General features: G+C 45.3%; 44 protein-coding genes and 1 tRNA gene (1 of these 45 running past the window's edge). 30 read left to right on the top strand and 15 right to left on the bottom strand.

From position 1 onward, the window contains the following. From L5L77_RS12140 to hrpA, 13 genes are all read left to right on the top strand, one after another. Positions 1–677, top strand: the 3' portion of a protein-coding gene (locus L5L77_RS12140; protein WP_263138312.1) for a trans-sulfuration enzyme family protein. 484 nt of this gene lie to the left of the window's left edge; 677 of the gene's 1,161 nt are visible here — the last part of the coding sequence; its start codon lies beyond the left edge, outside the window; its stop codon occupies positions 675–677. Positions 678–958: 281 nt separating this feature from the next. Beyond that, positions 959–1,324: a DUF4118 domain-containing protein gene (locus L5L77_RS22800; protein ID WP_411569233.1), complete on the top strand. Its 366-nt coding sequence runs from the start codon at positions 959–961 to the stop codon at positions 1,322–1,324. Positions 1,325–1,336: 12 nt separating this feature from the next. Then, a complete protein-coding gene (locus tag L5L77_RS12135) occupies positions 1,337–2,818 on the top strand; it encodes a TrkH family potassium uptake protein (protein WP_263138314.1) in 1,482 nt (493 codons plus the stop codon). 52 nt (positions 2,819–2,870) lie between these two features. Next, the gene (locus L5L77_RS12130) at positions 2,871–3,869 is read left to right on the top strand and encodes an FAD:protein FMN transferase (protein WP_263222804.1); all 999 of its coding nucleotides are present in this window, start codon (positions 2,871–2,873) and stop codon (positions 3,867–3,869) included. Positions 3,870–4,094: 225 nt separating this feature from the next. Beyond that, the gene (locus tag L5L77_RS22795) at positions 4,095–4,175 is read left to right on the top strand and encodes a potassium-transporting ATPase subunit F (RefSeq protein ID WP_105252297.1); all 81 of its coding nucleotides are present in this window, start codon (positions 4,095–4,097) and stop codon (positions 4,173–4,175) included. Positions 4,176–4,183: 8 nt separating this feature from the next. Beyond that, positions 4,184–5,908, top strand: coding sequence for a potassium-transporting ATPase subunit KdpA (gene kdpA / locus L5L77_RS12125; protein WP_131525162.1), 1,725 nt, complete (start codon positions 4,184–4,186; stop codon positions 5,906–5,908). Between the two features lie 2 nt (positions 5,909–5,910). Then, positions 5,911–7,929, top strand: a complete 2,019-nt coding sequence (kdpB, locus tag L5L77_RS12120) for a potassium-transporting ATPase subunit KdpB (protein ID WP_263185146.1) — start codon at positions 5,911–5,913, stop codon at positions 7,927–7,929. Between the two features lie 9 nt (positions 7,930–7,938). Then, positions 7,939–8,538 (top strand): potassium-transporting ATPase subunit KdpC, encoded by a 600-nt coding sequence (kdpC, locus tag L5L77_RS12115; RefSeq protein WP_263138319.1) that lies wholly within the window; start codon positions 7,939–7,941, stop codon positions 8,536–8,538. Between the two features lie 34 nt (positions 8,539–8,572). Continuing rightward, on the top strand, positions 8,573–9,334 hold the full coding sequence (locus tag L5L77_RS12110) for a TorF family putative porin (RefSeq protein ID WP_263222802.1): 762 nt from the start codon (positions 8,573–8,575) through the stop codon (positions 9,332–9,334). Between the two features lie 2 nt (positions 9,335–9,336). After that, positions 9,337–11,997, top strand: a complete 2,661-nt coding sequence (locus L5L77_RS12105; RefSeq protein WP_263222799.1) for a sensor histidine kinase — start codon at positions 9,337–9,339, stop codon at positions 11,995–11,997. A 49-nt stretch (positions 11,998–12,046) separates the two neighbouring features. Beyond that, entirely contained in the window at positions 12,047–12,730 is a 684-nt protein-coding gene (locus L5L77_RS12100; protein ID WP_028760150.1) for a response regulator, read from the top strand. A gap of 301 nt (positions 12,731–13,031) precedes the next feature. Further along, positions 13,032–13,448 (top strand): CBS domain-containing protein, encoded by a 417-nt coding sequence (locus tag L5L77_RS12095; RefSeq protein WP_028760149.1) that lies wholly within the window; start codon positions 13,032–13,034, stop codon positions 13,446–13,448. A 122-nt stretch (positions 13,449–13,570) separates the two neighbouring features. Then, entirely contained in the window at positions 13,571–17,449 is a 3,879-nt protein-coding gene (gene hrpA, locus L5L77_RS12090) for an ATP-dependent RNA helicase HrpA (protein ID WP_372832869.1), read from the top strand. A gap of 71 nt (positions 17,450–17,520) precedes the next feature. Here hrpA and nrdD read toward each other — a convergent pair whose 3' ends face one another. The 9 genes from nrdD to L5L77_RS12045 all read right to left on the bottom strand — a co-directional run bounded on the left by nrdD (position 17,521) and on the right by L5L77_RS12045 (position 30,749). After that, the gene (gene nrdD, locus L5L77_RS12085; RefSeq protein ID WP_263181855.1) at positions 17,521–19,314 is read right to left on the bottom strand and encodes an anaerobic ribonucleoside-triphosphate reductase; all 1,794 of its coding nucleotides are present in this window, start codon (positions 19,312–19,314) and stop codon (positions 17,521–17,523) included. Further along, positions 19,301–19,780 carry an anaerobic ribonucleoside-triphosphate reductase activating protein gene (gene nrdG / locus L5L77_RS12080; RefSeq protein ID WP_263181856.1) on the bottom strand — a complete coding sequence of 160 codons (480 nt, stop codon included), beginning with the start codon at positions 19,778–19,780 and terminating at the stop codon, positions 19,301–19,303. The genes nrdD and nrdG overlap by 14 nt, the downstream gene beginning before the upstream one ends. A gap of 247 nt (positions 19,781–20,027) precedes the next feature. Beyond that, complete coding sequence (locus L5L77_RS12075) at positions 20,028–20,414, bottom strand: putative zinc-binding protein (protein ID WP_076500146.1); 387 nt, start codon at positions 20,412–20,414, stop codon at positions 20,028–20,030. A 77-nt stretch (positions 20,415–20,491) separates the two neighbouring features. After that, positions 20,492–23,155, bottom strand: coding sequence for a nitrate/nitrite transporter (locus L5L77_RS12070; RefSeq protein WP_263181857.1), 2,664 nt, complete (start codon positions 23,153–23,155; stop codon positions 20,492–20,494). A gap of 59 nt (positions 23,156–23,214) precedes the next feature. Continuing rightward, positions 23,215–23,979: a peptidylprolyl isomerase gene (locus tag L5L77_RS12065; RefSeq protein ID WP_076500142.1), complete on the bottom strand. Its 765-nt coding sequence runs from the start codon at positions 23,977–23,979 to the stop codon at positions 23,215–23,217. A gap of 73 nt (positions 23,980–24,052) precedes the next feature. Next, positions 24,053–24,742 carry a respiratory nitrate reductase subunit gamma gene (gene narI / locus L5L77_RS12060; RefSeq protein ID WP_076500140.1) on the bottom strand — a complete coding sequence of 230 codons (690 nt, stop codon included), beginning with the start codon at positions 24,740–24,742 and terminating at the stop codon, positions 24,053–24,055. A gap of 11 nt (positions 24,743–24,753) precedes the next feature. After that, positions 24,754–25,476 carry a nitrate reductase molybdenum cofactor assembly chaperone gene (narJ, locus tag L5L77_RS12055; protein WP_076500138.1) on the bottom strand — a complete coding sequence of 241 codons (723 nt, stop codon included), beginning with the start codon at positions 25,474–25,476 and terminating at the stop codon, positions 24,754–24,756. A 2-nt stretch (positions 25,477–25,478) separates the two neighbouring features. Beyond that, positions 25,479–27,014 carry a nitrate reductase subunit beta gene (gene narH / locus L5L77_RS12050; RefSeq protein ID WP_076500136.1) on the bottom strand — a complete coding sequence of 512 codons (1,536 nt, stop codon included), beginning with the start codon at positions 27,012–27,014 and terminating at the stop codon, positions 25,479–25,481. A gap of 21 nt (positions 27,015–27,035) precedes the next feature. Then, complete coding sequence (locus L5L77_RS12045) at positions 27,036–30,749, bottom strand: nitrate reductase subunit alpha (protein WP_263222797.1); 3,714 nt, start codon at positions 30,747–30,749, stop codon at positions 27,036–27,038. Between the two features lie 550 nt (positions 30,750–31,299). Here L5L77_RS12045 and L5L77_RS12040 point away from each other — a divergent pair. From L5L77_RS12040 to L5L77_RS12015, 6 genes are all read left to right on the top strand, one after another. Then, complete coding sequence (locus L5L77_RS12040; protein ID WP_076500132.1) at positions 31,300–31,458, top strand: periplasmic nitrate reductase, NapE protein; 159 nt, start codon at positions 31,300–31,302, stop codon at positions 31,456–31,458. Between the two features lie 36 nt (positions 31,459–31,494). Further along, positions 31,495–31,752 carry a chaperone NapD gene (locus L5L77_RS12035; RefSeq protein WP_076500130.1) on the top strand — a complete coding sequence of 86 codons (258 nt, stop codon included), beginning with the start codon at positions 31,495–31,497 and terminating at the stop codon, positions 31,750–31,752. A 2-nt stretch (positions 31,753–31,754) separates the two neighbouring features. Next, positions 31,755–34,244, top strand: a complete 2,490-nt coding sequence (gene napA / locus L5L77_RS12030) for a nitrate reductase catalytic subunit NapA (RefSeq protein ID WP_263185178.1) — start codon at positions 31,755–31,757, stop codon at positions 34,242–34,244. 10 nt (positions 34,245–34,254) lie between these two features. Further along, positions 34,255–34,740, top strand: a complete 486-nt coding sequence (locus tag L5L77_RS12025; RefSeq protein WP_263185142.1) for a nitrate reductase cytochrome c-type subunit — start codon at positions 34,255–34,257, stop codon at positions 34,738–34,740. A gap of 8 nt (positions 34,741–34,748) precedes the next feature. Continuing rightward, a complete protein-coding gene (locus L5L77_RS12020) occupies positions 34,749–35,336 on the top strand; it encodes a cytochrome c3 family protein (protein ID WP_028760143.1) in 588 nt (195 codons plus the stop codon). Between the two features lie 206 nt (positions 35,337–35,542). Beyond that, positions 35,543–35,914 carry a DUF1801 domain-containing protein gene (locus tag L5L77_RS12015; protein WP_263181860.1) on the top strand — a complete coding sequence of 124 codons (372 nt, stop codon included), beginning with the start codon at positions 35,543–35,545 and terminating at the stop codon, positions 35,912–35,914. Between the two features lie 125 nt (positions 35,915–36,039). Here the strand turns inward: L5L77_RS12015 and asnS are convergent, their stop codons facing one another. Beyond that, on the bottom strand, positions 36,040–37,440 hold the full coding sequence (gene asnS, locus L5L77_RS12010) for an asparagine--tRNA ligase (protein WP_105252305.1): 1,401 nt from the start codon (positions 37,438–37,440) through the stop codon (positions 36,040–36,042). A 150-nt stretch (positions 37,441–37,590) separates the two neighbouring features. Between asnS and L5L77_RS12005 the strand changes: the two genes are divergently transcribed. Next, positions 37,591–37,926, top strand: a complete 336-nt coding sequence (locus L5L77_RS12005; RefSeq protein ID WP_113939548.1) for a hypothetical protein — start codon at positions 37,591–37,593, stop codon at positions 37,924–37,926. A 67-nt stretch (positions 37,927–37,993) separates the two neighbouring features. Here L5L77_RS12005 and L5L77_RS12000 read toward each other — a convergent pair whose 3' ends face one another. Together L5L77_RS12000 and pabB are read right to left on the bottom strand one after the other, a co-directional pair. After that, positions 37,994–38,581 carry a CoA pyrophosphatase gene (locus L5L77_RS12000; protein WP_198573322.1) on the bottom strand — a complete coding sequence of 196 codons (588 nt, stop codon included), beginning with the start codon at positions 38,579–38,581 and terminating at the stop codon, positions 37,994–37,996. A gap of 31 nt (positions 38,582–38,612) precedes the next feature. Further along, positions 38,613–40,025, bottom strand: a complete 1,413-nt coding sequence (pabB, locus tag L5L77_RS11995) for an aminodeoxychorismate synthase component I (RefSeq protein ID WP_263222795.1) — start codon at positions 40,023–40,025, stop codon at positions 38,613–38,615. A 119-nt stretch (positions 40,026–40,144) separates the two neighbouring features. Between pabB and L5L77_RS11990 the strand changes: the two genes are divergently transcribed. From L5L77_RS11990 to L5L77_RS11975, 4 genes are all read left to right on the top strand, one after another. Then, positions 40,145–41,689 carry a fumarate hydratase gene (locus L5L77_RS11990; RefSeq protein WP_113939706.1) on the top strand — a complete coding sequence of 515 codons (1,545 nt, stop codon included), beginning with the start codon at positions 40,145–40,147 and terminating at the stop codon, positions 41,687–41,689. A 316-nt stretch (positions 41,690–42,005) separates the two neighbouring features. Further along, on the top strand, positions 42,006–44,057 hold the full coding sequence (locus L5L77_RS11985; protein WP_263222793.1) for an alpha/beta hydrolase family protein: 2,052 nt from the start codon (positions 42,006–42,008) through the stop codon (positions 44,055–44,057). Positions 44,058–44,281: 224 nt separating this feature from the next. Further along, on the top strand, positions 44,282–44,740 hold the full coding sequence (locus L5L77_RS11980; protein ID WP_113939552.1) for a GNAT family N-acetyltransferase: 459 nt from the start codon (positions 44,282–44,284) through the stop codon (positions 44,738–44,740). Positions 44,741–44,901: 161 nt separating this feature from the next. Further along, a complete protein-coding gene (locus tag L5L77_RS11975) occupies positions 44,902–45,837 on the top strand; it encodes a M14 family metallocarboxypeptidase (protein ID WP_263222791.1) in 936 nt (311 codons plus the stop codon). Positions 45,838–46,071: 234 nt separating this feature from the next. Here the strand turns inward: L5L77_RS11975 and adhE are convergent, their stop codons facing one another. After that, positions 46,072–48,675, bottom strand: coding sequence for a bifunctional acetaldehyde-CoA/alcohol dehydrogenase (gene adhE / locus L5L77_RS11970; RefSeq protein WP_263222788.1), 2,604 nt, complete (start codon positions 48,673–48,675; stop codon positions 46,072–46,074). 318 nt (positions 48,676–48,993) lie between these two features. Here adhE and L5L77_RS11965 point away from each other — a divergent pair, with 318 nt between their 5' ends. From L5L77_RS11965 to L5L77_RS11940, 6 genes are all read left to right on the top strand, one after another. Then, positions 48,994–49,626 carry a YchE family NAAT transporter gene (locus L5L77_RS11965; RefSeq protein ID WP_006081420.1) on the top strand — a complete coding sequence of 211 codons (633 nt, stop codon included), beginning with the start codon at positions 48,994–48,996 and terminating at the stop codon, positions 49,624–49,626. A 279-nt stretch (positions 49,627–49,905) separates the two neighbouring features. After that, positions 49,906–51,900, top strand: a complete 1,995-nt coding sequence (locus L5L77_RS11960) for a methyl-accepting chemotaxis protein (RefSeq protein ID WP_263191792.1) — start codon at positions 49,906–49,908, stop codon at positions 51,898–51,900. 213 nt (positions 51,901–52,113) lie between these two features. Then, positions 52,114–52,201: transfer RNA gene (locus L5L77_RS11955), tRNA-Ser, on the top strand. 130 nt (positions 52,202–52,331) lie between these two features. Beyond that, positions 52,332–54,158, top strand: a complete 1,827-nt coding sequence (locus L5L77_RS11950) for a site-specific integrase (RefSeq protein WP_263222786.1) — start codon at positions 52,332–52,334, stop codon at positions 54,156–54,158. A gap of 128 nt (positions 54,159–54,286) precedes the next feature. Beyond that, positions 54,287–54,457 (top strand): acetyltransferase, encoded by a 171-nt coding sequence (locus L5L77_RS11945; protein WP_172591131.1) that lies wholly within the window; start codon positions 54,287–54,289, stop codon positions 54,455–54,457. Beyond that, positions 54,457–54,846 (top strand): type II toxin-antitoxin system death-on-curing family toxin, encoded by a 390-nt coding sequence (locus L5L77_RS11940; protein WP_172591132.1) that lies wholly within the window; start codon positions 54,457–54,459, stop codon positions 54,844–54,846. The genes L5L77_RS11945 and L5L77_RS11940 overlap by 1 nt, the downstream gene beginning before the upstream one ends. Positions 54,847–54,970: 124 nt before the next feature. Here L5L77_RS11940 and L5L77_RS11935 read toward each other — a convergent pair whose 3' ends face one another. Then, positions 54,971–57,265 carry a phage/plasmid primase, P4 family gene (locus L5L77_RS11935; RefSeq protein ID WP_263222778.1) on the bottom strand — a complete coding sequence of 765 codons (2,295 nt, stop codon included), beginning with the start codon at positions 57,263–57,265 and terminating at the stop codon, positions 54,971–54,973. A gap of 165 nt (positions 57,266–57,430) precedes the next feature. Next, the coding region (locus L5L77_RS11930; RefSeq protein WP_263185691.1) for an integrase core domain-containing protein at positions 57,431–57,671 on the bottom strand (241 nt) is incomplete at its 5' end.

Here is a 57,671-nt window from a genome sequence, read left to right as displayed (position 1 = left end):
AGGTTAAGCGTGCCGCCGAAAAAGTGGGCGCTATAACCATTTGTGATAATACGTTTTTAACCCCGTATTTATTCAAACCACTGGAACATGGCATTGATATTGTGATGCACAGTGCCACTAAGTATTTAAGTGGCCATGGCGATTTAATCGCAGGTGTTGTCGCTGGACCTAAGGCATTAATGCAACCTATTCGCACTATAGCGCTTAAACATATCGGCGCTGCGATTGGGCCACAGGAAGCCTATTTATTACAGCGAGGCTTACGTACCTTAGCACTTAGAATGGATGCTCATCTTGCGGGCGCGGCTAAGGTCGCCGCTTTTCTTGCAACCCATCCGAGCGTTGCAAAAGTTTATTACCCAGGGCTAGCAGATGATCAAGGTCATCAAGTTCTGAGTGAAACCATCAACGCCTTTGGCGGTATGGTGAGTATTGAGCTCGAAGGGGGTTTTAATCGAGCGGCGCAGTTTTTAGATCATTTGAACTTGTTTACCCAAGCGGTCAGTTTAGGCGACTTAGAGAGTCTTGCCTGTCACCCAGCAAGTACCACCCATGCTGCTATGGATGCCGCGAGTCGGCTAGCTTCAGGGGTGAATGACAACCTGATTAGATTGAGCATTGGCGTCGAAGATCCTCAAGATTTGATTGCCGATCTTGAGCAAGCCTTAGCCATTTAAGCATATTGATACTAGCCATCCCCAGTTAAATTGATTGGGGATTTCAAAAGTATAATGTTATTAATTTCGTCTATATAAAGTTAATTCCCGTAATTTTTTACGTTTTTTTTACGCGTCAGAATTGTTTTCGTCTGTTAAAGTGAAAATCTGTATGACATAACGACTTACATTTTGATGGACAAACTAAGTGTTTTTAAACTCTCTGTTAGGTTGAGCTTTATTTCTGAGTGCTTACTCGCTATTTGCTTGTATTTACCCTCTTGGAGGGTGTCATCTAAAGCATTATTATTGTACTCCAACTCGTTGTCGTTATGATTACACTTCAATGTTGTTTTCAATATGCGTATATGGCTGCATTTTTTGAAGCTATTCGTGTTCATTTTTTATTTAACGCTCCTTATTATTCCCTCCCAATGATAGATGTGGCTGTTTTTATCAATCTAATCGCTTTTATTGTCATAGCCATTGTCGCGACGATAAGTCAACTTGCAATCCACCTTAGACGACAACAAAGAGTATTAGGGGAAGATCTATTTCCTAACCTAACTCTGTTATCGATTGCATATGATTTTAGAACAGGACGTGAGCGCTTGTATTTTATGATACCTAATAAATTATTCATTAAGTCTTTCACGATAAATATCTAAAGGTGAGTTGGAATGATTGCAGTCAGTGGAATACAGAAATCTAGCTCTCGATTTCATACCATAATTCATCTATGTAGCTTTTTGATTGTCATATATAGCTTCACCATGTTGATGCCTATCGCTGTTGCATTATTTTATAAAGATGGATATATCACTCCATTTTTAATCACATTCCTCCTTTCCCTTTTTATTGGTGTGGTCGGTTGGAAGATGACAAGTGAGGAAAATAAAAATCTGCAAAAACGTGATGGCTTCATGGTCGCTTGTTTATTTTGGCTGATATTTTCCTTAATGAGTGCATTACCTTTTCTTCTTGATAGACGATTGGACTTGAGTTTAACCGATGCCATGTTTGAAGGTGTGTCTGGCATTACGACGACTGGAGCCTCGATTTTTTCAGATATTGATGTACTACCCAAATCGATTTTATTTTATCGAGCACAGCTTAATTTCCTCGGTGGGTTAGGGATAATTGTTTTGGCCGTTGCAATTATGCCATTTCTTGGTATTGGTGGCGCAAAATTATATCAGTCTGAGATGCCAGGTCCCATGAAAGAGGAAAAGATGACGCCCCGCCTTGCGGATACGGCTCGAAATTTATGGGGGCTTTATAGCGTACTTGCCTTAGGTTGTGCAGTTGCTTATAAACTTGCAGGAATGAATTGGTTTAATGCCATATGTCATAGCCTATCTACCGTTTCATTGGGTGGATTTTCCACACATAGCGACAGCTTAGGATATTACAACAGTGCTGCAATTGAGCTTGTGGGCGGTGTGTTTTCAATACTGGCAGCAATCAATTTCGCCTTATACTACATAGTGTTAGTTCGGCGAAGCTTCAAGCCTATTTGGTATAATGCGGAGGTTCGATTTTTTATTCTCATATTATCTATCGTTGTTGGGATCGCTTGTTTAGAGCTGAATCGTACTCAAACTTTTGATATTAAAGATTCATTGGTACATGGATTTTTTCAAACAGTTTCAGTTATGACGGACAATGGATTAGGCTCTGCAGGTTATCCTAATTGGCCCAGTCATATTGTGCTTTTATTATTAGGTGCGAGCTTTTTTGGTGGATGCTTTGGTTCTACTTGTGGCGGTATTAAAGCTGTCAGATTTTTACTTTTGTACCGTCAAGGGATCCGAGAAATTCATCAATTGGTTCATCCTAATGCCATTTTAACGACAAAGATCAGTGGCCAAGTTGTTTCAGACAGAGTCATTCGTTCAGTATGGGGATTATTTTTCCTGTACATATTTTTTACTTGCGTTTTTGTATGGGGATTGGTCGCCATTGGACATGATTTTGCCACCGCCTTTGGAACCGTCGCCGCGTGCATTAATAATATGGGGATTGGTTATGGTGACACTGCATCTGGATTTGGCACGTTAAAAGATGCGGCTAAATGGCTGATGTGTGTCGCTATGCTTTTTGGCCGACTAGAAATATTTCCTGTATTAATTATTTTCTCACGAGCATTTTGGCGATTTTAAATATAAATTTAGTTTGCAGTCAATCACCCGTATTGATTGAAAGGATCATTATATGAAGTGGTTATTAGCATGTATATTACTCATTATGTTAGTAGGGTGCCAGAAATCGCCAGTTTATACCAAGTTAGAAGGCCTTGCGCAGGGAACGAGTTGGCATGTGACATTTTGGAGTAAAGACAAGTTAAATAGTACAGAGATAAATCGCGAGATTGAACGGCAATTGGCAGAAATAGATCTTCATATGTCTACTTATCGTTCAGATTCGGTGATTTCTCGTTTTAACAGTATGCACTTAGCTATGGCGGTCGGGGATGATATTTTAGGGCTCATAGGGATAGCCAAGGAGGTCACTTCAAAAACGGAGGGTTGTTATGATTTGACCATTAAACCATTATTCGATTTGTGGGGATTTACCCATAACCAATTAACCATTCCTACAGAAAGTGCACTTCAACAGACATTAACCTATGTAGGCTTGCATCATTTAAGTATTGATAATCAAATGTTAACTAAAGATTTGCCAGAGGTACATCTTGATTTATCTTCGATTGGACAGGGATATAGCGTAGGCAAAGTTGCAGATGTGCTAAAGCGATACAATATCGATAATTATTTGGTAGAGATTGGCGGCGAAATGTTCGTACACGGCAGTAAGCTCGATGGTTCTGCTTGGAGAATCGCGATTGAAAAACCGCTGCCCGAACAGCGAACAATGCAAAAGGTTCTGCTTATTGATTTCCCTCAAGCGATCATGACATCGGGTACATATCGTCATTATTTTGATCATTTAGGGCAGCGTTATTCACATATTCTTGATGCGCGAACCGGTAAACCCGTAACCCATAACACAGTATCTGTAACTGTATTGGCAACGGATCCGGCTAGAGCTGATGCTTGGTCTACAGCGCTATTATGTTTAGGAAGTCAAGAAGGATTAGTCGTCGCTAATCAGAATGATATAAAAGCATTATTTATTGATGACAATAAAGGTGTACTTAAAGAGATTAAGACTGATAGCTATAATAAAATGAAAAATATAGAGCTTAATTAATCTACAATATCATCGCTTGGTCATGTGTTAATGCCAGTTAGTATTTCTAGCTGGCATTTTTATTTTACTTTTATAGCTAATGCCATGGTTTATTGTGGCCTTATTTACCACTGATTATGATGACTTTTACGTATTCTTTACGGGATTAGTCATTTGAACTCTAGAGACTTTACGCGGTTAATTCATATATTTGTCCTGTTACTCACTTTCTTAAGGACAAATTATATGGACTGGATATTTCTAATACTTTCCATAGCACTTTTCATCTACTTAGCAGTGGCAATGTTTGCCCCTAATAAGTTTTAGGAGTCGTTATGTTTGAAATTACCCTTATTTTTACTACTGCGCTTGGGCTCGCATGGCTGTTGGGATCCTATATGACAGGGGTTTTCTCTGGTCAGTCCCATTTTTCAGATCGTTTATTTAATCCCATTGAAAAGTGGATTTATCGGGCTATAGGCGTAAATGCCCATTCGGGGATGACATGGAAATCCTATGGTGCGGCGTTTCTTATCAGCAACTTGGTACTTGGCATTTTGGCATTTCTTATCCTTAAATTCCAACATGTGTTACCGCTTAACCCCGATGGCATAGGACCATTATCTTGGGATCTGGCTTTGCACACTGCGGTGTCATTCCTTACCAATACCAATCAACAGCATTATTCCGGGCAGGCTCAGCTCAGTTATCTATCCCAAGGATTTGTCATTGTCACGCTGCAATTTGTCACGCCAGCCATGGCGCTGGCGGTTTGTGTGGCGATTTTGCGGGGAATGTTAGGTGGGTTGAATAATGACAGCGCCAAAGAGGGTGAGGCTCGAAATCTGGGTAACTATTATGTTGACTTAGTGCGCGGTGTGCTCAGACTTATGCTGCCATTAGCGGCTATTGTGGCGCTGTTACTGACTTGGCAAGGCGTACCGAGTAGTTTTGACGGTGCGCAAAAAGTAAACACCTTAGATTCTGCATCACCTATTACTGAGCAGGTCGTTCCGATCGGCCCCGTTGCTTCTATGGTGGCCATCAAGCAGTTAGGCACTAATGGCGGGGGCTGGTATGGCCCCAACAGTAGTAACCCGCTTGAAAACCCAACGCCAGTCAGTAATGCAATCGAGACCATTGCCTTAGTGCTGATCCCTATGGCCGTCGTCTTTATGGCTGGCGGAATGCTAAGACGCAAAAAATTTACCTTGATGGCTCTGGTTGCTATGGGTTTATTGAGCGTCAGTTTTCTTGGGGCAACTGTGTACAGCGAGTTGCAACCCAACGCCGCCTTTGCGGGATTAAGCGCCCAAGGGCCTAATATGGAGGGTAAAGAAGTTCGCTTTGGACCTGAGCTTTCGGCGCTATGGGCTTCTTTTACCACACAAACCTCTAACGGTTCGGTCAATGCCATGCACGATTCATTCAATCCAATCGGAGGATTGATGACGCGATCAGGCATGTTACTCAATGCGATATGGGGCGGTATTGGCTGCGGTTTTGTTAACTTTATCGTTTATGTGTGGATTGCTGTTTTCTTATCGGGATTGATGATTGGCCGTACGCCAGAGATATTTGGTCGTAAGCTCGAAACCCGTGAAATCACCCTTTTGGGAAGTCTATTAGTTTTACCTACCTTGTGCGTCTTAGGTTTGACGGCAATCACTGTGGCTATCCCGAGTATTACGGGCAACAGTAACCCCGGCTTTCATGGGATTTCGCAAGTCTTTTATGAATATACCTCCGCTTTTGCTAATAACGGTTCTGGTTTTGAAGGCTTAGGTGATAACACGCCTTGGTGGAATATCAGCTGCGTTATCGCCTTACTGCTTGGTCGATACTTGCCACTGTTTTTACCGCTGGCGATTGCGGGGATGATGTCGAGTAAAAGAGTGAGCCCCGACAGTAACGCGAGCTTGAAGCTCGAGAGTCCCACCTTTTGTTTCACCCTTATTGCTGTGATTTTAATCATTAACTTCCTGTCTTTCTTACCTGCGGCGGTATTAGGGCCTATTGGCGAAGCTTTAGAACTTGCCACTATGAGTCTGGAGAAATAGTCATGCATAAACCTGCTCAAATATTAGATAGCGCCGGCGTGAAGCAAGCTGCCTTCGGTGCTGTAAAGAAAATGTCCTTAGTGAGTATGGCTGGTAACCCTGTGATGTTCGTAGTGATGGTCGGCGCTTTACTTGCCGCTTTGATCACAGGACAAAAGTTCTTCAATGGCGAGACTGTTGGTTTTGAGCTAGCCACGACCCTTATTCTTTTGCTTACCGTGTGGTTTTCTAACTTTGCGGAATCCGTGGCAGAGGCAAGGGGGCGCGGACAAGCTGCTAGCTTAAAGTCGGCGAAAGAGGCCTTGCAGGCTCGGCGCATACGCCACGGTGAGTTGGAATCAGTATCCGCAACTTTGCTTGTCAAAGGCGATAAGGTGAAGGTTTTACAGGGTGATTATATTCCTGCCGATGGTGAAATCATTGAAGGGATAGCCACTATCAACGAATCGGCGATTACCGGTGAATCTGCGGCTGTGCTGCGTGAAGCAGGCACAGATCATTCCGGTGTGATTGGCGGCACTAAGGTACTTACGGGTGAAATTACCGTGCTGGTTGCCAACGATCCTGGGAATAGCTTTTTAGATCGTATGATAGGGCTGGTCGAAGGGGCGAAGCGTCAGAAAACACCGAACGAAACGGCGTTGACTGTGCTACTTGCATCATTGACTGCGGTTTTCCTTATCGTGGTGGTGACTTTGCCACCCATGGCGGGTTTCGTCGGTGCAAGCCTTGATTACACTATGTTAATTGCGCTGTTAGTGTGTTTGATCCCAACGACGATTGGTGGCCTGTTACCCGCTATTGGTATTGCAGGAATGAACCGCGCCTTAGCCGCCAATGTGGTCGCTAAATCGGGTAAAGCCGTGGAAGTTGCGGGGGATATCGATACGTTACTGCTGGATAAAACTGGCACTATCACTTTCGGTGATCGTCAAGCGACCGCATTTTTACCCGTGAAAGGCATTGCAGCTGAGATGTTGCGTGATGCGGCGGTGCTGTCTTCCCTCGATGACCCCACCCCTGAAGGGAAATCTGTACTCAAATTGGCCATAGATTTGGGCGCGGTGTTACCCGTCAAACCTACGGATGCGACTTTTATCCCATTTACACCTGAGACTCGGGTTTCTGGGGTCATTTTAACCGATGGTATTCAAGGCATTAAAGGCGCGGGCGATGCGATGCAGTTTTGGGCGCAGCAGCATCAAATTCACTGGCCTGAATCTGTTAACGCGCTTATCCGCAAAGTGGCTTTGCAGGGGGGGACTCCTTTAGTCGTCGCCAGTGGCACGCACATTTTAGGGGTTATAGCCTTAAGTGACGTGATTAAGCCAGGCGTTGCGGAGCGGTTTGCCCGTTTAAGAGCGCTCGGTGTGCGGACCATCATGGTGACAGGGGATAATCCGCTAACGGCTGGCGTGATTGCCGCCGAAGCTGGGGTCGATGATTTTGTCGCTGAAGCTAAACCTGAGGATAAACTTGCCCTTATTCGCGCAGAGCAGGCCAAAGGTCGATTAGTGGCTATGGTGGGGGATGGTACTAACGATGCGCCGGCATTAGCGCAGGCCGATGTAGGTCTTGCGATGAACTCAGGTACCCAAGCCGCTAAAGAAGCTGGCAATATGGTGGACTTGGATTCAGATCCCACTAAATTACTGGCTATCGTTGAAGTCGGAAAACAATTGCTGATCACCCGCGGCGCCTTGACTACATTCTCCCTCTCCACTGATGTGGCTAAGTATTTTGCCATTATTCCAGCGGTATTTGCGGGGGCTTTGCCTGCGATTGGTGCACTGGATCTGATGCAGCTTCACAGCCCAACCTCAGCCGTACTCGCAGCGCTCGTATTTAACGCACTTATCATTCCCGCCTTAATTCCATTGGCATTAAAAGGCATCAAACTCAGACCCATAAGTGCCGAAAAATTACTGCGAAATAATATGCTGATTTATGGCTTAGGTGGGGTGATTTTACCCTTTGTCGGCATTAAAGCACTCGACTCAATCATTGCCCTTATGCTCTAGGAGACAGTAATGAATTCAATCGTATATACCACTAAAACTCAGCATGCCGTTATGGGATTGAGAGCCAGTCTCGCCCTGTTATTTGTGTGTGGTGTTGTCTATACCGACACTGTGACTCAGCTCGGTGGCGCTTTATTTCCCGTACAAGCTAAGGGCAGTGTGATCCACAGGGATAATGTCGCGATGGGTTCTGAGTTCATCGCTCAGCCCTTTGTTAATCCAGCCTATTTTTTTAGTCGGCCGAGCGCTGTCGGTTACGACCCTATGGCGACAGGTGGTAGTAATCTTGCACCGAGTAACCCGGCGTTACGTGAACGTGTGATGGCAACGAGCCAAGAAATTCAAGCCAGAGAATCCGTTCAGGCCGCTGATATCCCTGTGGATTTACTCGCCACATCGGGCGCGGGACTGGATCCCCATATTTCACCCGCAGCGGCCAAACTGCAAGTTGCGCGCGTGGCTCAGGCTCGACAGTTAGCCGAACCACAAGTGTTGACCTTAGTGGCGCAATTTATCGAACCACCGCAGTGGGGCATTTTTGGGCAAGCGCGCGTCAATGTACTCAAGCTCAACCTCGCTCTCGACCAGATTGCTAAACACGCTCAATAAAACAATATTCTACTGAATTTAAGGATAAATTTTTATGTTACCGATTAAGTCTGCTCCTTGTTCACGCCTCTGTGCGGGTGTGATGATGGCATTATCTTCACTCTCTATGGGTGCGTTTGCCAGCACTGAGACTCATGGGGGCAATGCCTCTTGGCAGAGCCAAGGGAGTGTGATGCTCATCAGTGATTATGCGTTTCGCGGTATTTCTCAAACTGATGAAGGACCTGCAGTTCAAGCAGGGTATACCCTAAGCCATGATTCTGGCTGGTATGGCTCGCTTTGGGGCAGTAACATCGAATTTGGGGATGGAAGTTTAGAACTCGACTTGTCCGCTGGCTGGGCTAAAGATTGGGATAATGGCTTAACAACGGACCTAGGCGTGATACGTTACCAATACTCTCAGGACGATACCGACCTGAGTTATAACGAAATTTATGCTGTGGTAAGCTACGCCGATGCTAAGTTAGGGCTGGTTTATTCTCCTGATTATTTCGGCGAGAATGTGGACGATTTTCAGTATGTCTACGTAAGCTATGAGCCGCAACTGTTCTCTAATGTAAGCCTCGCTCTGCATCTTGGGAGTAATTTTTTTGCTTCTCAGCAAGATATGGCACTGTTTTTAGGTTCTATGGCCGCTAGCAATAGCCACTATTTAGATTGGCGAGTTGGGCTGAACCTCAATATGACTGAGCAGGATGTGTTGAGTGTCGGTTATGTCGATACGGATTTATCGCAGAGTCAGTGCCAGTCCCTGTGTGATGCGCGCTGGCTAGTGAGTCTTTCAAGGAGTTTCTAATCGTGGTTCCAATCAGTCAAACACAGCAAGCCAATGCGCTCTTAAGTCAGATACAGCAAAATGATAAAGGTAAACTGACGGTTTTTCTTGGGGCGGCACCTGGCGTGGGCAAGACCTATGCAATGCTCAGTGCGGCAAGGGAAATAGCGCAACAAGGTGTCGATTTGCTGGTTGGACTGGTGGAAACCCATGGGCGTGCCGATACCGAGGCCATGCTAGCAGGTTTTGAGGTATTGGCGCGTAAACCCATTGATTATCACAATAATCGTTTAACAGAATTTGACTTAGATGCGGCGCTGCTTCGTCGGCCTAAGCTGATCCTCGTCGATGAACTGGCCCACACGAATGTTCCCGGTAGTCGCCATAAACGGCGCTATCAAGACGTTGCAGAATTATTGGCTGCGGGTATCGATGTCTATACTACAGTCAACATTCAACATTTGGTCAGTTTGAATGATCTGGTTTTGCAAATTACTCAAGTGCGGGTACGGGAAACCGTCCCCGATCGCTTCCTTGATGAAGCCCATGAAATTATATTTGTCGATTTACCGCCATCAACACTTATCGAACGCTTACAGCAAGGCAAAGTTTATCTGCCGGAGTATGCTCGCTCAGCCTTAGATGCTTTTTTTTCGGTCTCGAATTTGACTGCTCTGCGCGAATTGGCAATGAAAAAAGTCATAGAGAGAGTCGATGCAAAACTGATTTGTGAACTGGATGCCAAAGCACAGGGAACGGATTTTGTTCTCAAAGACAGATTGTTGGTTTTAGTGAGTAACAGCAGTGATCATCAGTATTTGATCCGCATAGGTCGGCAGATTGCCGAGCGGCGGCAAATTCCTTGGTTAGTGCTTTGGGTCGATACCGGTAAAGCGCTGGGCCTTTATCAGCGAAAAAGACTAAATGAGGCCTTTGCCTTAGCCAAAGAACTCGGTGCGCAGACCGAAGTATTACGTGGCACGAGCAGTTATCAAGCCATCTTACCCTACATAGCCCTACATCGAATTAATACAGTGTTAGTCGGCGCGGGTGTGAAACGCACCTATCCTTGGTGGCGTAAAAGGCTCTACCAACGCTTGATTGAATCTGGTTTACCCGTTGAAGTCAGCGTATATCACGCCCCCGACAGTCAAGTACAAGTACGAGACCCTATCAAGCCTAAAGTCAGTTTTGGTGATCTTCGAGGCCATATTCTTGGGCTGATTGGTGTGGTGGTTATTTTTCCGCTGGTGGCATTTTTAGATACTTGGCTCAGTAATGGCAATCTGGTGTTGTTATATGTTTTCTTGATTGTCAGCATTGGCTTAACCTATGGCGCTCGGCCTGCGATGGCGACGGCGGTATGGTCATTTTTTAGTTTTAACTTCTTTCTCACTGAGCCTAAATTCACTATGAATGTGAATAGCCAGGATGACATTGCCACCTTAATCTTTTTGGTTTTTATCGGGCTGATCAGCGGCCCGGCTGCTTCTCGGATCAGGAACCAGTTTATTTTACTGCGCGAGTCAAATCGTTATGCAGAAACGTTAAAGGATGTCGCCCAAGAATTATCGGTCGCCGATGATGAAAAAGCCCTTTGGCAAACGATAGGACGCAAGATTACAGGTTCAGTGAATGCCGATTGTTATATTGTTTTGCAGCGTAAAGACGGTCAGCGATCCTATTTACCGCTGCTGAATACGCCATTTAACGACCTCGATTTGGCGGCAATCGATTGGACCCTGCGCCATGGGCAAGCTGCGGGGCGTTTGAGCGATACCTTGAGCGCATCGGGTGTCAGTGTGTTCCCCATTGAACTTGAAGGTACGACGATTGGCGCGGCGATTTTAGATTGGCAACCCACGGTCAACGAACTCAGTCCGTTTGATAGAGAGCTTATTCTGGCCATGTTACAGCAAGGCGCTAATACATGGCGTCGTATTCAGTTAGTGTCAGATCTTGAATCGGCACGGGTGAAAACAGAAATTGAGCAGTTACGTTCGGCATTATTATCATCAGTATCTCACGATCTAAAATCACCACTCTCAGCTATGATGGGGGCGGCGGAGAGCTTAAAACTATTGAATAAGCAATTGCTAGAGGCCGACCGAAACGAGCTACTCGATACTATTTTGCAAGAAAGCCGTCGCTTGGACAGCTATATCCAAAATCTACTCGACATGACACGCCTAGGTCATGGCACTTTGAGCATAGAGCGTGATTGGGTTTCGGCAGATGACATTATTGGCAGCGTACTTGGTAGGCTTAAACGCTATTTCCCTAACGCAATCGTTGAATATCACAGAGAAAAAGAACCCCCACTCCTCTTTGTGCATGCGGCGCTGATTGAGCAAGGATTATTTAACATTCTAGAGAATGCCGTTCGATTTTCACCACCAGAAGAGCCTATTTGTATTGAATTGACCATTTCTAATCACCGTTGCTGTATTGCCATTGAAGACAGAGGGCCAGGGATTCCCGCCAGCCATAGGGATCAAATTTTCGATATGTTTTATGTGGTTGCCGATGGCGATCAGAAAAAACAGAATACAGGTATGGGGCTGGCTATTTGCAAAGGCATGATAGCTGCACACGGCGGTAGTGTTCGCGTTACCGATTGCCTACAGGGGCAAGGTACTCGTTTTGAAGTTGAATTGCCGTTAGACTATCCCGTTCCTGGCTAATCATTTTTAGCCAAAATATCCTTAATAAACCACAAAATGGACTAGAGACGTGGCAATAAAAATCGTGGTTATCGATGATGAGACCCAAATACGCCGCATGCTGCGGATTGCACTCACCAGTGAGGGCTATGACGTTACCGAAGCTGAAAATGGTCAGCAAGGGCTCGCAGCTGTTGCTCGACAGCAACCTGAATTAGTCATTTTGGATTTAGGCTTGCCGGATATGGAAGGCCATCAAGTGCTACAGGAGTTACGGGGATGGTCCGATGTTGCTGTGATTGTATTGTCGGTTCGCAATCAAGATAAAGAAAAAGTCGCAGCATTAGATGCAGGCGCGCAGGATTATGTGACCAAACCCTTTAGTGTGGAAGAGTTACTGGCAAGGGTGCGAGCGATTTTAAGGGACCATATCAAACCTGAAAAATTACCCATATTAGATGATGGCAAGTTGCAGATTGATTTAAGTCGTAGGCTGGTTAAAGTTGATCATCAAATTGTCGAACTCACACCCAAGGAATACGCGGTATTGTCTAAATTGGCGTCGTCACCTAACTGCGTTGTCACTCAGACTCAGTTGCTCAAAGAAATTTGGGGGCCCGCTCATACAGAAGACACACATTATCTACGAATTGTGGTCAGTCACTTAAGGCAAAAATTAGGTGACTCCCCGAGTGAACCTCAGTATGTGCGGACTGAGCCCGGTGTAGGCTATCGCTTTTATATTGACTTATAGCTTGTATCAATAGCGAATTAAAACGCGTTGGAATGACAAGTAAAATGATCACCGAAGACGGATGGCATTACCTGCCATCATTGAAGCTCAATCGGATACTTGCCTGATTTCAGTTTGTAGTGTTCGCTTCAGTTAACTCTAAGTTGCTCTTTCTGGCTGCCTTTGTTGGCGCTATTTTTGTCCTGTTAGCTCTTGTTGACATAGGGTTTATGCACTAGATAAGCCCAATCGATATAAATCGCACATTCTTGCCGATATTTTGACTAGACTACAAACGTAGGGTTAATTCGAGGGAAAGACTATGGACTTAATTAAAATCCGCGACCATATGGATCGTCAGCCCGTGTTGCTGCGCGCAAATATGTCGCTTGCGACTGCGGTCGAAAAGCTGTTAGATAATAATAAAATGGGCGCAGCAGTGGTTGATGATACGGGCGATTTGGTGGGCTTTTTATCCCAGCAGGATTGTTTGGCTGTGATGATCAAAAGTAGCTATCACTGTGATATGACCTCAGTGGTGAAGGATTGCATGCGCACTGAAGTGCTGTTCGTTGGGCCAGATGACAGTATTTTGCAGCTCGCCGAACAAATGCTAGGGCCTAAACCTAAAGTGTATCCAGTGGTTGAACATGGCAAAGTGATTGGCACGATTAATCGCACCAATGTGCTCAAAGCCATGAATATCTATATGCAACAATGTTATCTGTCACCGGTTTAATTTAAGTCGAGCCAGTGCGAAACTGACACGCCATATACTGAGTGCAGAGTAAATTAGCAATACCATTACGCCACTTTCCTTGCTAGGATCGCCGTTTTTGATGCTAGCAATGGAATTTGGATTTGAACTCAGACAAACATCCGCTATCGAACGCCTTTCTTAATCTTTGTTATCAGAGCGACGCGTCGCGGATCCGTCGTCGTTTATTTAAGCTCAATAAAGAAGCCGACTCAGATAAAAAGACCCAAGTCTTAGCTCAGCTGAGCGAGCAAGCGCAGGCGGCGTTTGAGAAGGTTGAGCAGCGCCGTAACGCTCGGCCTAAAATCCACTATCCTGAAAACCTGCCCGTTTCCTTGATGCGCGACGATATTGCACGCGCGATTGCGGGCAATCAAGTGGTGATCATCGCTGGTGAAACGGGCTCGGGTAAAACGACCCAGTTACCTAAAATCTGTTTGGAATTAGGCCTAGGTTGCCGTGGCATGATAGGCCACACCCAGCCACGACGTTTAGCAGCCCGCAGTGTGGCGAGCCGAGTCGCAGAAGAATTACAAAGTCCGCTCGGTGAAGTGGTTGGCTTTAAAGTGCGTTTTGCCGATGCGCTTAAGAGTGACTCTTATATCAAGTTGATGACCGACGGTATTTTACTGGCGGAATTAACCTCCGATCGCAATCTTGATCAATACGATACCATCATCATAGATGAGGCCCACGAGCGCAGCCTCAACATCGATTTTATTCTGGGCTACCTCAAACAAATTCTCAAAAGACGCCCCGATCTCAAAGTTATTATCACGTCGGCGACCATAGACGTTGAGCGTTTTTCTAAGCATTTCAACAATGCGCCTATTATCGAAGTGTCGGGCCGTACCTTTCCGGTCGAAACCCGTTACCGACCCTTAGTGCAAGATAGCGATGCCGATTTAGATCAAATCGAAGGCATTTTTGCCGCCGTCGATGAGTTGGTGGCCGAAGGGCTGGGCGACATTCTGATCTTTATGAACGGCGAGCGGGAAATTCGCGATACGGCCGAGCAATTGAGTCGGCGTAATTACCGCGATACCGAAATTTTGCCGTTGTACGCGCGTTTATCTTACGGTGAGCAGTCTAAAGTTTTCAGTAGTCACAGAGGTCGGCGGATTGTATTAGCGACGAACGTGGCGGAAACTTCGTTGACTGTGCCGGGCATTCGTTACGTTATTGACCCTGGTACGGCGCGTATCAGCCGTTATAGCTATCGCACTAAGGTGCAACGTTTACCGATTGAACCTATCTCGCAGGCGAGTGCCAATCAGCGCCAAGGCCGTTGTGGCCGTGTAGGGCCGGGTATTTGTATCCGTTTGTACGATGAGGCGGATTTTAATAATCGTCCGGCGTTTACCGATCCTGAAATCTTGCGCACTAACTTGGCTTCGGTCATTTTGCAGATGCTGGCCATCGGTTTGGGTGATATCGCCGGTTTCCCCTTTATCGAGCCACCCGATCCACGCCATATCCGCGATGGTTTCCTGTTGCTCGAAGAATTACAAGCGGTTGAGAGCAAACACGGCAAGCTAGTGCTGACACCACTTGGGCGCAACTTGGCGCAAATTCCTGTGGATCCGCGTTTGGCGCGTATGGTGGTCGAGAGTCAGCAGTTAGGTTGTTTGAACGAAGTGTTAGTGATTGCCGCGGGCTTATCGATTCAAGATCCCCGCGAACGTCCGATGGAGAAGAAGCAAGCCAGTGATGAAGCCCATCGCCGTTTTGCCGATCCCAGTTCCGATTTCGTCAGTTGGATAAACCTGTGGCAGCACTTAAAAGATCAACAAAAAGAGTTATCTGCTAGTCAGTTCCGTAAAAAGTGCCGCGATGAATATTTGGCCTATTTGCGCGTTCGCGAGTGGCAGGATTTATACGCCCAGCTTAAACAAGCCGTGCACGATTTAAAGTGGCGCTTAAACGATACGCCAGCTAATTATGACAGCTTGCACCGCGCGCTCTTATCGGGCTTATTGAGTCATGTTGGTTTTAAAGATAACAATAACGAGTACTTAGGTGCCCGTAATCGTAAATTCTTTGTGTTTCCCGGTTCGCCACTGGCCAAAAAAGGCCCTAAGTGGATCATGGCGGCTGAGCTTACCGAAACATCGCGCCTATTCGCTCGCTGCTGCGCCAAAATCGAACCCGAATGGCTAGAGCCCTTAGCGGCGCATTTGATCAAGAAAAGCTATGTGGAGCCCCATTTTGAGGCAAAACCTGGTAGCGTTATCGCCCTTGAAAACCAAGTGCTCTATGGCTTGACGGTGGTGCATCGCCGTAAAGTGCAATATGGCCCCATCGATCCCGTTGAAGCGCGGGAGATTTTTATCCGCAGTGCTTTGGCAGAAGGGCAGTTGCAAACTCAAGAAGCATTTTTTGTGGCTAACCAAAAGTTGCTTGAAGACATTGAGTCCCTTGAGCACAAATCCCGTCGCCGCGATATTTTGGTGGACGAGCAAGTGTTGGTGGACTTTTACGAGCCGCGGATCCCGGAAGGGATTTACAACGCCCAGCTGTTTTTTGGCTGGTGGAAGAAGGTAAAGCGCGAGCAACCGGATTTACTCGATTTCAGCAAAGCACTGTTAATGCAGCGCAATGCCGACCATATTTCGACCTTGGATTTCCCCGATACGTGGCACAAGGGCAATTTGCGCCTGCAGCTGAGTTATCATTTTGAGCCTGCCGCCAGTGATGACGGCGTGTCTGTACACATTCCGGTGGCGCTGCTTAATCAAATTGATGACAGTGATTTTGATTGGCTAGTGGCAGGGCTGCGGGAAGAAAAGTGCATCGCATTGATCAAATCGTTGCCTAAAAGTTTACGGCGTAACTTTGTGCCAGCGCCTGATTACGCCCGAGCTTGTGTGCAGGCCATGGTACCTTTTAGTGCCAGTTTACTGGATACCATGTGCAAACAATTACTGCGTATGAGCGGCACGCGTATATCGCCAGAAGATTTTGATGCAACGCAAATGCCCGCGCATTTACAGATGAATTTTAAAATTGAAGACGATCATCATAATTTAGTAGCGCAGGGCCGCATGCTCGATAACTTAAAAGCCGAATTGCAGGGTGTTGTTGCTAAGGCGATACGTCAGGTGGCGGATAAGGGAATTGAAAAAGAAGCCTTAACTGAATGGTCTTTTGGTGATTTGCCGCAGCAATACCAGCAGCAAAAAGGCAATTATCAAGTACGAGCGTTTCCGGCACTGATCGATAAAAAAGACAGCGTCGCGATCAAATTATTTGATGATGAGTTCGAGGCGCAAGATGCCCATCGCCAAGGTCTGCGACGTTTGCTGTTGCTCAACATTCCTTCGCCGGTAAAACATTTACAGCAAGCCTTGCCGAATAAGGCCAAATTGGCGATGTATTTCAATCCTTTTGGTCAAGTGCAAATTTTGATTGATGATATTATTGCCGCCGCCGTGCAGCAGTTGTTAGACCAAAAAGCGTTAGATGTACGTAATCAAGCTCAATTTGAGCTAGCAAAGGATTGGGTTCGCCAAGAATTAAACCCGACTGCTGAGCAAATAGCTCTTAAGGTTGAACAGATTTTAACCTTGTACCAGAGTATTAAAAAACGTCTTAAAGGCAAAATAAGTTTAGATATCGCCTTTGCTATGAGTGATATCCAAAATCAATTAGACAAATTAGTGTTTAAAGGTTTTGTAGAAGCCTGTGGTTGGCAGCGTCTAGCGGATGTGGCGCGTTATTTAAAAGCGATTGAAACCCGTGTTGAAAAACTGCCTATTGACCCGACTCGCGACCGTTTGCACATGCAAAGTATTAATAAAGTGCAAGCAGCCTTAACGGCGCAGCTAGCAAAAGTACCGCGCGCTATGCCAACACCGCCCGCATTAATTGAAGCTCGCTGGATGATTGAAGAATATCGCGTATCTTGTTTTGCTCAAGTGTTAGGTACCGCATACCCTATTTCTGAAAAGCGTATATTAAATCAACTTACCGAACAGTCATAAATACGCCTAGATTAATATTGAGCAATAGCCAGTTATTTACAGCGCTGGCTATTGACTCAAATAAGGCTTTATCAGGCATGTGTTGATGCGGGCGACTGGTGATAATAACGTAAATCGTGTTCGGTTCGACGTCCTTGACTAAAGGCTGAGACGCGCTTTAAATAACCAATTACACGGGTGCCGTAATCAATGTTTTTTGAACCGCATTGGTGACAATATTGCTGAGTTTGTTTATCAATATGTTGGCATTCATTGCAGATAGTAATTTTCACATTGACACAAAAATAATTACACCCTGTACGTGCAGCGACATTATATAAATTAAGATAATTTTTCACTGATAACTTTTCATCTAAATTTAAATGTAATGCTGAGCCCCCATCTAAGTAGCGGGTCATTTTTTCACCGTGCATAATAAATTTATCAAGATAATTAATGTTAGTGTCTTCTACCGGATAAAAGTAACTGTTATAGCAATTTCGATTAACAAAGTAGCCTGCCTTTCTATCCCAAGCTGCATTCTTTATACCTAAGTTTTCTGCTGGAACAAACTCAGTATTAAATTTGTAGCCAAATTTTTGAGTAGCTTCTCGGTTAACCTTATAAATAATCTGTAATTGTTGGTCGACAAAGGTTTGGTAATCATTATTAGTGTCAGCTATTAAGCCTAAAGATTCAGCAGCTTCTACCATGCCATTAATACCAATCGTCATAAATTGTTTATCCAGAGAGATAAACCCCGCGGTATAGACTGGCAGCATGCCATTGGCTAATTGTTCTTCCATTAGCTTACGATAGGCAATCTGATATTGATGAACCTTTTCAACCTCGATTTTAAGATCGCGTTTATCTTGGATTAATCGATTCATATTAATAGTGATAACATTAATTGAACCCGTGGCGACGCCGCCAGCACCTAAGCTGTAGGAGAAGGTGTGATCGCTTATTTCATTCCGTAAACGACAGCATGAGGCTAAAGAGTCAGCATTTTTGGATTGATAAATAAAAAATGCACCGCCTTCGCTCATATTTTTGGCACAAACATGGGCAAACTCCGTATCTTTAACTTTATCATCAACGGTTAACATCGCCGCGGTGATCACTGGAAAGGTTAAAATGGCTTTATTCCGTTCTTGATTAAACCAATCTAAGAAAAAAACTTGTAACTGTTTTAAAGAGTGCCAATCTGGCGGGGTAAAGTCAGGAAATACAAATTGCCCAAACATGGCTTCAAAATAATATTGATCATAAAGAGAGATATTCCAAAATACACTTTGGTATCCTCTTGCTGCTGCAGGTTGATTTAACGCATACACAACGTGTTGCAGGTGGTTCTCTATTGCGTGTTTATGCTCGGTGAGATAATCATCTCCAAAATCTTTACGGGCAAAATAATCGAAATACATTAAAAATTCGACAGTCGCAATTGCGCCAGCAAATTGCGCGCTGATAGCAAATACTAAATTAACAAAGCTGCCACAAAAAGACTCTAAGTGTTTTGGCGCTTGTGATTCGCCGCCTAATTGAGTTAATCCGCTGAGTAAAAATGGGTACATTGAAATAGAAGCACAATAGGGTTTTAAACTGGTTTCATCATGAACGTAAATTTCATGTTCTGTTATTTGTCTCTCGTATTCTTTCGCTAAATCTACACCATATAATTCAGTTATTTTTTGTTTTACTAATTCACGATTAATATCAATAAAATAATCTTTCATTAACTCGGTTTCTAAGGTGGCAATGTTCTTATGAGTCACATTTGCATTCGCATCTAAATGCGAAGCATCAGCGGCATTATTGGATTGTTGATATTGCTTAATAAAAGCTAATTTTTTTTGTAATTGCTGTGGGTTAAGAGATGGCATGGTGATGTTCCCTAAATTTAAAGTTGAGTAGGTTTCCCGTTGCGAGTTCAATAAAGCGTTGATTAGTTTTTTCCTTTTCTAATCCTCCTTGATTTGGTCGCCAAGCCCCCGTTTTGAGGTAATCCAACTGTGCAATTAGATGCTGTGATACCTTGGTTTTTCCAGTGTAGAGACAGGTTTTAAGACCGTGTTTTTTTGCCAGTGATAACTTGTCGAGTAATGCAGCGGGGTTCCATTCGCCACCAAAAAATAAAACACAACTCACCAGTCCCTGATAACGTGTTAAATAATGTTGAAAATTATCATTATTTAACTGAATACCCGTTTCTGGATCCCAAGTATCTTGGCTATGACATCCTTGGCAACGTAGTGGGCAACCTGTGATGGTAAATGCTAACGACACCTCATCAGGAACCTCTTGAAAACAGATCTGTGGTGCAAAGCTATTAAATGTAATAACCACCATATGTTGTGTCCATTTTATTTTAATCAACTATATATTGTGTTTTATAATATCGGGATAGGCAAATAATAGTTTGATCAAGATCAAACTATTGAGGATTAATGCGATGAGGTTAATCTTGGGGGAGTGAAGCAGATAACACGGGTGAATGGCTGTAAATAAGTGCTTGTTTAAGCTGTATTAAACTTAGCTTATTTACAGTAGGTTCCAGATTTTAAATAAAACAGCAGCAGTGTAAATAATGGTTAGACTAATTAAGTTTACATTGAGGAATATGAATAATTTTTTGATGGATATGTTGTAACAAACGGTAACTATCAGCCAGATCGCAATCAATTTGCTGTTGTTTTTTATAGCCCAATTGGGTGAGCTCTATGTGCCAGGTGGGTACAATTTGCTGTAGCGCTAAGCTATTTTTAACGCAATTGAGCTTACAACCATCAAGTGCCAATATGGGGCGTCCAGATTTAGCCAGTCTGACAATCGATTTTATATTCCCTCCAACGCCCGCGATACATGACATTTGCATCACGCCTGAACGATCAAGGGTCAGTGCCACATCATTAGCTAATTGTGCGACATTTGAGCAGCCGGAGCAGGCATAAACCAAGGGTTTATTCGTCGATAATTTTGTCATGTTGGCACCTTTGTAAAAAAGTGAATGTCGATGATAGGCACCCTAAATCGGCATGCCTACCATTGTTTAGCTAACAGTTAGCAAGGGATCTCTGCGTTACGTCTAGCGTAGAACCACCAAGTGATAACCACACAACTGGCGTAAAACAGGATAAACCCATAGAGCGCGGTATCTACCGCTCCAGTTAAGCTCATTGCGGTGCCATAGGATTTGGGAATAAAAAATCCGCCATAGGCAGCAATGGCAGAAATAAAGCCTAAAACTGCTGCGGACTCTCGGTTTCCTTCGATTTCGGCTTGTTTTTCCATGCCTTTACCTAATGCTTTTTGCCTAAGGGTTAAAAACATCACTGGCACCATACGGAACGTTGAACCATTACCAATGCCTGTGGTGATAAAGAGCAAAACAAACATACCGAAGAAGCCGCCAAAATTACCCGCAGCACCGTCATGCGGTAAGAAATACAGCACACCGACAACGCCTAACGCCATGAAGAAAAAATTCCATAGCGTCACTTGGGCGCCGCCAAATTTATCGGCTAATTTACCGCCGATAGGCCTGGCTAATGCACCTGCAAGTGGACCGATAAAGGCAAACTTAACGGGATCGACATCTGGGAATAACATACCCGATAACAATGGGAAACCTGCAGCAAAACCAATAAAGCTGCCAAAAGTTCCTAAATAAAGCCAGCACATTAGCCAAGTATGATGACGTTTAAAGACGACGGCTTGCTCCTTAAATGAAGATTTAGCATCCGTAATATCATTCATGCCAAACCACGCCGCAATGGAGCCAATAATGATAAATGGCACCCAGATAAACGCCGCGTTTTGCAACCACACCGAATGTGTTTCACTGTTTTGCAATACGAGGGTGAGAGGCTCTCCTTCTAAACCGCCAAACACACTGGCAGATATCACTAAAGGGGCAATTAATTGCATGCCCGATACGCCTAAGTTACCCAGCCCAGCATTAAGCCCTAGTGCAGTACCTTTTTCAGCTCTAGGATAGAAAAAGCTGATGTTTGCCATACTCGATGAGAAGTTAGCGCCACCTAAACCACAGAGTAAGGCTAAAATCAGCATGATGAGATAGGGGGTTTCGATATTTTGCAGTGCAAAACCCATCCATAAACAAGGGATTAAAAGTGATGCGGTTGATAAGGCTGTCCAACGGCGACCACCGAAGATGGGGATCATAAAGCCATAGAAAATTCGCAGTGTAGCACCCGATAATGCGGGTAGCGCCGCCAACCAAAACAATTCATTTGGGCTGTAGTTAAAGCCTAATGTCGGCATTTTAACCACCATAATGCTCCAAATAGACCATACGGCAAACGCAAGGAAGAGGTTGGGTATTGAGATCCATAAATTGCGCGTGGCAATTTTTTTACCTTTAGTGTCCCAAAAATGTTTATTTTCAGGTTGCCAATCGTTAAGTACAAAGGCGTCGGGTGTGGTCATTTCGGGTAAGTTTTTTACCGTTTGACCACTGGCCCATTCCATTCTCTCGGCTCGGCGAATTGAATAATGCATCCACATTAATGAGATAGAACTAATAACAAACAACAGCATAAAACAGCTTTGCCAGATGCCAATAACGTCATTGAGCATCCCAAATGTGACGGGTAATAAGAAGCCGCCAATACCGCCGACCATACTCACAAGGCCGCCCACTACGCCGACATTATTCGGGAAATAAGTCGGTATATGCTTAAATACCGCCGCTTTACCTAAAGACATGAAAAAACCTAAGGTAAAAATAAGCAGCACAAAAACGGGCAAGGATAGGTGGAAGTTAAATTCAAAAACGTGTTCAACCCCTTTTACACTGTAGTGGGTTGGGGGATAACTGAGTAAAAAGGTACAAATGGTACTGATGCCTAACGTCCAATACATGATGCGACGGGCGCCGTATTTGTCGGACCAAAAGCCGCCTAAAATACGAAATAAAGAACCTGGGATAATATAAAACGAGGTAAGAATACCGGCGGTGACTAATGACACACCATAAACATCAATAAGGTAGTGGGGTAGCCATAGGGCGAGTGCCACAAAGGCGCCAAACACGAAAAAATAATATAATGCGAAGCGCCAAATACGAATGTCGCTGAGTAAGCTTAGTTGTTCACTGAATTTGGGCGGTTTGAAATTAGTTAATCGGCGGGGTTCTGTTTTGGCAAAGACCAAATATGTGGTTGCCGAAATCGCAATGATTAAAGCATAAATTTGAGCGGTTTCTTGCCAACTGAAGTACTTTAATAAAAAGGGTGCGCCAAAGGTTGTTAGCGCAGCACCCACGTTGCCCGCACCAAAAATACCGAGTGCAGTACCTTGTTTTTGTGTTTCAAACCAAGATGCGACATAGGTCGCACCGACAATAAAGCCACCGCCAGCTAAACCCAGCCCAATACCTGCAACTAATAGCATATCGTAACTATCAGCAAGACTGAGCAGATAGGTCGCAATGGCAGCAATGTACATTAACGTACTAAATACAAGGCGCCCACCCCAGCGCTCCGTAAACATACCTAGGGCAATGCGGCTCAACGAGCCGCTTAAAATGGGCAGCGCCATTAATAACGCCATTTGCGTATCGGTTAAGGCTAAATCCGCTTTTATTTTTATCCCTAAAATTGAAAATATCGTCCAAACGGCGAAACAGAGCGTAAAAGCAGCGGTGGTAAGCCACAATGCGCGGTATTGTCCACTCTTAATGTGTAGCGGTAGACTACTCATTTGAAAACTCCGACAAATTAGCAAAATGTAACGTTAAAAAACATTAGCTTTTTAATGGGTTACTGCAGTAATGGCTCATTATTGGTGTCAAAATCAAAACCTTCTATATGGGCTTCGTCTATTAACACTTGGATATATTGAGCAATGGATTTTTGACGCACTTTTTCATTAAGGTATAAGCTAATCCTGTCGCTAACCGCTTCAAATGGGAGAGGGTTACCGGCAATTTTGTGTTTGATATCGACAATATGAAATCCATAACGACTTTCTATCGGGTAGGGTTGCAAGCCTATTTCGGCGGTTAATAGCTGTCGTTCAAATTCCGGCACGGTTTGCCCACGGCTGAGCTGACCTAAATTTCCCCCTACGGATTTTGAAGGGCAGGCAGAAAACTCCTGTGCTAAAGCGGCAAAATTGGCTTTTTGATGCAATTGTTCAATCAGTTGCTCGGCGATGATTTTACCCTCTGCTCTGGCTTTTAAATCATCGGGCGCAGCGGCAATCAGGATATGGTTAGCCTCAACCAATGGCGAGGTTGTAAATCGATGTGGGTTTTGTTCAAAATACTGTAAACACTCTTCGGGAGTCGCTTGAGGAATAGGTACTTCAGATTCAATGAGTTGCTCTAAATAATCCTCTTTATTACAGATCTCATCATTAGGGCGAGATAGCGATAATGCTTTTGCACGTTGAAGTAGCAATTCGCCAATGATTAAACTCTGGGCGGCTTCTAACATCGCTTTACGTTGGGTTGGGGCCGGGAAATACTGCATTTCACTGAGAACTTGCTCTTCGGTAATGCTGGCTTGGTTGACTGTGATCATAATATGGCTCTCTATAAAATAAATGCGGGCGAGCAAAGATCCCCTGATAGGCCAATATCAAGGGGATTTAGCACTAACGGCTGACTTTACGACGTACTATTTGTGGTGCGCGTGTCAGATACTGCAGTGGTGCACTGAGCATGTGAACCAAGCGGCTGAATGGGAATACTACAAACAGCGTCATACCTAGAATGACGTGCAATTTGAAGACGATATTTACATCGCTAATGGCTTCAACGGCTGCAACACTATTAAAGGTCATAATGTTTTGTGCCCAAGCCATTAACTTAAGCATTTCAGCGCCATCTAAGTGTCCACCTGATACCGGAATAGAAATAAGTCCGAGGATCAGTTGTCCATAGAGCATTAAGAGGATGATGATATCCATCTTTTTGCTAGTGGCACGAACGCGAGGGTTTGTTAGGCGACGACGGATCAAAATGGTTAATCCCGCAAAGCAAATTACCCCAAATAATCCACCCGCACCCATAGCAAGTAACTGTTTAAACTCGGCAGTCACGCCCAGCGCGTGCCAAACGGCTAATGGTGTGAGTAATCCCACAAAATGACCGAAGAAAATCCCGATCACCCCAACGTGAAACAATACGCTACCAATATGCAGTTGGCGTTTTTCCAGCATTTGGCTGGAGCTCGCTTTCCACGTGTATTGTTCACGGTCATAGCGGATCCAGCTGCCGATAAACATCACCGCCATAGCGATATAGGGGTAGATGCCAAAGGCAAATATTGAGAAATGGCTCATCAATGCTCTCCTTACAACCGTTGGCTATTGCTTTTAGGCTGCAATAGTTCGGTATTGAGTGGAATGTGTTGGTCCCGACGCTGCGTTTCACTGGGTTTATTGCTGCTATTACAGCCCGTTTGCGCGTTGTCCATAAAGCTCACCATTTCTTCTTCCCACACTTTATCGAGCTCTTTGGGGGTGTTGTCGGGTTGTTCGTCAACGATTTGTTCACGTAAATCCTTAAGATCGACATCAACCTTGCTTAAGCTCAATAGTGCATGGAGTAAGTTGGCATAATTTGATTGGTGCTTTTCAAGTCTGCATGCCAGTAGCGCTAAAATCGGCGCCACTTCTTCTAATCCATAACGGCCGTTTTCGCTGCCTTGGGTTGACATAAACTCAAGATATAGCGGGATATAATCTGGCAACTCTTTAGCACTAATATCTAGACCTGCTTGGTGATATTGATCTAAAAGGTTGACCATGGCTTGCCCGCGGTCACGTGATTCACCGTGAACGTGTTCAAATAACAGTAAGGACAAAGAACGTCCTCGCTCGAATAAGCCGTCATATTCGGCTTGCCAGTCCATGGTATCCATCGCAAAACGCTCGGCGATAAACTGCAGTACAAGGGCTTGATGCGCGGCATCAAGTTCAGATCCCGTGACAATGGCCTCTAACTCTGCCCGCGCGTCGAGTAGTTCAGCGTGCGGGTAATCGAGTAGTATTGAAATAACACTCAGTACTTTCATGTTTACTTCTCCAATGTGACAGGAATGACTTGGCGTACACCGGTCGCTTTGCTGCCAAATAAGTTGACGCCGTTGTTACCATCGCCACAGCCATTTCCAAAACTAAAGCCGCAACTGCTTTTCATGTCGTAGGCATTTTCTGCGTAGGCTTTATGGCTCGTTGGCACTACGAATCTGTCTTCGTAGTTAGCAATGGCCATGTAGCGATACATTTCTTCGACTTCGACTGCGGTGAGGCCAACTTGCTTTAGCACCTCTAAGTCTTCAACTTTGTCGACCTGTTGTGAGCGTTTATAGGCACGCATCGCGATCATGCGCTCAAGTGCACGCTCAACTGGTTTTTCATCGCCAGCAGTTAACAGGTTTGCAAGGTAACGTAGCGGTATACGCAATGATTTCAGATCGGGGATTTCACCGTTCATGCCGACATGACCTGCTTCTACTGCCGTTTGGATTGGCGATAGTGGCGGCACATACCACACCATAGGTAAGGTGCGATATTCAGGGTGTAAAGGCAGCGCGACTTTCCAGTCGATTGCCATTTTGTATACCGGTGAGCGCTGGGCCGCAGTGATCCAGTTATCACTGATGCCTTCTTTACGCGCCGCTTCAATTACCGCCGGATCGTTAGGGTCGAGGAAAACATCGAGCTGTGCTTGATATAGATCTTTTTCATTTGGAGTATTTGCCGCAATTTCAATTTGATCGGCGTCGTACAGCAATACGCCCAGATAGCGGATACGGCCTACGCAGGTTTCAGAGCAAACCGTAGGTTGACCCGCTTCAATGCGAGGGAAACAGAAAGTACATTTTTCTGATTTACCTGATTTCCAGTTGAAGTAGATTTTTTTGTAAGGGCAGGCAGAAACACACATGCGCCAGCCGCGACATTTATCTTGGTCAATCAGTACGATACCGTCTTCTTCACGCTTGTAAATCGAGCCTGAAGGGCAAGAGGCAACACATGCTGGGTTTAAGCAGTGCTCACACAGGCGAGGTAAATACATCATGAAGGTTTTTTCAAATTGACCATAAATGTCTTTTTGAATCACATTATCGAAGTTGATGTCTTTTTTACGCTTTTCGAACTCAGTCCCGAGAATTTCTTCCCAGTTTGGACCCCATTCAATTTTCTCCATACGCTGACCTGTGATCAGCGAGCGGGGTCTAGCAACCGGTTGATGTTGGCTATCAGGCGCTGTGTGTAAATACTCGTAGTCAAAATCAAAGGGTTCGTAGTAATCGTCAATTTCAGGTAAATCAGGGTTAGCAAAAATTTTTGCCAGCAATCTGATTTTGCCACCGATTTTGAGTTCTAACTTACCGGCGTCAGTGCGTTTCCAGCCGCCGTTCCATTTCTTTTGGTTTTCCCATTCTTTTGGAAAGCCAATACCGGGTTTAGTTTCTACGTTATTGAACCACGCGTATTCGACGCCTTCGCGTGAGGTCCAAACGTTTTTACACGTGATGGAGCAAGTGTGGCAACCGATGCATTTATCTAAATTTAGCACCATGCCGATTTGGGCTCTAACTTTCATATTGTATTCCTCGCTCCACGCTTATTTAGTATCTAACCAGTCGACGTTGTGCATTTTGCGTACAACAACAAATTCGTCGCGGTTACAACCGACAGTACCGTAATAGTTAAAACCATAGGATTGTTGCGCATAGGCACCAATCATATGAGTGGGTTTCATCACTGCGCGGGTGACTGAGTTATGGATCCCGCCACGGGTGCCGGTCATTTCTGACCCTGGTATATTTACGATACGTTCTTGGGCGTGGTACATCATGCTCATGCCTTCTGGCACACGTTGTGACACCACAGCGCGGCACGCTATTGCACCGTTGACGTTGAAGACTTCAATCCAATCGTTATCTTCAATACCCGCGGTTTTAGCATCGGTCTCACTCATCCACACGATAGGGCCACCGCGTGATAGTGTGAGCATCAACAGGTTGTCGGAGTAAGTGCTATGAATGCCCCACTTTTGGTGTGGGGTGATCCAGTTCAGAACAATTTCTTTATTGCCGTTAGGCTTTTTGTTCAATACTGGGGCAACGGTTTTTAAGTTAATGGGCGGTTTATAGGCACAGAGCTGCTCGCCAAAGTCACGCATCCACTGGTGATCTTGGTAAAACTGTTGACGGCCAGTAATGGTGCGCCACGGTATCTGCTCATGTACGTTGGTATAGCCCGCGTTATAGGACACATGCTCATCTTCTAAACCAGACCAAGTCGGTGAAGAGATAATTTTGCGCGGCTGGGCAACAATATCGCGCCAACGAATTTTTTCATCCTCTTTGGGTTTGGCTAAGTGGGTGTGATCTATGCCAGTCATCTCGCCCAATGCTTCCCATGCTTTAACGGCAACTTGACCATTGGTTTCAGGGGCGAGGGTGAGGATCATTTCGCAGGCATCAATGGCAGTATCTAGCTTTGCCATGCCTTTGTTGATGCCTTCTGTGGTATGGGTATAGTTGAGTTGAGTTAATAACTTAACTTCATCTTTAGTGTCCCAACTAATGCCTTTACCACCATTGCCGATTTTTTCAAGTAGGGGGCCTACCGAAGTAAAACGAGCATAGGTATTAGGGTAGTCGCGCTCAACCATAGTTAAATGCGGCATGGTTTTACCCGGAATAGCTTCACATTCGCCTTTCCACCATGCTTTAACATCATAGGGTTGAGCTAATTCAGCTGGGGTATCGTGGTGCATTGGAATGGTCACCAGATCTTGTTCTACCCCTAAGTGCCCCACACACACGCGGGAAAACTCTTTGGCGATGCCTTTAAAGATTTTCCAGTCAGAGCGCGCTTCCCATACGGGATCGATTGCGGCTGATAAAGGATGAATAAACGGATGCATATCCGAGGTATTCATATCATCTTTTTCATACCAAGTTGCAGTAGGTAAAACAATATCTGAATATAAACAAGTGGTTGACATACGGAAATCTAAGGTGACCCATAAGTCGACTTTGCCTTCGGCGCCTTCATCTTTCCATTCGACGTCTTCGGGTTTATTGCCGCCAAAATCACCGAGATCTTTACCTAATAGCCCATGCTTAGTGCCGAGGAAGTGGCGCAACATGTATTCGTGGCCTTTGCCGGATGAACCCAGCAGATTAGAGCGCCAAATGAACATATTACGTGGGAAGTTTTTCGGATCGTCTGGCTGCTCACAGGCAAATTTTAGGTCGCCGCTTTTCAGTTGTGATACCACGTAGTCTTCAACGTTTTGTCCAGCCGCTTTAGCACTGGCGGACAAATGCAGTGGGTTAGTGCTTAATTGTGGTGCAGAGGGTAACCAGCCCATACGTTCAGCACGACTATTGAAATCGATAATGCTGCCAGTCCAGTTTTCTTTTGGCGCGAGCGGCGAAATAATTTCAGACATGTTCAATTTTTCATAACGCCACTGACTAGAGTGGTTGTAGAAGAATGAAGTGCCGTTCATGTGACGTGGTGGGCGCTGCCAGTCAAGTGCAAACGCCAGTGGTGTCCAACCCGTTTGTGGACGAAGTTTTTCTTGTCCTACATAGTGAGCCCAGCCACCGCCAGATTGACCGATACAACCACACATCATTAACATGTTAATGAGGCCGCGGTAGTTCATGTCCATGTGATACCAGTGGTTTAGTGCAGCGCCCACAATTACCATAGAGCGACCATTGGTTTTATCAGCATTACGCGCAAACTCAGTGGCAACACGGATAACATCGGCACGTTTTACACCGGTGATCACTTCTTGCCAAGCTGGCGTGTAGGGGATGTTATCGTCAAACGAGCTAGCACGATTGCTGTCGTTAACGCCGTTATCCACCCCATAATGCGCCAGCATTAAGTCAAATACGCTCGCTACTTTTGCCTGTTTACCGTCGGCAAGCGTAATGGTTTTAACTGGCACATTACGCAACTGAATATCACTGTGATCTGTGTGTTGAAAGTATTCATATTCGTGCGGCGCGCCGCCAAAGTAAGGGAAAGCGACTTCGGTCAGTTCAGTGTGATCTTTAAGAGATAGTAAAAGATCAATATCGCCTTTACTGTCTTTAGATTCTAAGTTCCATTTGCCTTTTTCACCCCAACGATAACCGATAGAGCCGTTAGGGCTAGTGAGGTTACCATCATGGTTAAATGCAATCGTTTTCCAATCTGGATTATTCTCTTCACCCAAATTATCAACTAAATCAGCCGCACGTAAAAAACGTCCACTGGTAAGGTGGCCATTAACTTCTTCAAGCATGACCAACATCGGCATGTCGGTGTAGCGTTTAGCGTAGTTAATGAAATACGCACTTGGGGTATTGACGTAAAACTCTTTTAAAATCACATGACCAAAAGCCATTGCCAAGGCGGCATCAGTGCCTTGACGTGGCGCTAACCAAGTATCACCAAACTTAGAAGCTTCAGAGTAATCGGAGGTAATAACGCAGGTTTTGGTGCCCTTGTAACGGACCTCACTTAAAAAGTGCGCATCGGGAGTACGGGTTTGCGGTACGTTTGAGCCCCAAACAATGATGTAATTTGAGTTATACCAATCTGCAGATTCTGGAACGTCAGTCTGCTCACCCCAAACCTGTGGTGAGGCGGGGGGCAAATCACAATACCAATCGTAGAAACTTAGGCAGTTAGCACCAATTAATGATAAATAACGCGCGCCAGCGGCATAGGACACCATCGACATTGCCGGAATAGGGGAGAAACCGGATACGCGATCTGGGCCGTACTCTTTAGTGGTATACACGTTAGATGCAGCAATGATTTCATTGACTTCATCCCAACTCGCACGGATGAAACCTCCTAATCCCCGTCGTTCTTTGTAGCTTTTGGCTTTAACCGGATCGCTCACAATCGACGCCCATGCATCGACAGGATCAGCATGTTGTTGCTTAGCTTCGCGCCATAGTTTCATTAATTGTTGACGAACTTTAGGATATTTCAGGCGATTTGCGCTGTAGATATACCATGAATAACTCGCGCCTCGTGGGCAGCCTCTGGGTTCATGGTTAGGTAAGTCGGGTCGAGTACGAGGGTAATCGGTTTGTTGGGTTTCCCACGTAACTAAGCCATTTTTAACATAAATTTTCCAACTGCAAGAGCCTGTACAGTTTACCCCGTGGGTAGAACGAACAATTTTATCGTGTTGCCAGCGTTGACGATAACCCTGTTCCCAACTTCTATCTTTATCGGTTGTCACGCCATGCCCATCGGCAAAGGGTTCTTGGTGGGTTTTAAAAAACCGCAATTTATCGAGTAAGTGACTCATCTTATTAATTAACTCCTAGTACGACATTGCTAACAACCTCGAATGTTGTGCGACACAGCATTGTGGGTTGTTGAGTGGTAGTTATATTGACTGCTGTTTTATGCTTAGAAGATGAAAGATGTTAATAAGTCTGGAGTGTGCAACGGTTTATAACGTTGATCGCGATCAATAAAGTGCTTTATATGTGATAAATATCTATTTATGAGTATATTGGTTGTTGTGTTGGTTAACGTTTTTGCAACGCAGCTTTTAGAGACAGAAGTGACGCTGTTTAAAACCGAAATTCCTTGTCTTCTTAAACAGTTATTTTGACGAGCATGGCGGGAGTAAACTTTTTGTTAAGTGCTTTGTAGATCGGGATCACGCTTATTGTTAATTACCTAATTAGAGGCACATAAAAAAAACCTAGACTTACCTATCATGGTGTTAGGTTAATAAAATTTCGCCAATAATTTAAAAAATGGCAAAGAATTTGATTGTATTTAAGTGTTATCAAATCGTTAAGTAAGATAAGGTAGTTAATACGGTAGACGTACTTTAGGGAGCGTATATGACAACTCAAACAGATGAAAGTAAGAGCTTAGAACTCAAGATTTTCCTATTTTTAACCGTATTGTTAGCACCTATTCTGTCGGTGCTTCTGGTTAGCGGTTTAGGTTTTGCAATTTGGTTTAGCCAGATTTTAACTGGTCCACCAGGTGCGGGTTAACATAATAAAAATCATGAAATAAGAGTGAAGTGTCGGATGAGTAAAGAGATTCATATTACAAGTTTAGTCGTACAAGTTTTGCCACAAAAAATGGCAGAGGTTAGGCAGCAGATTATGACCATTGAGAATGCTGAGCTTTCCGTAAATAACGAAGTGAAATTAGTGGTAGTGCTTGAAGGGGATACTCAACGAGCCATTATGGAAAGTATCGAAACCATCAATGCCATTCCTGGTGTCTTATCCGCCACTATGGTTTACCACCAGAGTGAAGAGCTTAAAGAGGGTGAAGAATGAACATGAATAGACGTGACTTTATTAAAGCCAATGCAGTCATCGCCGCTGCAGGAGCGGCAGGTTTAGCTCTGCCAGCTGGCGCAAGCAATTTAATTACCAGTTCAGAACAAACAAAATTAGAGTGGAACAAAGCGCCGTGCCGTTTTTGCGGCACGGGTTGTTCTGTGATCGTTGCTACCCGCGAGGGTAAAGTGGTTGCCACCCATGGTGATGCCAATAGTGAAGTTAACCGCGGCCTTAACTGCATCAAGGGTTATTTCTTATCCAAGATTATGTATGGTAGCGATCGTTTAACTACGCCCATGCTACGTATGACGGATGGCAAATTTGACAAGCACGGTGAGTTTTCACCGATAAGCTGGGATAGCGCCTTTGATATCATGGCGCAAAAATGGAAAGCAACCATTAAAGCTAAAGGCCCAACAGCGATTGGTATGTTTGGTTCTGGTCAATGGACCGTATGGGAAGGTTATGCCGCCGTTAAGCTGATGAAAGCCGGCTTTGGTTCAAACAACATCGATCCTAATGCGCGCCATTGCATGGCTTCGGCCGTGGTAGGTTTTATGCGTACCTTCGGCATTGACGAACCTATGGGTTGTTATGACGACATTGAAGCTGCTGATGCCTTTGTACTTTGGGGCTCAAACATGGCGGAAATGCACCCGATTTTATGGAGCCGTGTCACCGACCGTCGCCTCAGTGCCCCCCATGTTAAAGTATCAGTATTATCGACCTTCCAGCATCGTTCTTTCGATTTGGCCGACTTACCAATAGTATTTACACCGCAAACTGACTTAGCCATTTTAAACTTTATTGCTAACTATATTATTCAAAACGATAAAGTGAATTGGGATTTTGTTAAAAAGCATGTGAACTTCCACATGGGAACCCACGACATTGGTTATGGTTTGCGCCCAACGCACCCACTTGAGAAAAAAGCCAAAAACGTTAAAACGGCTGCTGATTCAACGCCAATCGATTTCGATACGTTTAAAGCCTTTGTTGCCGATTACAATGTAGAAAAAGTCAGTAAATTATCAGGTGTATCAGAAGAGAAACTGATTGAATTGGCCAAGTTATATGCCGATCCTAATACTAAAGTGACTTCTTTTTGGACGATGGGATTTAACCAGCACACTCGTGGTGTATGGTGTAACAACCTGATTTATAACATTCACTTGTTAGTCGGTAAAATTTCAACTCCAGGTAACAGCCCATTCTCGTTAACAGGTCAGCCATCTGCTTGCGGTACGGCCCGTGAAGTGGGAACCTTCTCACATCGTTTACCTGCCGATTTAGTGGTCACTAATCCTGAGCACAGAAAACATGCTGAAAATATTTGGAAAATTCCTAGCGGCATTATTCCACCTAAGCCTGGCTACCACGCAGTTGAACAAAACCGTCGCCTTAAAGATGGTGATTTAAACTGCTATTGGGTCCAAGTTAACAACAATATGCAAGCGGGTGCGAACATTAACGAAGAGATGTTACCTGGCTATCGTAACCCAGATAACTTTATCGTGGTGTCCGATGCTTACCCAACAGTGACAACTCAAGCCGCTGACTTAATTCTTCCTACCGCGATGTGGGTCGAAAAAGAAGGCGCTTATGGTAATGCTGAACGCCGTACGCAATTCTGGCATCAAATGGTGCAAGCACCTGGTGAATCACACTCAGATTTATGGCAGCTGATGGAATTTGCTAAACGCTTCACTACCGATGAAGTATGGCCACAGGATGTATTAGCGGCAAACCCAGAGTTTAAGGGTAAAACGTTATACGAAGTGCTATATCAAAATGGCAATGTCGATAAGTTCCCACTTGCAGATGCAGATCCTAAGTACCTAAACAACGAAGCAAAACATTTTGGCTTCTACGTACAAAAGGGCTTATTCGAAGAATATGCAACCTTTGGCCGTGGTCATGGTCACGATTTAGCGCCCTTTGATGCCTACCACGAAGCACACGGTTTACGTTGGCCGGTAGTGGATGGTAAAGAAACCAAATGGCGTTTCCGTGAAGGTAGCGACCCGTATGTGAAACCAGGAAAAGACTTTGAGTTTTACGGTCACCCTGATGGTCGTGCCATTATTTTTGCACTGCCTTACGAACCCGCTGCTGAGTCACCAGATGAAGAATACGATATATGGCTATCAACAGGTCGCGTACTTGAACACTGGCATTCAGGTTCAATGACTCAACGTGTACCTGAGCTGTATCGTGCCTTCCCTGATGCTGTGTGTTTTATGCACCCAGAAGATGCTAAAAAACGAGGTTTACGCCGTGGTGATGAAGTGCGAGTTGTGTCGCGTCGCGGCGAAATCAAAACGCGCGTTGAAACCCGTGGTCGTAACAAGCCACCTGTAGGCTTAGTGTTTGTGCCTTGGTTTGATGCTAGCCAGCTCATTAATAAAGTCACGTTAGATGCGACAGATCCTTTGTCAAAACAAACTGACTATAAAAAATGTGCGGTGAAGATCGTCAAGGTTTAAGGAGAACACGATGAAAACCCTAAAATTAGTCTCAGCGATCGGTTTATTGGTATTTGGCTCATTCATCATGACAAGTGTGTCTGCCGCCAGTATTCCCGAAGATAAAATTGATACCCTGCGCCAAGCGCCTATCAATGTCGAGCCTACGCCACCTGCGATGCAAAGTGTGCGTAATACCGATGTGAAGGAAGTGCGCAGCTATCCCATGCAACCACCGGTGATCCCACACAAGATCGACGGCTATCAGCTTGATCTTAAAGTGAATAAGTGTATGGCTTGCCATGCTCGTAGCCGCATTGGGGACTCGCAAGCACCTATGGTCAGCGTCACGCATTTTATGGACAGGGACAATAACTTCTTAGCCGAATTATCGCCGCGCCGCTATTTCTGTACTCAGTGCCATGTGCCGCAATTAGATGCCAAACTACTGGTCGAAAACGACTTTGTAGATATGGATCATCTCATTAAAGCCAACACTGAGCAGAAAAAACACTAGGAGTTAGCATGTTAGATAAACTGAAAAAAATCTGGCAGGTACTCAACCGTCCGAGTGTGCACTATAGTCTGGGCTTTTTGACCTTAGGTGGTTTTGTGGCTGGCGTGATTTTCTGGGGCGGGTTTAACACTGCCCTAGAAGTGACCAACCAAGAAGCTTTCTGTATTGGTTGCCATGAGATGGAAAATAACGTCTATCAAGAGTTACAGACGACGATTCATTTCACTAACCGCAGTGGCGTGCGGGCGACGTGTCCCGATTGCCACGTACCGCATAACTGGACCGATAAAATTGCCCGTAAGATGCAGGCATCTAAAGAAGTGTGGGGTAAGGTTTTTGGGACGATTAATACCCGTGAGAAGTTTGAAGATAAGCGCCGTGAACTGGCAGAACATGAGTGGGCAAGGTTAAAGGCCAATGATTCGCTCGAGTGTCGTAACTGCCATAACTTCACTTATATGGACTTTACTCGCCAATCACCCAGAGCGGCGCAGATGCACTCAACATCACTGGCAAGCGGCGAAAAGACCTGTATCGACTGCCACAAGGGGATTGCTCATCATCTCCCTGACATGGCCGGTGTGAAGGGGTTTTAATCTAGGGCGCAGTTTTTATCCGTGTGACTTAGCCTTGCTAAGTTGGACAACTCCAGCAAAAGGCCAAGCGTACTCCACGCTTGGCCTTTTTATTTGCACGTCACTATTCTATTTCTTGGGGATGCTTCAATAGGGTGTTATTCAGTCCGATTAGCGCGCTACAATCTGACTGAGATAGTCTTGCTTGTATGAGAGGTAAAGAGATCATGATGGAAGATCAACCGCAACTTGAAAAACTGTTAGAAGATATTTTATGTACCAGCCCGAGTCTGTTTGAAATAGTGCAGGGGGTGAGGCAGGAGGTCAAAACTGCCGCTACCACATCGTCGCGGGCCATTACTGAAGCCGTTAAGTACGGCGGTATACTCTTTAGCACCAAAGCCAGTTTTGGTGGTGTGTTTGCCTATAAACAGCATGTTTCATTGGAGTTTAGCTTAGGCGCGAATCTTAGCGATCCACACAAGGTTCTCGAAGGCAGTGGCAAATTTCGTCGCCATATTAAGTTGGTGTCAATCGATGATATTGCTGCCAAGCGAGTCGCGGAATATATTGCGCAGGCGTTGAGTCTGGCGGATTAATGGTTGTTTAGCCGCATGATGTGACTAAAACGGACGAACAAAAAAGGAGCTGAATATTCAGCTCCTTTCGTTTTGCTAAGGTTTAATAGAGATGTCTTAGCTATGCAGTCCCAAGTTAAGGGAGATTAGAAGTTCGCAGTGCGCGGTGCACGTGGGAAAGGGATAACATCACGAATGTTGTTCACGCCCGTCACGTAAGACACTAAACGCTCAAACCCTAGACCAAAACCTGCATGTGGCACTGTGCCATAACGGCGCATATCACGGTACCACCAGTAATCTTCTTGGTTCAGATCCATTTCTGCTAGACGCATATCTAGCACGTCTAAACGCTCTTCACGTTGAGAGCCACCGATGATCTCACCGATACCTGGGGCTAACACGTCCATCGCGGCAACAGTTTTACCGTCATCGTTTAAGCGCATGTAGAAGGCTTTGATATCTTTTGGATAGTTCTTCACTACCACAGGGGCTTTGAAGTGTTCTTCGGCTAAGTAACGCTCATGCTCAGAAGATAAATCGATACCCCAAGACACAGGGAACTCGAAGGTTCTGCCACAGTTTTGCAGAATTTCAACCGCATCCGTGTAATCCACTTGAGCAAAATCGCTTGAAACGAAAGATTGCAGACGGTCGATCACAGTCTTATCAACGTGTTGGGCGAAGAAAGTTAAATCGTCCATACGCTCAGTCAAGACTGCATTGAACGCGTATTTCAACATAGCTTCGGCAAGGCCTGCGATGTCGTTTAAGTTAGCGAAGGCGACTTCAGGCTCAACCATCCAGAATTCCGCTAAGTGGCGGCTAGTGTTTGAGTTTTCAGCACGGAAAGTCGGGCCAAAGGTATACACTTTTGATAGTGCACAGGCGTAGGTTTCAGCATTCAACTGACCTGATACGGTCAGGAAAGCTTCTTTACCGAAGAAATCTTTATCGTAATCGACTTTACCCGCTTCAGTACGCGGCAGGTTTTCCATATCTAAGGTCGATACGCGGAACATCTCACCGGCGCCTTCACAATCTGATGCTGTGATAAGTGGGGTCGATACCCAAATAAAGCCTTCTTCGTGGTAGAAGCGGTGAATCGCTTGGGATAGACAGTTACGCACGCGGGCAACAGCACCAATAATGTTAGTGCGTGGGCGTAAGTGGGCTAATTCGCGTAAATGTTCAATTGAATGACGCTTAGCGGCCATTGGGTAAGTGTCTGGATCATCAACCCAGCCAGCGACTTCAAGTTCAGTCACTTGCAGCTCAAATGCTTGGCCTGCACCAGGAGATTCCACCACGTCGCCAGTCATTACAACAGAGCAACCCGCAGTCAGCTTTAACACTTCGTTGTCGTAATTATCTAAGCTATTGGGCACGACACCTTGGATAGGATTAAAGCAAGAGCCGTCGTAAACAGCTAAAAAAGAGATGCCGGCTTTAGAGTCACGACGGGTTCTGACCCAGCCACGCACTGTGACTTTAGAACCGACGGCGTGCTCACCTTTAAATACAGATGCGACAGATGCAATGCTCATTGTTGCTTAATTCTCCAACGAAACGTTTTATATGAAAATTTTGGAGGTTTATATTACCTTGCTGGTGGCTTTTCTCAAGCTGAAAAAGGTATCCTGAGGTTAATAATATCGATATTGAGCGATATAGTGAGTTAAACGGCGGGAGGCGGTATGAGCAAGACTAGAATATTTCAAATTATCCTTGCGACCTTATCCATTTTAGGCTGGGCAATAGCCGTCTATGCGCTATTAGTGTTTAGTGATGCAAGGCCAGACCGTGAAGTTGGGGCCTATTTGACTCGTGGCGCGACATTTAGAGTCCATTGGGATCCACATGAAACCCAATTATTGCAGTATTTGATTTGGGTTTGTGGCGGTATTAGTTTGGTCAGTTTAGCGTTTAACTATTATGTCGCCCACCACAGTCGTATGGGTTATTGGTTTAATATTCCCATGTTGCTGTTAACCTCTATTGTCGCCGGTTTGTATATCCACTTGGTGGTTTAAGCTAGTCATCATTGTTTGGCTAATTTAACAGTTTGGCTTTTTAACGGTTTAGCAATGGCAAGTGAAGTCAGAGGATATTGGCAGGAATGCTTAACTGGCGGCACAGATGGTCGATAATCGCGGCAGTCGCACCCCAGATAAACCGTTGTTGATAGGGAATAAAATGCACGCTGTAATAGCGCCCTTGGCGTAAAAAGCGTTTTTGGTGGCGATTATTCGGTTCAATAAAAAAGCTTAATGGCACGGTAAAGCAATCGGCTACCTCACCGGGATCGAGTTTTAAATCAAATGCCTGCTTGATAATGCCTATCACAGGAGTGATTTCAAACCCTGTGAAGGTATTATGGGCTGGAAACGTGCCCATCACCTCGACGTTATGCCTTGAGAGTCCAATTTCCTCTTCTGCTTCCCTTAACGCGGCCGCAATCGCATCAATATCATAGGGCTCAATTTTACCGCCAGGGAAACTGATCTGCCCCGGATGGGCGCGCAGATGCATCGGTCTTTGGGTTAAAATCAGATTCAGCTCACCATTAATCTCCAGCAGTGGGATCAACACCGCGGCTTTGCGCAGTCCAAGGTGAGGGAAGGCCGCCGGATCTTGCCGCGCTAAAGGGTGCAGATTAAATCTGAGTCTAAATTCCGCTTGATCCATCGACGTTCTCGTTACTGTTTAGTTTTAAAGCTTACGGCTTTTGCGGCTCTGCGCCAAGCAAAGGCAAAATCCGGCTGATCTTATCAAAGGTTTCTTGGTACTCGGCATTCACTTCTGAATCTGCCACTATGCCGCCGCCCGCCCAGCAATAGAGTTTCCCCTGCTCAGCCACAATAGTGCGAATGGTGATACTGGTATCCATTTGGCCGTCTTGGCTGATATAACCCATAGATCCACAATAAAGGCTGCGCCGTGAAGGTTCGAGCTCTTCGATAATTTCCATGGCACGAATTTTCGGTGCGCCTGTAATTGAGCCGCCGGGAAACGCCGCGCGCAGCAAATCACTCGCCGTGAATCGGCTATCAAGCTTGGCAGTCACCGTACTGACTAAGTGATGCACCGCAGGAAAGCTTTCAATCTCAAATAGATGCGGTACACGTACTGAGCCTGTTGCCGCCACTTTGCCGATATCATTACGCAGTAAATCGACAATCATGACATTTTCGGCGCGATCCTTTGGTGAGTTTGCCAGTGTATTGGCGGCTTTAACATCTAATGCGGGATCGGTATGACGCGGCAGTGTGCCTTTGATAGGTTTGGTTTGAATATCGTCACCGCGAAGCTGAATAAAGCGCTCGGGTGAAATCGACAAAATCGTGTTTTGTGGCAGACGCATAAAGGCCGAGAAGGGCGCTTTATTGGCATTGCGCAGTTGGCTATAGGTCGACCACTCATCGCCTTGATAATGGGCTTCGAATCTTTGGGTTAAATTTATTTGATAGCAATCACCGCTGTGCAAATAGGCTTGAACTGCTGCAAATTTGGCCGTGTATTGAGCTTTGTCTATTTGTGCTGCCCATGGGCTAGTGAGCATGAATGCGGCGGAATTTGGCTTTTTAGTGATTTTATCTTGAATTTTATTCAACTCAATGTCGAGTGCCGCTTCACCTAAATAGTGCAATAAATACCAACACTGGGCTTGGTAATCAAAAACTAACGCCCAGTCGTAAAAGCCGATGTTCATCTCTGGCAGTTGTATATCTTGCTTGGCCGTTATCGGCAGTGATTCAATTCTGCGGCCTAAATCGTAGCTAAAACTGCCCATTGCGCCACCACTAAAGGGCAAATCACAATCAAAAGATTTTGAATACCAATGGGTTAATAAAGTGTTGAGTAACTCGAAGGGATCACGGTTTGGGTCTATTGCCTCGGGTAAGCTCAAGCTCGTATCGATGAGCTTTATATCGCTACGCTCGCCCTGAGTCACTAACGTTGCGATAGGATTGGCGCAAATGATGTCGAATCTGGCGTCTTGATGCGGCGCGTTCGCCGAATCTAACAGAATTGCCCAAGTGTCATTTGCAAAGTGTTCGAACAGTGCTGCGGTACTTAATGTCCAGTCAAGTTGGCGTGATGCAAGCTGTTTTGACGCCCTAATTGCCATCGATTAACCCTATTCAAAATGTGATGTAGCCCAAAAAGATGTGAAAGAGTATCATATTGGCCCAGAAAGAATTAAACAAAAACAAGTTAGGCCGCAAAGGCTGCTGGAGCGCTCCTACTATGTCATCTCACCATAAAATGTCTGAAACTTCTGTGATTAAACAAGCCGACTTTATTGAAAGTGTGGCGGATGCTTTGCAATACATTTCTTATTACCACCCGAAGGATTTTGTTGATGCTATGAGCCAAGCTTATGAGCGTGAACAAAGTGCGGCGGCGAAGGATGCAATTGCCCAGATCTTAATTAACTCGCGTATGTCGGCCGAAGGTAAGCGTCCTCTGTGTCAAGACACTGGGATTGTGACCACTTTCGTGAAAGTGGGCATGGGTGTCCAATGGGACAAAACCGATATGACGATTCAGGAAATGGTCGACGAAGGTGTTCGTCGTGCCTATACCAATCCTGATAACCCACTGCGCGCATCAATAGTGTCAGATCCTGCGGGCAGCCGTAAAAATACCAAAGATAACACGCCATCTGTGGTGCATATCGACATGGTGCCAGGCAACCATATCGAAGTGGCGATTGCGGCTAAAGGTGGCGGCAGTGAAAACAAAGCTAAGATGGTGATGTTAAATCCATCAGATGATATCGCCGCTTGGGTAGAAAAAACGCTACCGACTATGGGTGCGGGCTGGTGTCCACCGGGTATGCTAGGTATAGGCATTGGCGGCACGGCAGAAAAAGCGGCCGTATTAGCCAAAGAAGCGCTGATGGAAAGCGTGGATATCCATGAGTTGATGGCCCGTGGCGCGCAAACGACCGAAGAAAAGCTGCGGTTAGACATTTTTGAGCGCGCGAACAACTTAGGCATAGGTGCCCAAGGTCTTGGCGGTTTAACCACAGTGTTAGACGTTAAAATCAAATCGGCGCCCACCCACGCGGCGTCAAAGCCTGTGGTGATGATCCCTAACTGCGCGGCGACTCGCCACGTACATTTCCATTTAGATGGCTCAGGTCCAGCTGAATTAACGCCACCATCATTGGCCGATTGGCCAGAAATCACCCGTGAAGTGGGTGATGATGTGCGCCGCGTTAACTTAGATACTGTGACTCAAGCGGATATTGAGCAGTGGCAGAGCGGTGAAACCATTCTGCTGAGCGGTAAAATGCTCACAGGACGCGATGCTGCCCATAAGCGCATTCAAAGCCTGATTGAAAGCGGTGAAGGTCTGCCAGAAGGCGTGGACTTTACCGGTAAATTTATTTACTACGTTGGCCCCGTTGATCCAGTCGGTACCGAAGTTGTCGGTCCTGCGGGCCCAACCACAGCAACTCGCATGGATAAATTCACTGACTTAATGTTAGAGAAAACTGGCTTGATGGGCATGATAGGTAAAGCTGAGCGCGGCCCTGCGACAGTTGAATCAATCAAAAAACACAAAGCGGTATATCTGATGGCCGTTGGCGGCGCTGCGTATTTAGTGTCTAAAGCGATTAAACATTCTCGCGTCGTGGCCTTTGCTGATTTGGGTATGGAAGCGATTTACGAGTTTGATGTGCAAGATATGCCAGTGACTGTGGCTGTGGATTCACATGGTGTGAACGCCCATGAAACTGGCCCTGCAATTTGGAAAGTGAATATCGCCAACGCGAAAGCGTAAAGGTTGGGATGCAGCGGATTGAACTTGATGGCTTTTTAAGCAAAATAGCTTAAGTTTGAGTTCTGATATCTGTTCTTTAGGTAAAACGTTGCGCCACTGACATTTTGTCACAAAAAAATACGCTCAGGTTCGCCATTTGGCTTGCCTGAGCGTTTTTGTTTCGATAGTGTGGCAAGCTTATCTTCGAAAGATACGATCTCAGATCGTTTTTAACATTCGTGCGGTTGCAACTCAGTAGAACTATTGCAATTTCAATAGAACCCTTGCAATGATTGACGCAACTATCGAACCAGTTTAACCAAAGACGGACATAACAATGAAAATAGCTCCTCTCCTATTGGCGCTCGGCGCTGCGGGACTGGCGTTATCAGCCCAAGCGGCCGATCCAACGCCTTTTACTGTGCAACAACTCATTAAACTCAATAAGATGCACTCTGCGACTGTGTCCCATGATGGCACTAAATTAGTTTATGGTCTTAAAACGGTAAACGATAAGGGAGAGGGCAGTTCTGATCTGTATTTATTGGATCTGACCGACACCAAAGCCAAGCCGTTACAATTGACCTCTGCCACAGGCACTGAACATGATGTCAGTTTTGCTACTGACGACAAGTCGATTTATTTCCTTGCCAGTCGCAGTGGTTCAAGCCAGTTATTTCAACTGCCATTAACGGGCGGTGAAGCGGTACAAGTTTCTGATTTACCTTTGGATATTGATGGCTACAAATTATCAAACGACGGTAAACAAGTTGTACTCAGCATGCGGGTATTCCCCGAGTGTAAGGACTTAGCCTGCTCAAAGGATAAATTTACCGCCGAAGCTGAGCGTAAATCGACTGGCCGTGAATACAAGCAGTTAATGGTTCGCCATTGGGATACGTGGGAAGACCACGCCCGTAACCATTTATTTGTTGGTGCGGTAAACGGTGAGAGACTCACTAAAGTGGTTGATGTGACTCAAGGTTTAGATACTGAAACGCCGCCAAAACCTTTCTCGGGTATGGAAGAAGTGACCTTCACCCCAGACGGTAAGTTTGTGGTATATAGCGCGAAAGCCCCCAGCAAAGATCAAGCTTGGACCACTAACTATGATTTGTGGCAAGTGCCAGTGACAGGCGGCACCGCAACCAACTTAACCAAAGACAATCTTGCATGGGATGCGCAGCCAACATTTTCGAGCGATGGTCGTTACATGGCCTATTTAGCGATGAAAAAACCGGGTTTTGAAGCAGATCGCTACGGCATTATGCTGCGCGATACTAGCACAGGCCAAACCAAAGAAGTTGCGCCATTATGGGATCGCAGCCCAAGCTCACTGATGTTTGCTCCTGACAATCGTACCTTGTATGTGACGGCACAAGACCTAGGTCAAGTCTCTATTTTCCAAGTGAATACCCAATTTGGCGATGTGCGTTCTGTCTACAGTGATGGCACGAACAGTTTAATTGCGGTCACTAACGAACAACTGATTTTCGATAGCAAAACCTTAGTTGAACCGGGCGATCTCTATAGCATTACGACTGAAGGTGAAGGGCTTAAACGTCTGACCGAAGTGAATAAAGACAAATTGGCCGAGATCAAGTTTGGTAAGTTTGAACAGTTCAGCTTTAAAGGTTGGAATAACGAAGACGTTTACGGTTACTGGATCAAACCGGCGAACTTCCAAGAAGGGAAAAAATACCCAATTGCCTATCTCGTTCACGGTGGGCCGCAAGGTTCATTTGGTAATGCCTTCAGTGGTCGTTGGAATGCCCAATTATGGGCGGGTGCGGGTTATGGCGTCGTTATGGTGGATTTCCACGGCTCTACTGGTTACGGCCAAGCCTTTACTGATTCAATCAGCCAAGATTGGGGTGGTAAGCCATTAGAAGATCTGCAAAAAGGCCTAGCAGCGGTGAGCCAGCAACAAAAATGGCTCGATCCGCAAAACACCTGTGCGCTCGGAGGTTCTTACGGCGGCTACATGATGAACTGGATCCAAGGTAACTGGAACGACGGTTTCAAGTGCTTAGTTAACCACGCGGGTCTGTTCGATATGCGTTCTATGTATTACGTGACCGAAGAAGTGTGGTTCGCAGAGCATGAGTTTGGCGGCACTTATTCAGATAACAAAGCGTTATATGAGAAGTTTAACCCAGTGAATTATGTTGAAAACTGGAAAACACCCATGCTGGTTATCCACGGTGAGAAGGACTTCCGCGTCCCTTATGGTCAAGGTTTAGCGGCATTCAGTTTTATGCAGCGCAAAGGGATCCCATCAGAGTTATTGATTTTCCCTGATGAAAACCATTGGATCTTAAAACCTGAAAACTTAGAGCAATGGTATGCTAATGTCTTCGGTTGGATGGACCGCTGGACTAAGCAATAACGACCCGTGCGTTTATGGGCTTTGCACCGACGAAAGCCCATAGAAGCAAGGCTCGTCCTGATAGGATTATCATCGGCGAGTTGACTATTAGAGTGTTTTAAGCGGGGCGCTTTAAATAAGCTAAGCGTTTTCAATTACGTGCACTTTGTTCAGCGTTTTAACAAAGCCAGAACTCTGTTCTGGCTTTTTATTATGTCAGAAATGTTTTTAATCAAGGAGTTAAGATGAACATTCGAGCCGCAACCTTAACTGACATCCCTGAAATAAGCGTATTACTCACTCAATTAACCCAAGAATTTATCGCCCCAACTTGCACTGCAGAGGGGGCTACAATCTTAGTTAATGCCATGTCGATAGAGGCGATTGGTAGCTACTTTGCTATGGGTTATCAGTACCATGTTGCCATAACGGACTCGGGTCAACTCGCAGGCGTAGTGGGGATGAAGGCGAATAGCCACTTGTACCATCTCTTTGTCGCTTCCCATGCGCAGGGGCAAGGCGTGGCGCGAATGTTGTGGGAACATGCCAAAACTCAATGTTTAGCCCAAGGCAATTCGGGCATATTTACCGTGAACTCGGCGCTGAATGCGCAGGCTGTGTACTTAGGCTTTGGCTTTGTGCCCCTTGGACCCGAGCGAGAACGCGGCGGGATCCGCGATATTCCCATGCAGCTAGTGCTTTAGGTTGACTGTATTCATTTATCATCCAAACACGAGCACTATCATTCGACTAAATAGTAATTCAACGAAAAAGCTTGAGCGAAAAGAGCTTGAATTAAAGCACTAGAGTGCAAAGAACTTGAATAAAAAGAACTTTACCGAATAGAACTAAAAATAGAGGAATTATGGCAAATTTAACATTTTATCCCATCGGCACCGTAGGCGAAAAATGGGGCGAGGCTGAAAAAGCTGCGTGGCTTGCAAGCGCCAAAATAAAGCGTTTGTATCAGGACGATGTCGTGACGCCACTCAAGGCGATGGAAGCAGCACTCTTGGCACTTGGGCTTACCGTTGTGCAATATGGCGCCTTGTCGATAAATGCGGAGCGTTATCCCTTGCTTGCGGTTAAGTCAGCGTCCTTCGATCCTCAAAAACTGACAGTATTAGTCACGGGTGGCGTGCACGGTTACGAGACCAGCGGTGTTCATGGTGCCTTGGCATTTTTAGCGGATAAGGTGGCGCATTATGTTGATCGCGTCAATCTTGTGATCGTCGTGTGCGTGAGTCCTTGGGGTTACGAAACCATCAATCGTTGGAACCCTAAGGCTATCGATCCTAATCGTTCATTTTATGCCAACAGTCCAGCGGAAGAATCGGCGGCCTTGATGGCCTTAGTCGCATCCGTAGAGCAAGATTTTGATGTGCATGTGGACTTACATGAAACCACGGATTCCGATGAATTAGAATTTCGTCCAGCACTTTGCGCCCGTGATGGAAAAGAGTACGTCAAAGGAACTATCCCAGATGGTTTTTATGCTGTGGGTGATACCGAAAACTCAATGGATGCCTTTCAGAAAGCCATTATTGATGGTGTGAGTAAAGTGACGCACATTGCTCCTGCCGATGAGAAAGGCGAGATCATTGGCTCGACTGTGGTGCAGCACGGGGTGATTAACTATCCGCTTAAGTCATTAGGGCTTTGCAGCAGTGTCACTGGCTGTATCTATAACACAACGACAGAAGTGTACCCAGATAGCCCAACGGCCACGCCTGCCGAATGTAATCTGGCGCAGGTTGCAGCCATCACCAGCGCCATTGATTATTTACTGGCACAGCGTTAGTCACAGTTTGTTGTGATATTCAGCTAAGTGGTGATTAGCTTAGTGATCGTAAGTTGAGTGATGCCCCGTTGAGCTAGGCTAGTGAAGTCATTTTGTGTGCGATCGATTAACGCATCGACTCCTTAATTAGGTCATTCACGGAACATCACGCAATAAAAAGCCCTCATTCGAGGGCTTCTTCATTTATGTCGCGCGGCTTTTATTAAGCTCGTGCCTAGCATCGGTAGGCGATATCTAGTAGTTGTCGCTATAGGCTCGGCCATAATAGCTATCGAGGAACAGTTGTTTCAGCTCGTTAATCAATGGGTAACGTGGGTTGGCACCGGTACATTGATCATCGAACGCATCTTCGGCTAATTCATCTAACTTGGCGAGGAAGTCGGCTTCGTTGACACCGGCTTCTTGGATAGAAGCAGGAATGCCAATCGTCTTCTTGAGGTGTGTGATTTTCTCAAGCAATTTTTCGACTTTTTCTTCATCCGTCTTTCCGCCTAGTTTCAAGTGATCTGCGATGGCAGCATAACGGCACAGGGCTTTTGGCCTGTCGTATTGGCTAAAGGCCGCTTGCTTAGTGGGCAGATCCGTTGCGTTAAAGCGTATTACGTTGTTGATCAGCAGCGCATTGGCTAGGCCATGGGCGAGATGGAACTCGGCGCCCAGTTTGTGTGCCATTGAGTGGCAAATCCCAAGGAAAGCGTTAGCAAAGGCGATACCCGCAATAGTGGCGCCATTGTGGACCTTTTCACGGGCGACAGGTGATTGTGAGCCTAAGTTGTAGGCATCGGGTAAATATTTGCACAGTAAATCGAGGGCTTGTAGCGCTTGGCCATCACTGTACTCGTTCGCCATCACGCTGACATAGGCTTCTAATGCATGGGTCACCGCATCTATGCCACCAAAGGCGGTCAGAGATTTAGGCATGTCCATCACAAGATTTGGATCAACAATCGCCATATTGGGCGTGAGTTGATAGTCGGCAATCGGGTATTTTTTACCGGTAATTTCGTCTGTCACTACCGCAAAAGGTGTGACTTCTGAGCCAGTGCCTGAGGTGGTAGGAATTGCCACCATCATGGCTTTGGTGCCCATTTTAGGGAATTTGTAGATACGTTTACGAATGTCCATAAAACGCAGCGCCAAATCAGCAAAATCAACATCTGGATGCTCGTACATTACCCAAATAATCTTAGCCGCATCCATTGGTGAGCCGCCGCCGAGCGCAATTATCACATCGGGTTTAAAGCTTTGAGCGACCTTAGCGCCTTGACGCACTATGGCTAAGGTGGGGTCGGCTTCAACATCGTAAAAAATTTCGGTCTCAAGGCCTTGGGCTTTTAAAATCCGCATGGTTTCATCGCAATAACCGTGGTTGAACAAAAATCTGTCTGTGATGATTAAGGCGCGCTTTTTATCGCTCAGTTCTTCGAGCGCGATGGGCAAACTGCCGCGGCGGAAATAGATAGATGCAGGAAGCTTATGCCACAACATGTTTTCGGCCCTCTTAGCGACGGTTTTTTTATTGATCAGATGACTCGGGCCAACGTTTTCTGAAATCGAGTTGCCGCCCCAAGAACCACAGCCTAACGTCAGCGAAGGCGCCAGTTTGAAGTTGTACAGATCGCCAATGCCGCCCTGTGAAGCTGGGGTGTTGATCAAAATACGTGCTGTTTTCATTCTAAAACCAAAGGCATGAACACGTTCTGTTTGGGTATCTTGGTCGGTATAAAGCCCTGATGTGTGGCCAATGCCGCCGAGTGCGACTAAGGCTTCGGCTTTATCCATGGCATCGTTAAAGTCGATGGCGCGGTACATGCCAAGTAATGGCGATAATTTTTCATGGGCGAAGGCTTCACTGTCGCAAATATCGGTGACTTCACCTATCAACACTTTGGTCCAGTGTGGCACTTCAAAGCCCGCCATTTTCGCGATACTGGCAGCACTTTGGCCAACGATATCAGCATTTAAACCGCCATTTTTTAAAATGACGTGTTGCATCGCAGCGGTTTCATCCTTCGATAGCATATAGCCACCGTGGGTTGCGAAACGCTCTTTAACCTGCTCATAAATACTGTCGACCACAATTACCGCTTGCTCTGACGCACAAACCACACCGTTATCGAAGGTTTTCGACATGAGAATCGAACTGACTGCGCGTTTGATGTCGGCGGTTTCATCGATAACAATAGGTGTGTTACCCGCACCTACGCCAATAGCAGGTTTACCGGAAGAGTAGGCGGCTTTCACCATGCCAGGTCCACCGGTTGCGAGGATTAAATTGACCTTAGGGTGAGTCATCAATTGATTCGACAGTGCGACACTGGGCTCATCAATCCAGCCAATAATGTCTTTGGGCGCACCCGCAGCTATGGCAGCATCCAGCACTAATTTTGCTGCGGTTGTGGTCGATATTTTGGCCCTAGGATGGGGCGAGAAGATAATTGCGTTACGGGTTTTAAGGCTGATTAAGGCCTTAAATATCGCGGTCGATGTGGGATTAGTGGTGGGGACTATGCCACAAATGATACCTACGGGTTCAGCAATGGTAATAGTACCGAAGGTGACATCTTCAGATAAAATTCCGCAGGTTTTTTCATCTTTATATTTGTTATAAATGTACTCAGAGGCAAAGTGGTTTTTGATCACTTTGTCTTCAACGACACCCATGCGGGTTTCTGCGGCGGCCATTTTGGCCAGCGAGATACGCGCATCGGCAGCGGCAAGGGCCGCTGCACGGAAAATTTTATCGACTTGCGCTTGGCTGAATGTCGCATACTCGGCTTGTGCTTTCGCCACTCGCTCGACCATGAGATCCAGTTCTTGTGCATTGGTCACTGTCATGATTAATACTCCTAAAAAGATTTAGTGAATCAAGGCATTCACTAAATCCTCTTTATGGTAGAAAATTACACCTAAAGCCGCGTTGAAAGTGTGATATCAACGACAATATCGTGCTTTTATGTAATAAAACTACACTTAGGGTAACTTGTTTGTTTAAAATTGCGCTGAAAATGCATCGGCTTCGATAACTAAATATTATTCGAAGTTGTGATTTAACCTCAAAAATCTCATTTTTCAGTCAATAGCGCTTGAGATACTATACTTGCCCTCAAGCTTATTTTGATGAAGACCGCGTGACACGCACATAAGGATAGTCCCTTGGAGTTAACTCTTTACGTTAAATTTTTTCTTGGCCTCGTTGCCATCATTAATCCGGTTGGCTTGTTGCCTGTGTTTGTGAGCTTAACTAGCCATCAAACGGAGGCTGAGCGGAATCACACGGGTAAAGTAGCGAACTTTGCGGTTGTGGTGATTCTCTTAGTCACGATTGTGGCGGGGCAGCACATTCTGAATATGTTCAGCATTTCGTTATCTGCCTTTAGAATTGCTGGTGGCAGCCTGATTGCCATTATTGCGATGTCAATGTTGCAAGGTAAGTTAGGTGAAGTGAAGCGTAACCAAGAGGAAGACCGCGAATCCTCGGCGATGGAATCTGTGGCGGTTGTGCCTTTGGCTTTGCCACTGATGGCGGGACCTGGCGCTATCAGTTCGGTGATTGTCTTTGCCGCTGAGCATAATTCATTGTCGAACATTATTGCGATGTTCATTACTGTGATAGTGTTTGGTTTAGTAAGTTTTGGCCTGTTTAGAATGGCATCTATCATTTATAAGATCCTCGGCAAAACGGGTATTAACGTGATTACCCGTCTCATGGGACTCTTGATGTTATCTATTGGTATCGAAGTCATTGCGGCTGGTGTGAAGGGATTATTCCCACAGCTTTTCAGCTAGAGTCATCTTCAGTCACAGTATTAAGTGTTCCTTTCTCTAGAAAAACGCATTGGAATTTTCAATGCGTTTTTTATTTCTATCTGATCCTTGTTTGACGTTTCTCAAGTTTGCTCTGCGATTAGCAAAATCTAAACAATTGATGGAATATGGGGGAAATCCTCGTTTATCAGGATATTAGCTTGCGCAATTTCAATAAACCTTAGTCGTCCTACGGTTGATATTATGCTATACCTAGTGTTCGGTCTTTGGATCTAAAACTAAGTTTAAAAGGATATTTCTATGAAATGGCAATGGATTGGTAATCTCAGTCTAAAACAAAAATTATTAATGGTTGTCTTGCCTCCACTGTTAGCCTGTTTTTTATGTGGCGCGCTTTACCTCATTGAAAAATATGAATATAGAAAAGATTTAACCTTAGTAGTGCAATTAAGCGAGCTAGCCGTCACTAACAGTAATTTAGTGCATGAGTTACAAAAAGAGCGCGGCATGAGTGCTGGATTTATTGGCTCAGCAGGAAAAGCGTTTGCGGGTAAAATACCTGGTCAAAGACAATTAACGGATACGCAGCTCGGCCTCTATCAGCGTTTTATCACTGAGAATCTTCTGCCGGAGATATTTGCCCCAAAACTTAGAGAGCTAAACGCTCAACTCGGGCGTTTAAATGCCATCCGCTTGCAGGTGGATAATTTAAGTATCAGTGTCGCCGATGAAGTTGCCTATTACACTGAGTTAAATAAGTTATTACTGACAATAGTCGATGAAACCGCAAAAACGGGTGCTAATCAAGAAATCGCCATTAAAGCGACGGCTTTTAGTGCTTTTTTGCAATTAAAGGAAAGGGCGGGGATTGAAAGGGCGGTACTCAGCTCAACCTTTGGCCAAGCTGGATTTAAGCCTAAGGTTTATGCCAAATTTATCACTTTGGTTTCGGAGCAAAATACCTATCAAGAGCGTTTTTTAGCGCTAGCAAATTCTGATTTATTATCCTCGTTTAACCGTTTACAGAGTTCAGCTGCAATGCATGACGTTGAGCTGTTACGTCAAATCGCATTCGAGCAAGATAATCAAAAAATCCTGCAACAAAGTCCCGAAGAGTGGTTCAGTAAATCGACCGCCCGGATTGAACTATTACGTGAGTTTGAACAGCAAGTCTCGGCAGATTTACTTAATACCACCCATGAAAGATTAACCTTAGCGAATGAGAAAATGTTCTTAGTGCTCGCGACCTTAATCTCAGTATTGGCGATAGTCTTGATATTGAGTCTTTCTGTTATCCGTTATTTGCATGACAGTGTGCATCACTTATATTCGACCATCACGCAAGCCCGTAAACATTACGACTTAAGTGTGCGTCTGACTCACTCTAGCTCCGATGAATTCGGTGAACTCGCCATCGCCTTTAACGACATGATGAGTGATTTTGAAAAGGTGATCCTACATGTACGTTCCAGTGGCGCTAAATTGCAACAAGCTGTGGCGCAAATGGATCTCTGTACCCATGCCATGGAGCAAGATGTGATGGCGGGCCACAGTGAGGCAGAGCAAGTGGCCTCCGCTATGACAGAAATGAGTGCAACAGTGGCCGAGATTGCTAGCAATGCAGTGCAGGCATCCGAAGCGTCTTCCGCCGCCAATATAGAGGCTAAAGAAGGCAACCTCGAAGTCGGCCGAACCAGCAAAGCGATCAAAGCGTTAGCCGACGATATTAGTGGGGCGTCTAAAGCCATTAACGATTTAGACCGTGAAATTCACGGCATAGTGGTAGTGCTTGAAGTGATCAGCAGTATTGCTGAGCAAACTAATTTACTCGCGCTTAATGCCGCCATTGAAGCTGCCCGCGCAGGGGAAATGGGCCGCGGTTTTGCTGTAGTTGCAGACGAAGTCCGAAGTTTAGCGCAGCGCTCACAAACCTCGACCTCTGACATTAAAAATATGACAGATAGATTGAAGGCGGGAGCGAGCATTGCAGTACAAGCCATGGACAGAGGGTTAGCTCAGGCTAATAGCAGTGTTCATGAAGCTGAACAGGCAGGCATCGAATTGAAACGTATTGTGGAGCAAGTAGACATTATTGACCGCATGAACGAGCAAATTGCCACAGCAACCCATGAGCAATCGGCGGTATCCGAAGACGTAAATCGTAATGCACTGAAGATCAGTGAGATTTACCTTAATACTCAAAGGATCTCCGATGAGCTTAGGGAGCTGACCAAAGCCCTGACGTTTGACGCGAATTCAATGTCAAAAGAAGTACACAAATTTACCGTCAATTAACGGTATAAAACGGTGAAAAGATTCAATAAATCACGGCGGTTTGTTTAGCAATTGTGCAACCGCCTGAAACTGAGTCTTTTTTACTTGACCCCCTTTAGGCTTTTGCGTACAGTACCGCTCCGTTAACGATGAAAGCCTCTCGGCAAGGCTATACGAAATCGTTAGTGATTCTTAAACGTGAAAGATTAACCACGCTAACATAAATCGACATATGGTGAGGTGTCCGAGTGGCCGAAGGAGCACGCCTGGAAAGTGTGTATACGGTAACGTATCGAGGGTTCGACTCCCTCTCTCACCGCCACATTCTAAGAACCCGATCAAATGGTCGGGTTTTTTCTTTTCTATCATAAACCTATGAATTATAGTTTCTAAATCCAATGGCTCACCAACCTTTGGCACCTTAAGGTGGTACAAAAGGGTGGTACAAAACGATGGCATTTATGATTCAACCATACAGCGATCCAAAGTCTGGAATCTGGAAAATCCGCAAGGGTATTCCTAAGCATTTACGGCCCTTTCTTGATGGCAAAGTTGAGCTTAAGCGAAGCCTAGAAACTAAAGATGCCTATGAAGCCAAAACAAGGGCTGCTGGTGTGATTGCGGAGTTCGAGTCTGCGATTGCTCGTGCTCAGTCACGTTTCGACAATCAAGAGAACGAGCAGAGAATATCTTCAGCTCAGTTAGATGCTATTGTCAGCTATTGGGTGGCTCATGAGCATGGACGGCTAACGCAAGCAGACATTCAAGCAAGATATCTGCTCGAAACTCCCGAGGGACTTGCAAGCATGACTGAGTGGTTCAGCGAGCCGCTAGAAGTGCTCCATGAAGCTAATGGAACAAGCCGCCAACAAACAGAAGAACAACGCTTTGTGCGGCATATGAGTGCATTCGTTGATGAAGCCCTTGAGCTTTCTCAATGCCGACTTTACGACCATTCATTAAGATTGTATCTCGCAATCCAATTGGCAAATGCCTGTATCAGGCTCTGTAACTCTGCAATCGACCATGAAGAACTCGCTCGGCGTAAACAAGGACTCGTTCGGCGGGAGCTAAACCGAGGCTTTGAGCCGACCCTACCTGATACGAATATCCAACCTACAGATCCGAGCGGTGATGCGTTACAGCAGCTTAAGGATTTAGGGTTTATCGTTACGGCCATGACCACCAGCAGTACAGCTCCAAGCAAACAAAAGGAAGCTGAATTATCCGTATCTTCTAGCGTTTCGCAGTTGATTGACTGGGTGAATAATCAGAAGAAGGCTCTGAGCTCAGAAGTTGCCTTCAGATCATGGCAAGGTGACCGCAATCGCCCTTGTGAGCGACTGATAGAGTTTTTTGCCGATAAGCCTATTGGTGACATCCAAAAGCTAGATATGCGTAAATTCTTCAGTTGGATTATTCGCTGTCCGAGTAAGCCAAGCCAAGAGATTCGAGCATTACCCTTCAACAAGCAAATCGATATCGCGGATAAACGAGGCTTGGCTCGTGTGAGCATCAATACTGCTGATAAGGAACTTAAGCTGATTTCGGGGTATTTCCAACAGGCGGTCAAGTTAGACATTTTGCCGAAGAATCCTTGCCATCAAGTGTCGCCCGGCAAAAAAACGGTGAGGGTGATTAGAGATCCGGGCTACTCAAATGCCGAACTGACAAAGATTTTCTCCCTGCCACTCTTTAGGCAACGTACCAATGCTCAAAAGGCAAGATACGGTGAAGCTCCTTACTGGTTGCCTGTTATTCTGGCCTATACAGGAGCAAGGGCAGAGGAGATTGCTCAGCTTTACGTGAAAGATATCAAGCAAGATAGCGATAATAGCGAGCGATGGTATTTCCATATTCAGGAGCTACGCGATGACCAATCCGTTAAAACGGGGGAGTCGAGAAGGGTGCCAATTTGTCAGGCTCTCATTCAGTTAGGGTTACTGGATTACTTGAATACCTTGCCAGCAGATGGGCGATTATTCCCAACGCTCAAGCCCAACAGTAAGGCTAAGTATCACCTCGCGGTCGCACGTTATCTGAAAGATGCCTTTAAGACACTCGATATCGAGCATTTTGACTTCCTAAAACCGCTACATGCATTCCGCCATCGCTTTATCACCGAAGCCAGAAAGGTCATGCGTGAGGATGTCCAAAATGCGATAACAGGGCACTCAAATGCGGGGAATACGGGGCGTAACTATGGTATCTACTCAGAGCTCCATCAGGAGATAGATAAGATGCCAGTGATAGATATTCCGAAGTGGTGTGCTCAATAATAACAAGGTGGTAGCTTAATCGCTAAGGCTTAGTACTCGGGTGTACGAGCCTTAGTTCGTTACTGTATTTTTCCTTGTTGTCTCAGGCTATACTGTTGGCAAGTCGAAGATCATAAAGGTATGAGATTATGAATCGAAAATTAGAAGTTTATGGTGTTCAAGTGGTAACTAGACCGAAGATCAAAGCGACCAAACAACTTGATTTATCAGGTGACTTTGGACGTCAAATCGTTAAGTCAGAAACCAAACTAGCATTAAGAACCCATCCCAAAACTTTCCAAAAGTTGGCTGATATGTAATGGATATCATCTGTTTTCCTTTTGAACGTGTGGTCGAAATTAATGCGTTAATCCTTTCGACAGAGCCCGGCATGAAAGGTGCGGTTGATATTCCCAAACTTCAGGGAGCGTTGAGCCGTATTGACAATGCGATTGTCTACCAAGGCTTAGATGATGTGTTTGAGATTGCTGCAAAATACACTGCTTGTATAGCGGTATCTCACGCTTGTCCTGATGCAAATAAGCGAACTGGTTTAGCAGTAGCACTCGAATACTTATCTCTTAACGACTATGAAATCACAGAGGATAATGAACTGCTAGCGAATGCCATCCGAGACTTAGTGCTTCAAGAGATTACCGAGACTGACTTTGCTGACATTCTTTATGCTCAGTATCTCAAGGGGTTGTAAGTTATTTATCCCTTGTGATCTGATGTGATTTCTCCATGGGTAGATACACAAGCCAATGTGTTGATGTGATTGATAGCAAAAGAGAGGCTTAAAGCCTCTCTTTACGTTTTTCGTTATCAGATACCTAAACGCTATACTCGGAGTTTGGGTTTGTAGGTGTCGCATGCCTCATCCCCATGCTAGCTTGTGGAATTGGCTCAGAGGTATCGTCATAAATCGACTTCAACTTAATCCCCTTAATCATGGCTTTGCTATTGTGACGGCCTTTTTCGAAGCCTTTCTCCACCAGCCGTTTGGTCATGATATTGCGGGTCATTTTCCAGTCGCCATCCCGTTCTGCCCACTTCCTAAAGGCATCGTAAAGCTCATCGGTATACACAAAATCACCTTTGCTCGTACATTCCTCTAAGAACATCGCAAGTAAGTCTGACTCGTGGCGATATTCCGCAATCCCTGACTTAATTGAGTTAGGGATAGATGCCTTAATGCCATCCTTTAGCCACATCTGCACGCCTTCAAGTGCCCAATTGAGGATACCTGATAGCTCGTTATAGAGCTTATCCATTAATTGCGGGTCCATTTGCTGCTGGCTGAAACTGGCGTTAAAGGGCAGTAAAATCATCCGTCGCCACATGCCGGGGCTGGTATCGCGAATGACGGGCTTATGGTTGCCGACCATGATGAGCTTAAACATGGGGATATATTCAAGCTCGACCTTGGCATAAAGCTGACGGGCGACAATCACATCATTACCTGTCATCGACTTTACAAGGTTCTCATCCATTCGAGAGCCCTCTGGCAATTCATTGGCAACTACTAGACGACTACCATTCAGCTTGGCTAGGGATGGGTTAGGGCCTTTACCACTGTTATTCGATTGCAGTAAGACATCGCTGCTTATCTGGTGGTAATAGCTCCCTATTAATCGCTGAATGATACTCATAAAGGTACTCTTACCATTACAACCATGACCGTAGAGGAAAAACAAGACTTGCTCATCAGTCCGTCCGGTTAGGATATAGCCTACCATTCGCTGCAAAAACTTAGCGTATTCGACATCGCCACAGGTGATCTCATCGATAAACTGAAGCCAACGTGGGCAAGTGACATCAGGCTTGTAGTTGATATCACTATAACGGCTGATATACATCTCCTTATTTGCAGGAAGCAGTTTTCCGGTTGCGAGGTCGAGCACACCGTTGTTAATCCCCATTAGCATTTTGTCTGCATCGAAGGCTTTTGCAGAAATCAAGTTGCTAGACTTGAAGATCTCCAACATATCGGCAAGTTTTTTGCGATTGAGTGACTGTCTACCAAATGCTAATAACTGATCTGCTTGTTGCCGCTTCGTTTTGTCCTTAAGCGTCGCGGGATCTTCTAGCATACGATTCGCTTGAGCAATAATTCCCTCACCAATACATCGAGCTAGTGCCAATTCTTTATCACCTATAGGCCTCCAACACTGCTCATTAAACTCGTACATACAGTTGAGTTCTGGCACATAGACTAATTTTCCGTCAACTACTTTTGCCAGCCTATCTGCGTTACCAACGTCATTTAGCGTATCTTCATCGAACGAACCCCAAATAGCTGAAATGATGTCCATAGACAACTTAGTTTGCTGGTGGCTAGCAGGGCTTTCATCTTGCATCGTTTCTGAAGTTGTCTCTATCGACGCTTGTGGGGCTACAACACCATATTGTTCTACCAATACCTCAATAGAAAGGGCGTTGTCTTGCCGCAAATAATCATCAATATCCTTACCTTGCCCTTCTGGTAAGGTGACTTGGACAAGTGCTGGTAAGCCCAGTAGAGCGAGCTTCTCCCGATACTTATCACCCGCTGGGTCACTGTCGAAGAAGGTCACTACATTTCTGTCATGTAGATTGTCCTTAATCCACGCCAGTTGTGCTTGGTTAATTTGGCCGTTGGTTGCTAGTACTGCTCCATCCCAATTATGTGAAAGCAACGCAAGTAGATCGTGTTCTCCTTCAACAATGGCAACCTTATCAAAGTTACCAAGGAGATGCTGGCCATAAAACTGAATGTTATTCAACCAATATTGCTTAGGTAGTTGATATTGCTTTTCTTTTTTGGGATCTTTAAAAGTAAAGCGGCAAAGATTACCTTCCTCATCATAATGGGGAAAGATATAGACATCTCTTGGGAAAAAGTCTATAGGATTAGATTTACCTGCCTTAACCAATCCTGATGCATACATTTCCTCAAGGCTAAAACCATTGGCTCTTAACACCCTCCAAAGTTGGCCGTGGGAATAACCTACGTCGTTATAGATCAATACTTCTTTGCGGAGTTTTCGCTTTTCCATCAGAACAGCAAGAGGCTTGCTGTTATCTACTAACATAGGCTCTACGTAATATTGATATGCCGCCTCGAACAGGGCTTGACGACGAGCCAATTGCTCTGCTGTGAGTTCTACTGTTTCAGCTTCAACTTTGGGCTTATTAGCTCTTGAAGCGGGTAAAACAGTGACACCTTCAATTTCACCTTGGATAAGCTTTTTGGCCGCATCTAAGGGCGATTTAGCAAGCTCAAAATCAACTAGAAAGTTAAAATGTAGTGGTCAAGTAAAATTGGCCACGATTTTAGAGTCATTCCAATATAAACGTTCTGACTCATTTGGCGTTAACCCACCATTATATTGATGGGGTCTGGTCTCACTGTAATATCCAGTGATGTAATTTGTGATCTCTTTATCTGCTTCTGTAAAATTCCCATAACCACTGGCGGGGATCCACTCAGATTTCAAACTTCTAAAGAAACGCTCCATTGGTGCGTTATCCCAACAATTCCCGCGACGACTC

The organism is Shewanella sp. SM29 (genome assembly GCF_025654245.1).
Lineage (GTDB): Bacteria > Pseudomonadota > Gammaproteobacteria > Enterobacterales > Shewanellaceae > Shewanella > Shewanella oncorhynchi.
Note: the sequence above shows the minus strand (reverse complement) of the source record. Positions and strands in the feature narration are given on the sequence as shown.

Coding starts and splice junctions, on each gene's coding strand:
- adhE (WP_263222788.1), bottom strand. CDS start 48,675: ATGACAGTGACCAATGCACAAGAACTGGATCTCATGGTCGAGCGAGTG.
- L5L77_RS12040 (WP_076500132.1), top strand. CDS start 31,300: ATGACAACTCAAACAGATGAAAGTAAGAGCTTAGAACTCAAGATTTTC.
- L5L77_RS12015 (WP_263181860.1), top strand. CDS start 35,543: ATGATGGAAGATCAACCGCAACTTGAAAAACTGTTAGAAGATATTTTA.
- L5L77_RS12110 (WP_263222802.1), top strand. CDS start 8,573: ATGTTACCGATTAAGTCTGCTCCTTGTTCACGCCTCTGTGCGGGTGTG.
- L5L77_RS11945 (WP_172591131.1), top strand. CDS start 54,287: ATGAATCGAAAATTAGAAGTTTATGGTGTTCAAGTGGTAACTAGACCG.
- L5L77_RS11980 (WP_113939552.1), top strand. CDS start 44,282: ATGAACATTCGAGCCGCAACCTTAACTGACATCCCTGAAATAAGCGTA.
- L5L77_RS22795 (WP_105252297.1), top strand. CDS start 4,095: ATGGACTGGATATTTCTAATACTTTCCATAGCACTTTTCATCTACTTA.
- L5L77_RS12075 (WP_076500146.1), bottom strand. CDS start 20,414: ATGACAAAATTATCGACGAATAAACCCTTGGTTTATGCCTGCTCCGGC.
- L5L77_RS11940 (WP_172591132.1), top strand. CDS start 54,457: ATGGATATCATCTGTTTTCCTTTTGAACGTGTGGTCGAAATTAATGCG.
- kdpB (WP_263185146.1), top strand. CDS start 5,911: ATGCATAAACCTGCTCAAATATTAGATAGCGCCGGCGTGAAGCAAGCT.
- L5L77_RS12025 (WP_263185142.1), top strand. CDS start 34,255: ATGAAAACCCTAAAATTAGTCTCAGCGATCGGTTTATTGGTATTTGGC.
- nrdD (WP_263181855.1), bottom strand. CDS start 19,314: ATGCCATCTCTTAACCCACAGCAATTACAAAAAAAATTAGCTTTTATT.
- L5L77_RS12070 (WP_263181857.1), bottom strand. CDS start 23,155: ATGAGTAGTCTACCGCTACACATTAAGAGTGGACAATACCGCGCATTG.
- L5L77_RS11985 (WP_263222793.1), top strand. CDS start 42,006: ATGAAAATAGCTCCTCTCCTATTGGCGCTCGGCGCTGCGGGACTGGCG.
- L5L77_RS12000 (WP_198573322.1), bottom strand. CDS start 38,581: ATGGATCAAGCGGAATTTAGACTCAGATTTAATCTGCACCCTTTAGCG.
- L5L77_RS11990 (WP_113939706.1), top strand. CDS start 40,145: ATGTCATCTCACCATAAAATGTCTGAAACTTCTGTGATTAAACAAGCC.
- L5L77_RS11960 (WP_263191792.1), top strand. CDS start 49,906: ATGAAATGGCAATGGATTGGTAATCTCAGTCTAAAACAAAAATTATTA.
- L5L77_RS12045 (WP_263222797.1), bottom strand. CDS start 30,749: ATGAGTCACTTACTCGATAAATTGCGGTTTTTTAAAACCCACCAAGAA.
- narH (WP_076500136.1), bottom strand. CDS start 27,014: ATGAAAGTTAGAGCCCAAATCGGCATGGTGCTAAATTTAGATAAATGC.
- kdpA (WP_131525162.1), top strand. CDS start 4,184: ATGTTTGAAATTACCCTTATTTTTACTACTGCGCTTGGGCTCGCATGG.
- L5L77_RS11975 (WP_263222791.1), top strand. CDS start 44,902: ATGGCAAATTTAACATTTTATCCCATCGGCACCGTAGGCGAAAAATGG.
- L5L77_RS12130 (WP_263222804.1), top strand. CDS start 2,871: ATGAAGTGGTTATTAGCATGTATATTACTCATTATGTTAGTAGGGTGC.
- kdpC (WP_263138319.1), top strand. CDS start 7,939: ATGAATTCAATCGTATATACCACTAAAACTCAGCATGCCGTTATGGGA.
- L5L77_RS12065 (WP_076500142.1), bottom strand. CDS start 23,979: ATGATCACAGTCAACCAAGCCAGCATTACCGAAGAGCAAGTTCTCAGT.
- napA (WP_263185178.1), top strand. CDS start 31,755: ATGAATAGACGTGACTTTATTAAAGCCAATGCAGTCATCGCCGCTGCA.
- asnS (WP_105252305.1), bottom strand. CDS start 37,440: ATGAGCATTGCATCTGTCGCATCTGTATTTAAAGGTGAGCACGCCGTC.
- L5L77_RS12005 (WP_113939548.1), top strand. CDS start 37,591: ATGAGCAAGACTAGAATATTTCAAATTATCCTTGCGACCTTATCCATT.
- narJ (WP_076500138.1), bottom strand. CDS start 25,476: ATGAAAGTACTGAGTGTTATTTCAATACTACTCGATTACCCGCACGCT.
- L5L77_RS12035 (WP_076500130.1), top strand. CDS start 31,495: ATGAGTAAAGAGATTCATATTACAAGTTTAGTCGTACAAGTTTTGCCA.
- L5L77_RS11950 (WP_263222786.1), top strand. CDS start 52,332: ATGGCATTTATGATTCAACCATACAGCGATCCAAAGTCTGGAATCTGG.
- L5L77_RS12020 (WP_028760143.1), top strand. CDS start 34,749: ATGTTAGATAAACTGAAAAAAATCTGGCAGGTACTCAACCGTCCGAGT.
- narI (WP_076500140.1), bottom strand. CDS start 24,742: ATGAGCCATTTCTCAATATTTGCCTTTGGCATCTACCCCTATATCGCT.
- nrdG (WP_263181856.1), bottom strand. CDS start 19,780: ATGGTGGTTATTACATTTAATAGCTTTGCACCACAGATCTGTTTTCAA.
- L5L77_RS12095 (WP_028760149.1), top strand. CDS start 13,032: ATGGACTTAATTAAAATCCGCGACCATATGGATCGTCAGCCCGTGTTG.
- L5L77_RS12135 (WP_263138314.1), top strand. CDS start 1,337: ATGATTGCAGTCAGTGGAATACAGAAATCTAGCTCTCGATTTCATACC.
- pabB (WP_263222795.1), bottom strand. CDS start 40,025: ATGGCAATTAGGGCGTCAAAACAGCTTGCATCACGCCAACTTGACTGG.